Annotated in this window: 49 protein-coding genes (2 of these 49 running past the window's edge); 14 read left to right on the forward strand and 35 right to left on the reverse strand. The window is 46.6% G+C overall.

The window, feature by feature from the left end; genetic code table 11:
* The 3 genes in view from KQY15_RS12340 to KQY15_RS12350 are tightly spaced (each overlapping or abutting the next) and all read right to left on the reverse strand, a layout consistent with a single transcriptional unit that may run on beyond the window.
* On the reverse strand, positions 1-261 hold the beginning of the coding sequence (locus KQY15_RS12340) for a phage/plasmid replication domain-containing protein (protein WP_217669581.1). 951 nt of this gene lie to the left of the window's left edge; the window shows 261 of its 1212 coding nt (coding positions 1-261); it begins with the start codon at positions 259-261; the stop codon falls past the left edge of the window.
* Positions 261-482, reverse strand: a complete 222-nt coding sequence (locus KQY15_RS12345; RefSeq protein ID WP_217669582.1) for a hypothetical protein — start codon at positions 480-482, stop codon at positions 261-263. Before KQY15_RS12345 ends, KQY15_RS12340 begins: the two co-directional genes overlap by 1 nt.
* Positions 479-901, reverse strand: a complete 423-nt coding sequence (locus KQY15_RS12350) for a hypothetical protein (protein WP_217669584.1) — start codon at positions 899-901, stop codon at positions 479-481. Before KQY15_RS12350 ends, KQY15_RS12345 begins: the two co-directional genes overlap by 4 nt.
* Before the next feature lie 122 nt (positions 902-1023).
* Here KQY15_RS12350 and KQY15_RS12355 point away from each other — a divergent pair, with 122 nt between their 5' ends.
* Positions 1024-1377 carry a hypothetical protein gene (locus KQY15_RS12355; protein WP_217669586.1) on the forward strand — a complete coding sequence of 118 codons (354 nt, stop codon included), beginning with the start codon at positions 1024-1026 and terminating at the stop codon, positions 1375-1377.
* 81 nt (positions 1378-1458) lie between these two features.
* Here the strand turns inward: KQY15_RS12355 and KQY15_RS12360 are convergent, their stop codons facing one another.
* From KQY15_RS12360 to gyrA, 10 genes are all read right to left on the reverse strand, one after another.
* Positions 1459-3186, reverse strand: coding sequence for a potassium/proton antiporter (locus KQY15_RS12360; protein ID WP_217669588.1), 1728 nt, complete (start codon positions 3184-3186; stop codon positions 1459-1461).
* A 26-nt stretch (positions 3187-3212) separates the two neighbouring features.
* Positions 3213-3923 carry an orotidine-5'-phosphate decarboxylase gene (gene pyrF, locus KQY15_RS12365; RefSeq protein WP_217669590.1) on the reverse strand — a complete coding sequence of 237 codons (711 nt, stop codon included), beginning with the start codon at positions 3921-3923 and terminating at the stop codon, positions 3213-3215.
* Positions 3924-3950: 27 nt separating this feature from the next.
* Complete coding sequence (locus KQY15_RS12370; RefSeq protein ID WP_254795681.1) at positions 3951-5027, reverse strand: N-acetylglucosaminyl transferase; 1077 nt, start codon at positions 5025-5027, stop codon at positions 3951-3953.
* Between the two features lie 58 nt (positions 5028-5085).
* The gene (locus tag KQY15_RS12375) at positions 5086-5328 is read right to left on the reverse strand and encodes a LapA family protein (RefSeq protein ID WP_217669594.1); all 243 of its coding nucleotides are present in this window, start codon (positions 5326-5328) and stop codon (positions 5086-5088) included.
* 37 nt (positions 5329-5365) lie between these two features.
* Complete coding sequence (gene ihfB / locus KQY15_RS12380) at positions 5366-5650, reverse strand: integration host factor subunit beta (protein WP_217669596.1); 285 nt, start codon at positions 5648-5650, stop codon at positions 5366-5368.
* A gap of 62 nt (positions 5651-5712) precedes the next feature.
* Entirely contained in the window at positions 5713-7392 is a 1680-nt protein-coding gene (gene rpsA, locus KQY15_RS12385) for a 30S ribosomal protein S1 (RefSeq protein ID WP_217669598.1), read from the reverse strand.
* 107 nt (positions 7393-7499) lie between these two features.
* Entirely contained in the window at positions 7500-8192 is a 693-nt protein-coding gene (cmk, locus tag KQY15_RS12390; RefSeq protein WP_217669599.1) for a (d)CMP kinase, read from the reverse strand.
* 149 nt (positions 8193-8341) lie between these two features.
* Positions 8342-9622: a 3-phosphoshikimate 1-carboxyvinyltransferase gene (aroA, locus tag KQY15_RS12395; protein WP_217669601.1), complete on the reverse strand. Its 1281-nt coding sequence runs from the start codon at positions 9620-9622 to the stop codon at positions 8342-8344.
* Positions 9619-10716 (reverse strand): 3-phosphoserine/phosphohydroxythreonine transaminase, encoded by a 1098-nt coding sequence (gene serC, locus KQY15_RS12400; RefSeq protein WP_217669603.1) that lies wholly within the window; start codon positions 10714-10716, stop codon positions 9619-9621. Before serC ends, aroA begins: the two co-directional genes overlap by 4 nt.
* A gap of 101 nt (positions 10717-10817) precedes the next feature.
* Positions 10818-13472 (reverse strand): DNA topoisomerase (ATP-hydrolyzing) subunit A, encoded by a 2655-nt coding sequence (gene gyrA, locus KQY15_RS12405; protein WP_217669605.1) that lies wholly within the window; start codon positions 13470-13472, stop codon positions 10818-10820.
* 187 nt (positions 13473-13659) lie between these two features.
* Here gyrA and ubiG point away from each other — a divergent pair, with 187 nt between their 5' ends.
* The 5 genes from ubiG (at position 13660) to KQY15_RS12430 (ending at position 19558) form a co-directional block, all read left to right on the forward strand.
* A complete protein-coding gene (gene ubiG / locus KQY15_RS12410) occupies positions 13660-14376 on the forward strand; it encodes a bifunctional 2-polyprenyl-6-hydroxyphenol methylase/3-demethylubiquinol 3-O-methyltransferase UbiG (RefSeq protein ID WP_217669607.1) in 717 nt (238 codons plus the stop codon).
* A gap of 382 nt (positions 14377-14758) precedes the next feature.
* Positions 14759-17044, forward strand: a complete 2286-nt coding sequence (nrdA, locus tag KQY15_RS12415) for a class 1a ribonucleoside-diphosphate reductase subunit alpha (protein ID WP_217669609.1) — start codon at positions 14759-14761, stop codon at positions 17042-17044.
* 71 nt (positions 17045-17115) lie between these two features.
* Positions 17116-18246 carry a class Ia ribonucleoside-diphosphate reductase subunit beta gene (nrdB, locus tag KQY15_RS12420; RefSeq protein WP_217669611.1) on the forward strand — a complete coding sequence of 377 codons (1131 nt, stop codon included), beginning with the start codon at positions 17116-17118 and terminating at the stop codon, positions 18244-18246.
* A gap of 6 nt (positions 18247-18252) precedes the next feature.
* On the forward strand, positions 18253-18507 hold the full coding sequence (yfaE, locus tag KQY15_RS12425; protein ID WP_217669613.1) for a class I ribonucleotide reductase maintenance protein YfaE: 255 nt from the start codon (positions 18253-18255) through the stop codon (positions 18505-18507).
* Positions 18508-18574: 67 nt separating this feature from the next.
* A complete protein-coding gene (locus KQY15_RS12430) occupies positions 18575-19558 on the forward strand; it encodes a tetratricopeptide repeat protein (protein ID WP_217669615.1) in 984 nt (327 codons plus the stop codon).
* Between the two features lie 17 nt (positions 19559-19575).
* On the opposite strand, the gene KQY15_RS12435 is transcribed toward KQY15_RS12430, so the two are convergent.
* The 6 genes from KQY15_RS12435 to KQY15_RS12460 form a co-directional block, all read right to left on the reverse strand.
* Positions 19576-20145 (reverse strand): YceI family protein, encoded by a 570-nt coding sequence (locus KQY15_RS12435; protein ID WP_217669617.1) that lies wholly within the window; start codon positions 20143-20145, stop codon positions 19576-19578.
* 24 nt (positions 20146-20169) lie between these two features.
* Positions 20170-20721, reverse strand: a complete 552-nt coding sequence (locus tag KQY15_RS12440; RefSeq protein ID WP_217669619.1) for a cytochrome b — start codon at positions 20719-20721, stop codon at positions 20170-20172.
* 105 nt (positions 20722-20826) lie between these two features.
* Entirely contained in the window at positions 20827-21744 is a 918-nt protein-coding gene (gene trhO, locus KQY15_RS12445) for an oxygen-dependent tRNA uridine(34) hydroxylase TrhO (RefSeq protein ID WP_217669621.1), read from the reverse strand.
* Between the two features lie 101 nt (positions 21745-21845).
* Positions 21846-22493, reverse strand: a complete 648-nt coding sequence (locus KQY15_RS12450) for a LysE family translocator (protein WP_217669623.1) — start codon at positions 22491-22493, stop codon at positions 21846-21848.
* 73 nt (positions 22494-22566) lie between these two features.
* Positions 22567-23901, reverse strand: a complete 1335-nt coding sequence (locus tag KQY15_RS12455) for an NAD(P)/FAD-dependent oxidoreductase (protein ID WP_217669625.1) — start codon at positions 23899-23901, stop codon at positions 22567-22569.
* Positions 23901-24470: a GNAT family N-acetyltransferase gene (locus KQY15_RS12460; protein WP_217669627.1), complete on the reverse strand. Its 570-nt coding sequence runs from the start codon at positions 24468-24470 to the stop codon at positions 23901-23903. The genes KQY15_RS12455 and KQY15_RS12460 overlap by 1 nt, the downstream gene beginning before the upstream one ends.
* Positions 24471-24651: 181 nt before the next feature.
* Between KQY15_RS12460 and KQY15_RS12465 the strand changes: the two genes are divergently transcribed.
* A complete protein-coding gene (locus KQY15_RS12465; protein WP_217669629.1) occupies positions 24652-27282 on the forward strand; it encodes a TonB-dependent receptor plug domain-containing protein in 2631 nt (876 codons plus the stop codon).
* Between the two features lie 86 nt (positions 27283-27368).
* On the opposite strand, the gene ydiJ is transcribed toward KQY15_RS12465, so the two are convergent.
* On the reverse strand, positions 27369-30419 hold the full coding sequence (ydiJ, locus tag KQY15_RS12470) for a D-2-hydroxyglutarate dehydrogenase YdiJ (protein ID WP_217669631.1): 3051 nt from the start codon (positions 30417-30419) through the stop codon (positions 27369-27371).
* Positions 30420-30429: 10 nt separating this feature from the next.
* Positions 30430-31011: a GTP cyclohydrolase II gene (ribA, locus tag KQY15_RS12475; protein WP_217669633.1), complete on the reverse strand. Its 582-nt coding sequence runs from the start codon at positions 31009-31011 to the stop codon at positions 30430-30432.
* Between the two features lie 273 nt (positions 31012-31284).
* On the opposite strand from ribA, the gene KQY15_RS12480 reads away from it, so the two are divergent.
* Complete coding sequence (locus KQY15_RS12480) at positions 31285-33132, forward strand: ABC transporter ATP-binding protein (RefSeq protein WP_217669635.1); 1848 nt, start codon at positions 31285-31287, stop codon at positions 33130-33132.
* Positions 33133-33154: 22 nt separating this feature from the next.
* On the opposite strand, the gene KQY15_RS12485 is transcribed toward KQY15_RS12480, so the two are convergent.
* From KQY15_RS12485 to ppsA, 3 genes are all read right to left on the reverse strand, one after another.
* Positions 33155-33526, reverse strand: a complete 372-nt coding sequence (locus KQY15_RS12485) for a BON domain-containing protein (protein ID WP_217669637.1) — start codon at positions 33524-33526, stop codon at positions 33155-33157.
* Positions 33527-33667: 141 nt separating this feature from the next.
* Positions 33668-35176 carry an alanine/glycine:cation symporter family protein gene (locus KQY15_RS12490; RefSeq protein ID WP_217669639.1) on the reverse strand — a complete coding sequence of 503 codons (1509 nt, stop codon included), beginning with the start codon at positions 35174-35176 and terminating at the stop codon, positions 33668-33670.
* 204 nt (positions 35177-35380) lie between these two features.
* Positions 35381-37759, reverse strand: coding sequence for a phosphoenolpyruvate synthase (gene ppsA / locus KQY15_RS12495; RefSeq protein ID WP_217669641.1), 2379 nt, complete (start codon positions 37757-37759; stop codon positions 35381-35383).
* Between the two features lie 137 nt (positions 37760-37896).
* Between ppsA and ppsR the strand changes: the two genes are divergently transcribed.
* Positions 37897-38706, forward strand: coding sequence for a posphoenolpyruvate synthetase regulatory kinase/phosphorylase PpsR (ppsR, locus tag KQY15_RS12500; RefSeq protein WP_217669643.1), 810 nt, complete (start codon positions 37897-37899; stop codon positions 38704-38706).
* A gap of 49 nt (positions 38707-38755) precedes the next feature.
* Here ppsR and KQY15_RS12505 read toward each other — a convergent pair whose 3' ends face one another.
* Both KQY15_RS12505 and KQY15_RS12510 read right to left on the reverse strand, forming a co-directional pair.
* On the reverse strand, positions 38756-40105 hold the full coding sequence (locus KQY15_RS12505) for a class II 3-deoxy-7-phosphoheptulonate synthase (RefSeq protein ID WP_217669645.1): 1350 nt from the start codon (positions 40103-40105) through the stop codon (positions 38756-38758).
* A 128-nt stretch (positions 40106-40233) separates the two neighbouring features.
* Positions 40234-40710 carry a low molecular weight protein-tyrosine-phosphatase gene (locus KQY15_RS12510; RefSeq protein ID WP_217669647.1) on the reverse strand — a complete coding sequence of 159 codons (477 nt, stop codon included), beginning with the start codon at positions 40708-40710 and terminating at the stop codon, positions 40234-40236.
* A gap of 195 nt (positions 40711-40905) precedes the next feature.
* On the opposite strand from KQY15_RS12510, the gene KQY15_RS12515 reads away from it, so the two are divergent.
* Positions 40906-41583, forward strand: coding sequence for a response regulator transcription factor (locus tag KQY15_RS12515; protein ID WP_217669649.1), 678 nt, complete (start codon positions 40906-40908; stop codon positions 41581-41583).
* Here the strand turns inward: KQY15_RS12515 and KQY15_RS12520 are convergent.
* The 5 genes from KQY15_RS12520 to KQY15_RS12540 are packed head-to-tail and all read right to left on the reverse strand — an operon-like array spanning position 41556 to position 45067.
* Entirely contained in the window at positions 41556-42335 is a 780-nt protein-coding gene (locus tag KQY15_RS12520; protein WP_217669651.1) for a CsgG/HfaB family protein, read from the reverse strand. The two genes, KQY15_RS12515 and KQY15_RS12520, sit on opposite strands and share 28 nt — an antisense overlap.
* A 2-nt stretch (positions 42336-42337) precedes the next feature.
* On the reverse strand, positions 42338-42730 hold the full coding sequence (locus KQY15_RS12525) for a curli assembly protein CsgF (RefSeq protein ID WP_217669653.1): 393 nt from the start codon (positions 42728-42730) through the stop codon (positions 42338-42340).
* Between the two features lie 12 nt (positions 42731-42742).
* On the reverse strand, positions 42743-43120 hold the full coding sequence (locus KQY15_RS12530; protein WP_217669655.1) for a curli production assembly/transport protein CsgE: 378 nt from the start codon (positions 43118-43120) through the stop codon (positions 42743-42745).
* 33 nt (positions 43121-43153) lie between these two features.
* Positions 43154-44641, reverse strand: a complete 1488-nt coding sequence (locus KQY15_RS12535; protein ID WP_217669657.1) for a hypothetical protein — start codon at positions 44639-44641, stop codon at positions 43154-43156.
* 21 nt (positions 44642-44662) lie between these two features.
* Positions 44663-45067, reverse strand: coding sequence for a curlin subunit CsgB (locus tag KQY15_RS12540; RefSeq protein ID WP_308160244.1), 405 nt, complete (start codon positions 45065-45067; stop codon positions 44663-44665).
* A 284-nt stretch (positions 45068-45351) separates the two neighbouring features.
* On the opposite strand from KQY15_RS12540, the gene KQY15_RS12545 reads away from it, so the two are divergent.
* The 4 genes from KQY15_RS12545 (at position 45352) to KQY15_RS12560 (ending at position 51795) form a co-directional block, all read left to right on the forward strand.
* Positions 45352-47853, forward strand: coding sequence for a S8 family serine peptidase (locus KQY15_RS12545; protein ID WP_217669660.1), 2502 nt, complete (start codon positions 45352-45354; stop codon positions 47851-47853).
* Between the two features lie 176 nt (positions 47854-48029).
* Positions 48030-48938: an AAA family ATPase gene (locus tag KQY15_RS12550; RefSeq protein WP_217669662.1), complete on the forward strand. Its 909-nt coding sequence runs from the start codon at positions 48030-48032 to the stop codon at positions 48936-48938.
* On the forward strand, positions 48926-49867 hold the full coding sequence (locus KQY15_RS12555) for a DUF58 domain-containing protein (RefSeq protein ID WP_217669664.1): 942 nt from the start codon (positions 48926-48928) through the stop codon (positions 49865-49867). The genes KQY15_RS12550 and KQY15_RS12555 overlap by 13 nt, the downstream gene beginning before the upstream one ends.
* Positions 49861-51795 carry a transglutaminase TgpA family protein gene (locus tag KQY15_RS12560; protein WP_217669666.1) on the forward strand — a complete coding sequence of 645 codons (1935 nt, stop codon included), beginning with the start codon at positions 49861-49863 and terminating at the stop codon, positions 51793-51795. Before KQY15_RS12555 ends, KQY15_RS12560 begins: the two co-directional genes overlap by 7 nt.
* Positions 51796-51811: 16 nt before the next feature.
* Here the strand turns inward: KQY15_RS12560 and KQY15_RS12565 are convergent, their stop codons facing one another.
* The 4 genes from KQY15_RS12565 to htpX all read right to left on the reverse strand — a co-directional run.
* Positions 51812-52048 (reverse strand): TIGR02647 family protein, encoded by a 237-nt coding sequence (locus KQY15_RS12565; protein ID WP_254795682.1) that lies wholly within the window; start codon positions 52046-52048, stop codon positions 51812-51814.
* 76 nt (positions 52049-52124) lie between these two features.
* A complete protein-coding gene (locus tag KQY15_RS12570) occupies positions 52125-55442 on the reverse strand; it encodes a S41 family peptidase (protein ID WP_254795683.1) in 3318 nt (1105 codons plus the stop codon).
* A 139-nt stretch (positions 55443-55581) separates the two neighbouring features.
* Positions 55582-56661, reverse strand: a complete 1080-nt coding sequence (locus KQY15_RS12575; RefSeq protein WP_217669779.1) for a pyridoxal-phosphate-dependent aminotransferase family protein — start codon at positions 56659-56661, stop codon at positions 55582-55584.
* 227 nt (positions 56662-56888) lie between these two features.
* On the reverse strand, positions 56889-57671 hold the 3' portion of the coding sequence (gene htpX / locus KQY15_RS12580) for a protease HtpX (RefSeq protein ID WP_217669670.1). Its footprint extends 78 nt past the window's final position; the window shows 783 of its 861 coding nt (coding positions 79-861); its start codon lies off the right edge, out of view; the stop codon is at positions 56889-56891.

Genomic DNA, 57671 nt, shown 5'->3' on the forward strand with positions numbered 1-57671 from the left:
GCGACCAAAGCGACTGGGGTTGCCCTCAACGCGAACACGGTGGCCATCGCAGCTAACACGTAAAGAGGTTGAATAGCTGCTCTGGACGGTGGTTCTGGATGTTCTAACAGCGGTTGGGTCGTACTCGCCGGTATGCAGGTCAACAGAGATAAAGCCTTTGTCACCAATAAGCGGTAAACGCCTGTCTAGCCATGTTTGTTCACAGACTAAGCGGTCTATGAACCAAGGGCTGATAATGTCAGGGGTTACGCGCATGGCCATTAGAGATTATCCAGTTTATCTATGGATAAGTTAAAATCTGACAAGCTGATAATTTTGGTCGTTATTGCATGATGAACGCGCATTTTAAAAAGCTCAGCGCCAGCCATTATCAAAATTTTATATTCAGAATCATGTAAGTTTTCATCTAGATTTAAGAACTCCGATTCAATTTGAGCGCGTAATGCAGGAACATTAATAAGAGCGTGGGGACTTTTGCTCATAACTGAAAACCCTCAGCCTGGGAGCGCTTAAGGCGTCTTTCTTCGCGGATGATATGACGGACAACGGGCAGCTTTGGGTAGATTCTTGCGAAAATGCGAGCTTTTAGGGTTGGGTGCTCAGCAACAGTTGCCAGGGATACATTGGCTGGAACCTCAGGAGTAAAACCCGGTTCCTGTTGCTGAGCTAAAAATTGTACCCGGTCATCATAACAAGCCAGGTGGTTATCTATCAGTACTGTAATTGGGCATTTGTTAGAGCGTGATGTCCAGAACTGAATATTGTGATCATCGATAAAAAACATATCAACGGTTTCAGATTCACGGTAAGAAATGCCCAGTTCATCGAAACGGCAAAGAGCTTCATCGATAGTCTGAGCGTTAAACAGTACAGTTTTAATCAGGGTAAGTTCGTTGTTCATGGTTCCAGCCTTAAACAGGTTATGTCAACATTGACATAAAAAGTATGATCCTAACCTTTTAATATGTCAAGCGTGACATACCTATAGATGCTAAAATTCAGGAAAAATAAAGGGGTAGTGATATGCAAGAGAACTACAGCTACTGGCTTGTAACTAAGCTAAAAGAAAAATTAGGTTTAAAAACAGATTCAGATATAGCGGAAAAAATTGACGGACTAAACCAGGGTAATGTTGCGCACATTAAAGCAGGTAGAAGACATTTAACACCAGAACAAGCTTTGTATATCGCTCAGGAATGCAATTTAGACGTGGGAGAAGTTCTTGTAAGGCTTGATATGGAAAAAACGAAATCTGAAGCGGTACGGGTCGCATTGGGTGGAGTACTAAAGAGGATAGCCGGGGCGGTGGCGGGCATAGTTCTGATAATGGGGCTAATGACGACTCCGGCGAGTGACGACAGCTTAGCTGTCTCATAATACCTGATTTAACATAATATACATTAGCGGCTAGAGTGAACTTATGAGAAAGAGCAGATTTAGATAATGCGTTATAGCCGATTATGAGGGCTCCAGTGCTTTAATACCTACCTGGGTTATCAGGCCGTTTTCATTGAGTTCACGGACAGTCAGAACCAACTGATCAAGCCTGACCTGATCACCAATTACTACCCGGCGATGGAATCGCTCACTGATGTAGGATGATAAGCTTTGTTGTTTGTTAAGATCAGCCATATTGATGGTATAAAATGCATCAAGATCAGCCAGGCTTACTTCGCCATTTAAAACAAAGTCACCAAAGAAACTACTATTACTTAAACCTGATGTGTCTGCTTCGCTGGCAAGTACTTCACTGATTTTTTTTACATTTTTCAGCTTCGCCAATACCATTACGGTATCCCGGCTGTTAAATACCGGCTCTTTATCTGGTAACAACCATTCTCCGTCTCGGATAATTCCCAGAAACTGCACTGATACACTGAACTTTAAATCTTGCCAGCAAACGCCACGGATTGGTGACTGCTCTTCAACATTAAAAGCCAGTACTTCCATAACATCTTTACTGGGTATCGCATCAAGTGGCATTGCCTGATCGGGTTCTAACTCGCCTGGTACTTCAAGTTTCAACCACCGTGCTACCGGTACCAGAGTCCAACCCTGCAGAACTAAAGATACGATAACAACAACAAAGGCAACGTCGAAATATAAATGCTCATTTGGTACCCCGGCCAGCCAGGGAAACAACGCCAAAATAATCGGCACTGCGCCACGCAAGCCCACCCAGCTGATAAACACCTGATCTTTAATAGGAAACCGGAATGGAATTAAACTGATTAGTACGGCTAAAGGCCTGGCAATAAAAATCAAAATGCCCGCCAGAATTAATGCATCAATTAAGTGTTCCTTTAAGTTAGTGGGTACCACTAACAAGCCCAGCATCAGAAACATACTGATCTGACTTATCCAGGCCAGGCCATCGTGCATTCTCAGAATATGAATAATTTGTGGTAGCCTGGCGTTTCCTACCAGATAGCCCATCAGATACACGGCCAGAAAGCCACTGCCGCCAAAACTGTTGGTAATAGCATAAATAAAAATACTGCTGGCGACGGCCAGCAATGGGAAAAATGCAAAACTAAGTGGCAGTTTGCGGCATAAAAAAACGAACACCCGCCCTGCTCCATACCCCATAGCGCCGCCAACCACAGCCTGTTGTAAAAACGATAGCAGAACCTGCCAGTCCAGTTGTGCGTCTTGTGCCAGAACACTAACTAACGTCAACGTTAGCATAACCGCCATCGGATCATTACTGCCGGACTCAATCTCCAGAGTTGACGCTACCCGTTGTTTAATTCTAAGACGTTGAGACTGAAATATTGAAAAAACTGCTGCGGCATCAGTTGAGCTTAAAATCGCTCCTAACAGCAATCCCTCGATAATTGAAAGGTTCAGCAAATATGCGGCTGACACCCCCACTACTCCACAGGTAATAACAACACCCAATGTTGCCAGCATCGATGCCGGTGCCAGTGCCACCCGGAAACGTTCCGGGTGGGTACGCATTCCACCATCAAACAGAATAATAACCAGGGCTATTGAGCCGATTAGGAAGGCCGTTTGCGGATCGTCAAACTGAATGCCGACAATACCATCTTCACCGGCAATCATGCCTATGATAAGAAATATAAGCAGCATAGGCGCACCTAAGCGCGCAGATATCAGCGTTGCGATAATACTGATAAAGAATAATAAGCCGCCAATCAAAATAGAGAGGTTTATCGTATCCAAAAAAACCTCCTGGTATTTTTAGTAGACTAATTTCTGGCGTTAATTACTTCGTTTACAACGGATTGCAATGCCACTAACGGCGACGAAGCTTGGGTAATAGGTCGGCCAACTACCAGATAATCAACACCAGCTTTAACCGCTGCAGCCGGTGTCATTATACGCTTCTGATCATCAACACTACTGCTTGCTGGACGAATGCCGGGAGTAACTAATTGAAAATTATTACCAAATTGCTGCTTTAATGCAACTGCTTCCTGAGCAGAACAAACCACACCGTCCAAGCCACTTGCCGCAGCCAGTGCCGCCAGTTTTGTCACCTGCTGAGCCGGGCTAACATTCAGACCCAGCTCAGTTAAATCGCTCTGCTCCATACTGGTAAGGACAGTTACGGCAATGAGTTTAGGTTTATTGATACCGTAGCGCTGAATGGCTTCGTGTGCTGCTTTCATCATTTTACTACCGCCACTGGCGTGGACGTTAACCATCCAAACCCCAAGATCTGCCGCTGCCTGCACCGCTTTAGCTACCGTATTCGGAATATCATGAAACTTCAAATCCAGAAACACTTCAAAATTCCGTTGCTGCAATTGTGTGACAAATGCCGGGCCAAAATGGGTAAACATTTCCTTGCCAACTTTTAAACGGCACAAAGTGGGGTCAAGTTGCGCAACTAAATTAAGTGCTTCAGTCTGATTGGCGTAATCAAGAGCAACCACTACAGGAGTATTACAAGACATCGGTGTTCCTTTTACACAAGTAGTATACTAGCGGCCATCAATACCGGTAATGGGCTCAACCGTTTCCCATTGCTGACATGACGGACATAACCAGTATTGCTGACGGGTTTTAAAACCGCAATTGCGGCAACTATATAAGACTTTATTAGCAAGGTAAGCCAGCACCAATTCCTCAACTGATGATAAGGCCTCAGCAGCTGCAGCGGATTGATGCTGGCGCACCTGTAGTAGTTTTTGAAACAAACGAATGCTGGGTTGCTGTTGCAACTTGTCGAGCAAAAACTGTTCAGCAGCTTTGGCCGAACCGTGCTCTGCCAGCCAGTCAGCCAGTAAGCTACTGGCTGTCACATTGTGTTGCTTGTTCGCTAGCTGGCTCAGTAATTGATACCACTGATCACCGGTAAAATCGCAATGCTGTAGCAACGGCAACACTTCTGCACTCCACTGCGGTTTTTGTTTTATAATGCTTAGCAGTGGTACTTTCGCCTGTTCTCCCTGCTCAGTGGCCAGATAAAACTGTGCCAGAGCAAAACGTGGCCGAATAGCCAACGGGTTAATATCAACCAAATGTTGCAGTCGTTTGGCATCTGGTTCGTCCTGCATAGCTTCAACCGCCATATTTGCCAGCGCAATTTTCAACGAGCGTGACTGGCTGGCTCCAACCTCTGTTTCTAACGCCATTGCTTTGTGCCAGTCATGGCTTGCGGTAAAAATACTGAATAACTGTTTTAATGCGGGTTCTCGCCAGCGGGTGCTGTTAACCAGAGGTGTGGCCAGGCTTTCGGCTCTGTCATACAAGCCTGCAGAAAAATAGTCTTTTGCCAACTCGTACTGAATTTGCTGAGCCTGGGGTTTTGATAATTTGAGCTGGTGTAATTTTTCGTGGATCCGGATCGCCTTATCCCAGTCACCTTTGCGCCTGAATAAGTTAGCGAGTGCCAGATAGGTTTCGATAGTAGCAGCTTCAATATCAAGCAGTTCAAGCAACTGTTCAATTGCTTTGTCTTCCTGATCAGTTAGTAAGAAATTAAGGCCTGACGACAGGTTGCGGGTAACACTCGCGCGATCTTTTAATTCTGTATGTTTAACGCTATTCCTACCCATAAACCAACCGTATGCAGCGGCAACAGGCAGTAATAAAAATAGCAGTTCCAACATAAAGTCAGGTTTTCTCAGCGGTGGGTTTAAGCCAATATTTAGTGCGCCGGGCCATACTTAACCACGCTGCAATTAATAATCCTAATGCTACGCCGGTTATCAGAAAAATAATGGCAATATCAACTACACGAAGTTGTAGTTTTACAATAAGAAAATGGACGTCGGTTAGTTGCTGGTTAATAGCACCAAACACAAAACCTACTACCAGAAATGCAATAATCAGTATCAGATACAGTAATCTGCTCAAAAGACTCTCCGTGTACTGCAATTGACCTGATTAGGGATCAGGTATTGTCTTTTACTCTATCTCGTAATTCTTTACCTGGTTTAAAGTGCGGAACATGTTTGCCGTCCAGTTCAACTTTATCACCGGTTTTAGGATTGCGACCAATCCGGGGAGCACGATAATGCAGAGAAAAACTGCCAAAACCGCGGATTTCAATACGTTCATTAGATGAAAGTGACTGGGCCATCTGTTCCAGAATTTCTTTAACAGATGCTTCGACATCCTTGACTTGAATATGCGGGAAATCGGTTGCTAATTTTTCAATCAATTCAGACTTGGTCATAGACCCTCCTGCAAAACCCAAATGGTAAAGCAAGGGGCAGATGCCCCCTGCTTTGCTAGCAATTAATCCTGCTTCTGAGCAGCTTTAAATGCTTCGGCCATAGCGTTACCACCGAAGTCAGCTTCTTGCTGCTTGGTATTAACGGTATCCATAGCTTCTTTTTCTTCAGCTTCGAATTTCGCTTTGATTGACAGGCTGATTACGCGATTTTTGCGATCAACACCCATTAAACGAGCTTCAACTTCTTCGCCTACTTTCAGTACTGTAGAGGCATCTTCAATCCGCTCACGCGCGATATCAGAAACCCGGATGTAGCCTTCAACACCACCTTCTAACATTACAGCAGCGCCTTTAGCGTCAACGGCAGTAACTTCACCTTTAACGATAGCACCTTTTTTGTTGTCAGCAAGGTAACCATTGAACGGATCTTCATCCAGTTGTTTGATACCTAAAGAAATACGCTCGCGCTCTGGGTCAACTTGTAACACAACTGCGTGTACTTCGTCACCTTTCTTGAACTCACGAACCGCTTCTTCACCAGTCGCGTTCCAGCTGATATCAGATAAGTGAACCAGGCCATCAATGCCGCCGTCTAAACCGATAAAGATACCAAAGTCAGTGATTGACTTGATCTTACCGCTAACACGATCATTTTTGTTGAAGCCTTTAGCAAACTCTTCCCACGGGTTAGCTTTACACTGTTTCAGGCCTAAAGAAATACGACGACGTTCTTCGTCAATTTCCAGAACCATAACTTCAACAGTGTCACCTAAGTTAACCACTTTAGATGGGTGAATGTTTTTGTTAGTCCAGTCCATTTCTGAAACGTGAACCAGGCCTTCAACGCCTTCTTCGATTTCAACGAAGCAGCCGTAGTCAGTTAAGTTAGTTACGCGACCAGTAATGCGGGCGCCTTCAGGGTAACGTGAGGCAATAGCCGCCCATGGATCTTCACCCATTTGCTTCAAGCCTAATGATACACGTTGTTTTTCGCGGTCAAATTTCAGAACTTTTACTGGAATTTCGTCGCCAACATTAACAATTTCGCTTGGGTGCTTAACGCGCTTCCAAGCCATATCAGTGATATGCAGTAAGCCGTCTACGCCACCTAAATCAACGAATGCACCGTAGTCAGTCAGGTTCTTAACGATACCTTTAACTTCCATGCCTTCTTCTAAAGTTTCTAGCAGCTGATCACGTTCCTGGCTGCTTTCTGACTCGATAACGGCACGACGTGAAACAACCACGTTGTTGCGCTTCTGATCCAGCTTGATAACTTTGAATTCAAGTTCTTTGTTTTCCAGGTGTAAAGTGTCACGTACTGGACGCACATCTACTAATGAACCTGGCAGGAAGGCACGAATACCGTCGACTTCAACCGTAAAACCACCTTTAACTTTACCAGTGATAACACCGATAACTGTTTCTTTATCTTCGCAAGCTTTTTCCAGGCGAACCCAGGCCTCATGGCGCTTAGCTTTTTCACGAGATAACAAGGTCTCACCGAAACCATCTTCGATAGCATCTAACGCTACGTCAATGATGTCGCCAACGCTTACTTCGACTTCACCGTTCAGCGATTTGAATTGCTCAACAGGGATCGCAGCTTCTGATTTAAGACCGGCGTCAACCATAACAACGTCTTTCAGAACAGCAACAACGGTACCTTTAACAATGGCACCCGGGCGGGTTTCGATGGTCTTGAGGCTTTCCTCAAATAATTGTGCAAAATTTTCAGTCATAGTCACTTTTTCAGTTAAGTGCTCCACTTCGCTTCATGCGTTATGGGGTTGCTAAGTTTACCCGCAACAATCCTTGTTACCGGCTGTCCAAAATGTGGTTGTGGTGTTTAACCGGCGTTTAGCAGCGCATTGCTGTTAACATGGTTTAGTACCTCTTCCAGCACCTGTTCAATGGATTTATTGGTCGAATCCAGTATATATGCATCGGTGGCAGGCTTTAACGGCGCTGTTGCCCGGTTCATGTCACGCGCATCGCGCGCCTGGATTTCGTTCAAAAGGTCGCCGATATTAACATCCAGACCCTTTTCTTTCAACTCTAAATATCTACGGTTGGCGCGTTCTGCAGGGGCGGCTGTTAAAAATATTTTAACCTCTGCCTGTGGGAACACTACTGTGCCCATATCACGACCGTCTGCTACCAGGCCAGGTAGCTCGGCAAAGGCTCTCTGCCGACGTAATAACGCCTCCCGAACCCTTGGTAGTGAAGCAATCTTTGATGCTTCATCAGCAACTTCCTGAGTACGGATAGAATGAGATACGTTTTCTCCTTCCAATGTAACCCGGGTATTGCCCAGTTCATCTGCACTGAACTGCACGTCCAGATGGGCTGCCAAAGGTTGCAATGCCTCTTCGTCATCAGAGGCAATCTGATGATGCATAGCAGCTAATGCTAAAACCCGGTAGATAGCGCCACTGTCAAGTAATTGCCACCCTAACTTCTGAGCCAGTAAACGACTTAGGGTGCCTTTACCTGAGCCTCCCGGACCGTCTATGGTAATTACTGGTGCATGTTGTGGCATCCTACCTCCTAAAGCCCAATGATTTGCTATTTCAAATTTTTAAACCGCCATATTATACAGGTTTTTGCGACAAAAGCTGTGTTTAGTTGCGATAAAGATGCTGGATAAGGCGCAATCAGAACGACTGCGCCGATGTCAGAACAGGGGATTTACGCTTGCAGGCTCTGAAACAGAGCAAAATAGCCGGGAAATGTCTTGGCGGTGCAATCGGGATCTTCAATGGTAACCGGAGTATCACTAAGTGCGACCAACGAAAAACACATCGCCATTCTATGATCATTATAGGTGGCGATACTAGCGTGTTTTAATTGATCAGGCGGTGTTATCTTCAGGAAATCATGGCCTTCTTCCACCACTGCCCCGACCTTTCTAAGCTCGTTTGCCATCGCTGCCAAGCGGTCGGTTTCTTTCACCCGCCAATTGTAAACGTTTCTGATAACTGTTGGCCCTTTGGCAAACAATGCCGTCGTGGCAATGGTCATTGCGGCATCGGGTATGGCGTTATAATCACGATCAATGCCGATTAATTTGTTACGCGTAACCTGAATATAGTCATCTGCCCATTTAACATTGGCGCCCATGGCTTCCAGTGCGTCAGCAAAGTGAATATCACCTTGCACAGCATGCTTACCAATACCGGTTACCTTAATACTACCGCCTTTGATGGCAGCTGCCGCCAAAAAGTACGATGCGGATGATGCATCGCCTTCAACTAACCAGTTACCGGGTGAGCGATATTGCTGAGAGCCACCAATAATAAACCGCTTGTAATCTTCATTTTTAACCGTCACACCAAAGCGTTGCATCAGTGCCAGGGTAATATCAATGTAAGGTTTGGACACCAGCTCGCCGATAATTTCAATTTCACTGTCACTGTTCAGCAGTGGAGCTACCATTAATATTGCCGTTAAAAACTGGCTTGATATGCTGCCATCAATCTGAACTCTCCCACCGGTAAGAGGCTTCCCTTTAATCTGTAATGGTGGAAAGCCATCGTTTTCAAGATAACGGATATCCGCCTGAACCTGGCGCATTGCATCAACCAGGTGGCCGATAGGCCGCTCATACATGCGGGGCTCGCCGGTCAGGGTTACATCGACCTCAGATGCAGCCAGTACTGCCGTAAGCGGGCGCATAGCCGTGCCGGCATTACCAAGAAATAAGCTGACAGGCTGCGGATGGTTAAACAGACCGCCATTACCATCTACGTCACACTGAGTTCGACAAGCTGACAACTTATAACGGATTCCTAACGCTGTCAGAGCGTTGAGCATATGTTTGATATCATCGCTATCCAGCAAGTTGGTTATGTGGGTTGTTCCCTCAGCCAATGCTGCTAACAGCAATACCCGGTTAGAGATACTTTTCGAGCCGGGTAAATGCACTTCACCACTGATTTTATTGATAGGGTTTAAGGTTAATGTTTTCATCCGTTTACCCGCTCAAATTCCTGCATAAAACTAACCAGCGTTTGTACGCCTTCTATTGGCATCGCATTGTAAATACTTGCACGCATGCCACCCACCATCCGGTGTCCCTTTAATGCCAGCAAACCATGTAGCTGCGCCTGCTCAACAAAAGTGTCATTCAGCCGTTCATCGGCCAGGAAAAAAGGCACATTCATCCACGAGCGATACGCTTTGGCAACGTCGTTGCTATAAAAATCACTTTTATCAATATAATCATAAAGTAAACTAGCCTTCAGCTGGTTACGCGTAGCCATTTGTGTTACGCCGCCCTGCTGTTTAAGCCATTTAAATACCAGGCCAGCCAGGTACCAGGCAAAAGTGGGAGGTGTATTAAACATGCTGTCGTTCTCAGCGGCCAACCGGTAGTCAAGCACGGCAGGAATTGCTGAACTGGTTTGCGGCAACAAATCTTCCCTGACAATGGCCAGGGTTAATCCTGAGGGGCCAATATTCTTCTGGGCGCCGGCATAGATCACACCAAAGCGACTAACATCAATAGGACGCGATAAAATAGTGGAAGATAAATCGGCAACAATCGGAATCTCTGTTTGAGGCAGGTTGGTGAACTCAATACCATCTACTGTTTCATTCGGACAACAATGAATAAAGGCTGCATTATTGCTAAGTTGCCAGTTAGCGGGATCAACGATAGTTCTCAGGTTGTCGTCGGTTTTCTGCCGGATATCCTGCACGTTTAAATTACCGTATTTGTACCCTTCTTCTACTGCTGCTTTTGACCAGGCACCTGAGATAACGTAGTCAGCAGTATTTTTACCGTTATTTACATCGGCATTAAATAAGTTAAGCGGTACTGCAGAGAACTGGCCGCGGCCACCACCGTGCATAAACAGCACTTTATAATTAGCAGGAATATGCAGTAAATCACGTAGATCCTGCTCGGCTTCTGCTGCAACGTTAATAAAAGCTTTGCTGCGATGACTAATTTCCATCACTGAGCAACCCTGTTGCTGCCAGTTGATAAATTCCTGCTGTGCCTGCTGCATCACTGCAGCAGGTAACATGGCAGGCCCGGCACAAAAATTAAAGGTGGTCATTAAGTAGGCTCTCAAATATAACTATCGGTATAAATTTCAATTTTTAACATTAAATCGTCTGCTAAAAAAAACGAGCGCTAATGCGCCCGTCTTTGGATAGGTTATGACTGCTCAGAATCGTTGTCCTGCGCTAACTGACTGTCCTGCAGGTCGGGACCAGCAACATCGGCGCTTACGCTGGCGGCCGTTGAATGTGCATCATCAGCATCTGTTGGCAAATCCTGCTCCTGAATTTCATCAACTTTAGCTACACCTACAACTTTCTCCTGCTCCTGGGTACGGATCAGAATAACGCCCTGGGTATTACGACCAACCTCTGACACTTCCTTAACCCGGGTTCGGACCAGGGTGCCACGATTAGAGATCATCATAATTTCATCGGTTTCACTTACCTGAACCGCACCAACGACCAGACCGTTCCGCTCTGACACTTTAATTGACACAACGCCCTGCGTTGCCCGGCTCTTTGCGGGGTACTCAGTTAAGGCGGTACGTTTGCCATACCCATTTTCGGTTACAGTCAGTACCGCGCCATCACCTTTCGGTATGATCAGTGAAACCACTGAGCCGCCTTCTCGTAAACGGATACCGCGGACACCTGTTGCCGTACGGCCCATGCCACGAACCTGATCTTCAGTAAAGCGCACAACTTTACCATCATCTGAAAACAGCATAATTTCATTGCTGCCATCAGTGATATCGACACCAATCAGATGATCGCCTTCATTCAGGTTAACGGCAATAATGCCGTTTGACCGCGGCCGTGAGTAGTCAGTCAATGCGGTTTTCTTAACGGTACCATTTGCGGTCGCCATAAATACATATTTGCCTTCTTCGTATTCACGGACCGGTAAAATAGCGTTAATCCGCTCGCCCTGTTCTAATGGCAGCAAATTAACGATTGGCTTGCCGCGGGCAGTGCGGCTGGCCAGTGGCAACTGATAAACTTTCATCCAGTATAGCCGGCCACGATTCGAGAAGCATAAAATTGTATCGTGGGTACTGGCTACCAACAATTTATCGACAAAATCTTCATCTTTTACCGTGGTTGCAGCCTTGCCTTTACCACCGCGGCGCTGCGCTTCATAATCAGACAACGGCTGATACTTGGCATAACCTAAGTGAGATAAAGTTACTACCACGTCTTCTTCGGTAATTAAGTCTTCCATATTGATATCCAGCATGTTGTCCTGGATATCGGTGCGACGGGCATCGCCATACTGGGCTTTAGCGGCTTCTAACTCTTCGCAGATTACTTCCATCAAACGTTTCGGGCTACCCAGAATATGCAGCAATTCGGCAATTAACTCTAACAGCTGTTTGTATTCGTCCAGAATTTTTTCATGCTCTAAGCCGGTCAGCTTATGCAGACGTAAATCCAGGATAGCCTGGGCCTGTTGTTCAGTTAAAAAATAAAGATTGTCGCGAATACCGAAATGTTCTTCCAGCCATTCAGGGCGGGCGGCATCTTTACCGGCGCGCTCTAACATGGCGCTGACATCGCCTAACTGCCAACCACGTTCCACTAAGCCCACTTTGGCTTCTGCCGGGCTGGCTGAGGTTTTGATCAGTTCGATGATTTCATCAATGTTGGCCAGCGCAATTGCCAGACCTTCCAGAATATGGGCTCGGTCACGGGCTTTGCGTAAATCGTATACGGTACGACGGGTTACCACTTCGCGCCGATGCAGTACGAAGCATTCCAGCATTTGCTTTAAGCTTAAAAGCTTAGGCTGACCGTCATCCAGCGCCACCATGTTAATACCAAACACAGTTTGCATCTGAGTATTAGAATATAGCTGGTTCAGCATAACGTCTGAGGATTCACCACGCTTTAGTTCGATGACGATGCGCATGCCGTCTTTATCAGACTCATCGCGTAACGCTGAAATACCCTCTATGCGCTTTTCTTTAACCAGCTCAGCAATTTTTTCAATTAACCGGGCTTTGTTAACCTGATAAGGTAGTTCATTGACAATAATTGTCTCACGACCGGTTTTCTCGTCTGTTTCAATACAGGTTTTACTGCGAATATATACCTTGCCGCGACCGGTACGATACGCCTCTTCAATGCCTTTACGGCCATTGATAATAGCTGCAGTAGGGAAATCAGGCCCCGGTATAAACTGCATTAACTCATGCAGCTCGATATCCGGGTTAGCAATCAGTGCCAGACAACCGTCAATCACTTCGTTCAGATTGTGCGGCGGAATATTGGTCGCCATACCAACGGCAATACCGGATGAACCATTGATCAGTAAGTTAGGGATTTTCGTTGGTAATACTGCTGGGATTTGTTCGGTGCCATCATAGTTAGGCACAAAATCGACGGTTTCTTTGTCCAGATCTGCCAGTAGTTCATGGGCGATCCGCGCCATTCTGACTTCGGTGTAACGCATTGCGGCAGCCGAGTCGCCATCAATAGAACCAAAGTTACCCTGACCATCCACCAACATATAACGAAGCGAGAATGGCTGTGCCATCCGTACTATCGTGTCATACACCGCGCTATCACCATGCGGGTGATATTTACCGATAACGTCACCCACTACGCGGGCAGATTTTTTATAGGCTTTATTCCAGTCGTTGCCCAATTCCTTCATGGCAAACAGCACGCGACGGTGAACCGGCTTTAAGCCATCCCTTACGTCAGGTAAAGCCCGGCCAACAATTACGCTCATCGCATAATCGAGGTAGGAGTTTTTTAATTCCTCTTCAATATTAATCGGAACTATTTCTTTGGCCAGATCTGTCATATAACGCTAATTTCCCTTAAATCAGATAGATAACTCGCTTTTTTCGATGTTATAAAGCGCGAGACAACGCAGGATTCTACCACATAAAATGACAGTTGCCATGCCTGTTATGCTTGCCAGAAGTTGCCTGCTATTTGCCGAAACAGATCAAGGCTTTATAATGGCAAAAATTTTTAAGGCCTGAACCATGACACAAAACACAAATGTTGATCCAGCTGAAATTGCAAAATTTAATGATATAGCCAGCCGCTGGTGGGATCAGGATGGTGAATTTAAACCATTGCATCTGTTAAACCCTACCCGGCTGAGTTATATCAGCGATATCGCCGCCGGCGTTTTTGGCAAGTCGGTAGTTGATGTAGGCTGTGGCGGTGGTATTCTGGCGGAAAGCCTGGCAAGAAGTGGTGCCAAAGTAACCGGGATAGATATGGCTGACGATGCGCTGGCCGTTGCCAGGCTGCATGCGCTGGAATGCGACGTTAACCTAAGATACTTACAACATACCGCTGAAGAGTTTGCAGCAATTGAGCCAGCCGCGTTTGATATTGTTACCTGCATGGAAATGCTGGAACATGTGCCCGAGCCTGCCTCGGTTGTGCAAGCCTGCGCTGATTTGGCCAAACCAGGTGGTCTGCTGTTTTTCTCTACGATTAACAAAACAGTTAAAGCTTATGCAATGGCTATTGTTGGCGCGGAATATATTTTACGGCTGGTACCGAAAGGTACCCATCAATTCAGTAAATTTATCCGCCCGTCACAATTAATGCGTAATATCGAGCAAGCAGGGCTGGAACTGGTCGATGCAACAGGTTTGCACTTTAACCCGCTTAACAATAGCTTTAAAACAGGCCCTGGGTTAGATGTAAACTACTTTGTGGTAGCCCGAAAGCCGGCTGATGCATAATACAGTTAACTATGCGTGATTAGATGACTTCTGATAGCAGGAGTCGTCTGTTTTTATAAAGATCGACGCTTGCTAAATAGCCAGTTGCACTTAAAAGCAGCTGCTTAGAACAAAAAAATTTATAACCAAGAAAAAGCTTGCTTCAGACATGCTATTTCTATTGCAAGCGTTAACAGGTTAGTGGCTACTAACCGCCAAGATTAGCGGCTTTTTTTTCAACAACCATTACCCTTGCAAAAGCCCCCAATCCACACTATCTTGTGATCAGTTTTTAATTTACACCTATATGTTGTGCAAAACGCCAGCAATCAGGTGCGTGTAATGGGCCGTGCGCTAACGGGCTGTCAGTTAATAATAACTATTGAAACGGAACTCTTCAGCGATGACGCAAAACCTTTTTGTCACCAAACGTGACGGACGCCGTGAACCTCTCGATTTAGATAAAATTCACCGGGTAATTACCTGGGCCGCCGAAGGCTTACACAATGTGTCGGTATCTCAGGTTGAATTGAAATCTCATATTCAGTTTTACGACGGTATTAAGTCGGCAGATATTCATGAAACCATTATAAAAGCCGCTGCCGATCTGATTTCAAAAGACAGCCCTGATTATCAGTATCTGGCTGCCCGCCTGGCCGTTTTCCACCTGCGTAAAAAAGCCTATGGCCAGTTCGAGCCACCGCATTTATATGATCATCTGGTCAAAATGGTGGAAGCTAAGCGCTACGATCAGCATATTCTGGCTGACTACAGCCGGGAAGAACTGGAAACCATTAATGGCTTTATTGACCATAGCCGCGATTTAAACTTCAGCTATGCTGCGGTAAAGCAGCTGGAAGGTAAATATCTGGTTCAGAACCGGGTTAGCGGTGAAATTTATGAAAGCGCCCAGTTTTTATATATTCTGGTAGCGGCCTGCCTGTTTGCTAATTACCCGAAAAGTACCCGCTTAGATTTTGTCCGCCGGTTCTATGATGCGACATCAAAGTTCAAATTGTCGCTGCCAACCCCCATTATGTCGGGTGTTCGTACCCCTACCCGTCAGTTCAGTTCTTGCGTACTGATTGAATGTGGTGACAGTCTGGATTCCATTAACGCCACCTCCAGTGCCATTGTAAAATATGTATCCCAACGCGCAGGTATTGGTATAAACGCCGGTCGTATTCGTGCGCTGGGCAGCCCAATTCGTAACGGTGAAGCGTTTCATACTGGTTGTATTCCTTTTTATAAGCACTTTCAGACGGCAGTAAAAAGCTGCTCACAAGGTGGCGTTCGCGGTGGTGCAGCAACCTTATTCTTCCCGTTGTGGCATCTTGAAGTAGAATCGCTATTGGTTCTGAAGAATAACCGTGGGGTTGAAGAAAACCGGGTGCGCCATTTAGATTATGGTGTGCAGTTTAACCGGCTGATGTATACCCGTTTAATTAAAGACGATTACATTACCTTGTTCAGCCCGTCTGACGTGCCGGGCTTGTACGATGCCTTTTTCCAGGATCAGGAACAGTTCGACAAACTTTATGTAAAATACGAAGCGGACAGCAGTATTCGCAAAAAGCGGATCAAGGCGTTAGAGCTTTTCACCCTGTTTATGCAGGAGCGGGCCAGTACTGGTCGTATCTATCTGCAGAACGTCGACCACTGCAATACCCACAGCCCGTTTAACCCGAAGGTTGCACCGGTTCGGCAAAGTAATCTGTGTCTTGAAATCGCCCTGCCCACTAAGCCACTGGAACATGTTAATGATCCAAATGGTGAAATTGCCCTTTGTACCTTGTCGGCTTTTAACCTTGGCGCAATAACCGAACTGGAAGAACTTGAAGAGCTGGCAGAACTTGCTGTGCGCTCACTGGACAGTTTGCTGGATTATCAGGATTATCCTATTCCGGCAGCTTATCACGCTTCAATCAGCCGCCGTACCTTAGGTGTCGGCGTCATTAACTATGCCTATTATCTGGCAAAAAATGGTGTGAAATATTCTGATGGCTCGGCCAATGGTTTAACTCACCGTACCTTTGAAGCGATTCAGTATTACCTGTTAAAAGCGTCAAACAAACTGGCTCAGGAGCAAGGCCCCTGCCCTAAATTTAATGAAACAACTTATGCTGAAGGTATTTTACCAATCGACAGCTACAAGAAAGATCTGGATAAAGTCTGTGCTGAACCACTGATTCTTAACTGGGAACAGTTGCGTAAAGACATTCTGCAATTTGGCCTGCGCAACTCAACATTGTCGGCGCTGATGCCTTCAGAGACATCATCGCAAATTTCTAATGCAACCAATGGTATTGAACCACCACGTGGTCATATCAGTATTAAGGCCAGTAAAGACGGCATTTTAAAACAAGTAGTCCCTGAGTATGAGCGGCTGAAACACCAGTATGAGCTGCTTTGGGATATACCATCCAATGATGGATACCTGAGCCTGGTGGCGATAATGCAGAAGTTTGTTGACCAGACTATTTCTGCAAATACCAATTATGACCCGAACAAATATGATGGCGGTCGGGTACCGATGAAACTGTTATTAAAGGACCTGCTTACCGCCTACAAGCTGGGGGTGAAAACCATGTATTACCATAATACCCGGGATGGTGCGGCTGATATGCAGGAAGATATAAAACCTGAGATGGAAGACGACGGTTGTGCCGGCGGAGCCTGCAAAATTTAACATGGAACAGTCATCGCTCCGCGTTGGCGGAGCGTAGTAACAACAGGTTTTGGATCAGGATATTTACAGCAATGGCGTATACCACTTTTAATCGCGAAATTAATAATCAACTGCAAGAGCCGATGTTTTTCGGTAATGCTGTCAATGTGTCACGTTATGATCAGCAAAAGTACCCTATCTTCGAAAAACTAATAGAAAAACAGCTGAGTTTTTTCTGGCGACCAGAAGAAATTGATGTCAGTAAAGACCGGATAGACTTTCAGAACCTGCCCGAGCACGAAAAACATATTTTTCTGAGTAATCTGAAGTATCAGACGCTGCTTGATTCTGTGCAGGGCCGTTCACCCAATGTGGCGTTTTTACCTATTGTTTCTATACCAGAGCTTGAAACCTGGATTGAAACCTGGGCATTCAGTGAAACTATCCATAGCCGCAGTTACACCCATATTGTCCGTAATATTACTTCAGAGCCGCATAAAGTATTTGATGACATTATGCTCAATGAAAAAATTCTGGAGCGCGCTGATGATGTCACCCGCTACTATGACAGCCTGATCGACGGTATAAACCTGTATCAGCGTTGTGGCGAAGGAGAACATCATATAAATGGTCAGACGGTAAGCATTACTCTGCGCGAGCTGAAAAAACGACTGTATCTGTGCATGCTGTCAGTTAATGTGCTTGAAGCAATCCGCTTTTACGTCAGTTTTGCCTGCAGCTTTGCCTTTGCCGAGCGTGAATTGATGGAAGGTAACGCAAAAATTATCAGATTAATCGCCCGTGATGAAGCGCTGCATCTTACCGGCACCCAACATATCTTAAATATCATGGCAGCCGGAGAAGATGATCCGCAAATGGCTGAGATCGCTAAGGAATGTGAAGAGCAGGCCTATGCTATTTTTCAAAAAGCGGCAGAGCAAGAAAAAGAATGGGCGCAGTACCTGTTTAAAGATGGCTCAATGATTGGCCTTAACAAAGATATTCTGTGTCAGTATGTAGAATATATTACCAACAGCAGAATGCAGGCGGTCGGTTTAAAAGCCCGTTTCAGCACCACTCAGAACCCAATTCCCTGGATTAACGCCTGGCTGGTGTCAGATAATGTGCAAGTAGCACCACAGGAGTCTGAAATAAGCTCCTATCTTGTTGGCCAGATAGATAACGAAGTTGATGGGGCTGAATTTGGCGATTTCGACCTCTAAGCTGTCATGCCTCAAATCCTAGTTACCGGACAGGCTGCTATTCATTTTAATGGCAGCCAACCGACTATTCTGCAAAGCCTTGAACAGCAACAACAAGACGTCAGTTACCAGTGTCGGGAAGGTTATTGTGGTGCTTGTCGCTGTAAACTCATTGCAGGCCAGATCCAATATCTGCATGAACCACTGGCGTTTGTTCGCCATGGCGAGTTTTTACCTTGTTGTAGCATTCCGGTTACAGACATTGAAATTGAAATTCCATGAGCCACTGGTGTTTTGTCGCGTAATACAGCACACTTAACAAGTATTTATTGGGTGAAGGTCAGTTTTAATGAAGATTGCTTTTTTGGGGTTGTTGTTAAGTTTTTCTGTTTGTTCCTTGGAACTGGAACAGCTGAACAGCTGGTTTGAACAAGCGCAATACAGAAAAATCCTCACTGAACTGGACCAGCAACCAACACTTAAACAAAACCCTGACTATACAGCAGTCTATATTCAGGCCATGTTTAACGTTCGGCAACGTGAAGAAGCAAACACGTTACTCAATGAGCTTGTCGTTAAGTACCCACAGCATAGCGAACTACTCTACTTAGCCGGGATCAACAAAATCGTGCTTGCCTCTGGCGGCAACATTTTCAACGCCCGCCAGCGAACCAGTGATGGCTTACAATTAATGGTTCAAGCGGTAACAATCGACCCACACAATTATCCGGCACAACATGCTCTTATCAGCTTCTATCAGACGGCACCAGCGACAGCGGGTGGAAGTAAAGAATTGGCGGCTGAGCAGGCAACAATACTGGCGGCTCTTGACCCTTTGCAAGGTGCGCTGGCCAGAATACAAATACTGATCCTGGATGAGCGACTGAGCGAAGCGGTAGCACTAATAGATAAACATCTGGCTGTGAAACCTAATCAGCCAGACTTGTTAGCGGTTAAAGCCAGTATTCTGGCGCGGCAGGATGCCTATCTGGTTGCCCAGCAACTTTATAGTCAAACTGCTGAGTTCAGCGTTAAAGCTAGTCAGCGTTACAGTGCGTTATATCAGGTTGGCCGGCTGGCAGTATTAACTAACAATAACGTGTTAGAGGGTATCACTGCACTGTCTGAATATATTGGCTATTACAACAATACCGATCAAAGCCGCTTGAATTGGGCAAAATTACGTTTAGTACAATTATTTATGCTCTCAGGCAGCGAAGCACGCGCTGAGTTATTATTTGATGAAATTGCTAACACTACCAGCGCAGACGAAGATTTTATGAACCTGAAAGATCAGGTAAAGCTGCAGCTGGCGACATCACTGTCAGATTGACGCCAGCCGCAGAGTTTTTACAGACGAATACCTTCTACTGTCAGATCCAGGTACACCGTTGAAGATGCAGGCCCCAAATCATAATTGATGCCAAAATCTTTTAGTTCAAATGACGTTGTACCGGCGAAACCAGCCCGATATCCGCCCCACGGATCGCTGCCCTCCCCAAGTTTCTCAGCATTAATGACAACTTCTTTCGTTACCCCATTAAGAGTAAGGTTACCGTATAAATCGAACTTATCACCCTCTTTAGCAACAACTTTTGTGCTATTGAACGTTGCTTTGGGATGCTTAGATACATTTAGAAAATCACCACTACGTAAATGTTTATCCCGTTCAGCATGGTTCGAATCAACACTGGCAGTATCAATGACTAAATTTATTTCTGACTCTGCCAGCTTAGCAGCATCATAGCTGAACTGCCCGTCAAAGGTATTAAAGCGGCCATATAACCAGCTATACCCAAGATGACTAATTTTAAACTGGACAAATGCATGAGCACCGTCGGTATCAATTTTATAATCTGCTGCGTTTGCTGTCATACTGCTTGCAGCGCTCAGGGCGGCTGCTAATATCAGTTTTTTCATTACATAACTCCTTGGTTTGCAAAATTACCGGGCAGAGCGCCCAAACATTCGTTTCAGGGTAAAATCTTTGTCGATAAAATGATGCTTCAACGCTGCCAAAGCATGTAGCAGACTGAGCGCAATGATGAAATAAGCAAGATACTTATGAACCAGACCAGCCCGGTCTGCCTGTTGTGGAAAGATTTCACCAAACCCGGGCACGTTAAACCAGCCGAATACCGAAATGGGACGGCCGTCGGCAGTTGAAATTAGATATCCGGACAACATAATCAGCAGCATTAGCAGGTATAGCAAATTGTGGGTTAGTTTAGCGAGCCGTTTTTCAATTACACTGTGCGAGGCAACGGGCGATGGGGTTGTGGTATAGCAACGCCACAGCAATCTGAACACTACGACACCAAATAGCAAAATACCCACACTTTTGTGCCAGTAAGGTGCAGTGCGATACCAACTACTGTAATAAGTGAGATCCACCATCCAGTAACCCAACGCAAATAGCGAGTAAATGCTAAGTGCTACCAGCCAGTGTAAACTGACACTAATTATGCCATATTGGGATGAAGAATTAGTGAGCATACTGCCCTCCTTACATCAGGGCAGAATAGCTCAACTAAAAAGAATTAAAATTGCAATAAAATAGAGAGATAGTTCTATTAAATAGAATGGTTACTGAATAATTAGCTATTTATCAAGTTTACCATCGCGAATATGTTTATCACCGCGTGCATTAGCCAACGCTACTTGCTTTTGCCGCTCAGCAAACGCCGCTTTTTGCTCATCAGTCGTTTTATCAAAGCAATGCGGACAGCTCAGGCCTTTAATATAGTGCTCAGATAGCATCTCAGTTTCGGATAACGGCATCCGGCAGGCATAGCACTGATCATAACTGCCCTGCTCCAGGCCATGTTTAACCGCAACGCGTTGGTCAAATACAAAACATTCGCCCTGCCATAAACTTTGCTCAGCAGGCATTTCTTCCAGATATTTTAAAATACCGCCATCCAGATGATAAACCTCTTCAAACCCCTGCTCTTTCAAAAAAGCGGTCGATTTTTCACAGCGGATACCACCAGTACAAAACATTGCAACCTTTTTATGTTTGTGTTTATCCAGGTTCTCGGCTGCCCACGCCGGAAACTCACGGAAAGTGGTGGTATCGGGGTTAACGGCATTTTTGAAGGTGCCAATCGCCACTTCATAATCATTGCGGGTGTCTATCAGCAAAGTGTCCGGATCGCTAATAAGCTGATTCCAGGCCTCGCCTTTCACATAGGTACCGACAATATGGGCCGGATTGATACCTTCAACACCCATAGTAACAATTTCTTTCTTCAGTTTTACCTTGGTACGGTAAAACGCCGGTTCATCGGCAAAAGATTCTTTATAACTCAGGTTAGCAAAGCGTGGGTCGGCGGCAAACCACTGGTTAACGGCATCAATACCCTGGCGTAAACCACAGATAGTGCCATTAATACCTTCGGCGGCCAGTAATAAGGTACCTTTAACACCATTATTTGCCATCACATCATATAATGGCTGGCGCAGATCCTGATAATCAGGCAAATTTACAAACTTGTATAAAGCAGCGACTACGTACATAACACACCTCTTGCGATGCCGGATCGTAAATCCGGAGCAAATTAATAACGGCCGGCATTATACCTATCCTCCGGCTATCGGCAAAGGTTACAACGCGTTAATTATCCGCCTGTCTGGCTACTGAAGCTGCTTAGTAAAAGCTGAATAGCCAGAGCAAACAGCAATACCCCCATCAACCGGTCGAACCAATAGCCTTTGAGTAATAAAAACCCCCGCACTTTACTGTTCGTCAGCAGAAAAGATAACAAACAGAACCACATCGCTGTTGCCAGGGCCATATATAAACCGTAAATCACTTTATAACTGAAAGGTGTTTCAGCTGAAATTACTACAGCGAAAAGCGACAGAAAAAACAAAGTCGCTTTTGGGTTAAGGCCATTGGTAATAAAACCGGCACTGAATGCTTTCCATCCTGCAGGTATGGCTTGCTGTTCAACGGCAATAGCGTCGGCAGTGGCTGGTGCTTTAGTGCGCAGCGCACCCTGTGCCAGATAAAGCAGATAACAGGCGGCTAATACAGTTAACAGTTGAAACAACCAGGGCGTGGTTTTAATCAACACTCCTATTCCCACCAGCGAATAGGTTACGTGCAGTAGAATTGCCAGGCCAATCCCCAGACTGGCAAAAATGGCTGCCCTGCGACCAAACCGCACTGCATAGCGCAAGACGATAGCAAAATCCGGTCCGGGGCTGGCCACAGCAAATAAGTGCACCGTAGCAATAATCAGAAATTCGGGCCAGAACGACATAATTAATCTGCCTTTTTACAAAAAGGCCATTGTAAGCAAGGCTGCAAGCTAACACCAGCAGCACGTAAAATGGCTACAAAAAATGATCTTTAAAGCGCCCCCAATGATAATACAACTGTTGACCTTGACGTCGGAACGCTGACATTGGGAATCGGGGTAAAGTACTTTGATATATTGGCAATGCTGGTAACGGCTGGCCAGCAACAAGCTGTGCCAGCCGTTTGCCAGCCAATGTGCTGTAAGACAAACCACTACCACAATACCCTGCAGCATAGAACAAATCCGGTTCAGGTGAACATACCCGGGGTAAGTCATCAAATGACACCCCAACCCACCCGCTCCATTGATACTGATAAGTAAGTTGTTCTAATCCGCCAAAACAGCGTTTTAATGCGGCCAGTAACCGCTGTGCATAAATCGGATTGGCGGCAGCCTTACCGGTAATCGCGCCTCTGCCGCCAAATAAAATGCGGTTGTCAGGTAGCAGCCGGTAATAATATTTCAGGGTCCGGGTATCCATCATAATGCTGTTCTGCTGCCAGTTAAGCTGTTGTAACTGCGTACTGTTAAGTGGTTCAGTCACGATTACACTGCTTAGTACCGGCAGACAACTGTTATTCAGCGCAGGATACAAACCTTTGGCGGTGTAGGCATTTGTGGCCAGTACCAGTTTTTTCGCAGTAATGATGCCCTCTGGTGTTGCGACTTCAAAAACGCCATTGCGGCGTTTAAGACGGTTTACCGGAGTTTGACCATACAAAGTGGCTCCGGCCTCAGAGGCCATTCTGGCGTAGCCATGTGCCAACGCTAACGGGTTTAGTCCGTAACAGTCTGGAAATGACAATGCTGCATGCGCCTGACGGTGCCTGACAACCTGCTGTTGCAGTTGACGTGTGTCCAGGTACTGCGCCTGATAGCCAAACTGTTGCTGCAGAAATGTAGCCTGACGCGCTAAATCTGCCGCCATGCCAGCCTTATGAGCAATTTTATAATAGCCAACTGGTTGCTGCTGGCAGTCAATATTTCCGGCAACAATAAGCTGGTTTACCCGGGCAATTGCCTCTCCGTACTCCTGGTGAAACAACCGGGCCGTGTCCAGACCAAATTTTGTAACAAGCTGACTTAACCCCAGTCTGCCGGTTCCTCGAAGTACAAAACCACCATTGCGACCACTGCAGCCCCAGCCAGGTTGCAGTGCATCAACCAGTACAACATTTCTTTGATGGGTATTTGCCAATTCATAAGCACAATTAAGACCGGTGTAGCCACCACCTATCACAAGAACATCGCAACTGATATCAGTTTGAAGCGCATCGAAATGCTTGCCCGGCGGAGTTATTGATTGCCAGTAGCTGGCGACATCTGGCTGATTGCGGCTAAGAGCTCGCGAAATATAGGGATCATACATTATTCAATATCCGCAAAAGTCAGGGCCATTTCTGCTGCGGTGCAATGACAACGGTTGCCGCAAAGTGGGCAAATGTAATTTGCTGACTCGGACAAATGAAGCCAACGGTCTGGATGTACTTTCAATAGTTCAGCGCCAGCTTTGCTGAAATAACGCTGAGCAGCATTGCCCGGGCTTTGCTGCCAGATATGAGCCAGGCCAGCCAATGCCCCTTGCTGACGAAGCGCTGCGACCGACGCTTTTAATAACGTTGATCCGAGGCCCTGGCCCTGCAACTCAGGCGCCACTGCAACAGATTTAAAATAAGCCATGTGCTGCGGCGCAACCGGCCATAAGCTAACAGAACACCATTTATCCAGTGGCCATTGGCCCGCGGCATAACTCAACCGATATCCAACTACCTTTCCATCAGACACTGCAACAAAGCCTGCATTTATTCCGTCTTTAATACCTCGGGAATACATTTCCATTAATGTGGTTATATTCAGGTAATTATCACCATGAACTTGATTAGCTAACGTTACTACATCAGCAAAATACTCTGGCAATAAATTTGCAATCGATTTCATAGCTCTCCCGCGAATGCTGGCTTGCAGCTGATTTTCCTTACAATTTGTTTCCATTTCATCGACCAATGTCGATAAAACTGCGATGGACAACAGCTTGATTTTAAAATATGGTTAATTTGGCGCTTTGGAACAATGAGCGTTATCCAGTGATCATCTAAAAAAAATAATCCAGGAAAACACTATGAAACACAACAATAAATACCATCCGGTTGCGCATGCAGTTAAGTATGCCATAGCAACCACGTTTGCGTTAGGTATAGCAAGCGGAGCAGCCGTTGCTCAGGAAGAAAACCAAACAGCCGCTAAAGAACAAGCCATTGAAAAAATTGCGGTGGTGGGTAGTCGTTCTGCACCGCGTTCAATTGGTGACTCGCCAGTGCCTGTCGATATTATAGGTGGTGATGAGCTGGTTAAAAGCGGTAGTTCAGATATGCTGAACATGATAACCACCACTGTCCCCTCTTTAAATGTTCATTCAAACCCGATTAGTGACGCTGCTACTCTGATCCGACCGGCAAATCTTCGTGGCTTATCAGCCGATAGCACCTTGATTCTGACTAATGGTAAACGACGCCATAAAGCCTCTGTTATTGCCTTTCTGGGAGGCGGTATCAACGATGGTGCGCAGGGGGCTGATATTTCGGTTATTCCAGGTATAGCCTTAAAACAAGTAGAAATATTACGTGACGGTGCAGCTGCTCAGTACGGTTCTGATGCAATCGCAGGGGTTATAAACTTTGTATTAAAAGATGCGGCTGACGGCGGTAGCTTTGAAGTAAAACATGGTGAATATTATGAGGGCGATGGCACATCTACCGAATATGCAGCCAATATTGGTATGCCACTGACAGATAATGGTTTTGTTAATGTCAGCGCCCAATATAAAAACTCTGATGCTACCAGTCGCAGCGTACAACGTCCTGATGCACTCGGCTTTATTGCTGCTGGCAATGAATTTATTGCGCCACTTACCCAGGTATGGGGTTCACCGGAAATTAAAGATGATATTACCATATTTGTTAATTCAGGGCTTGACCTGGGTAACGGCGGTGAGGCCTACATGTTTGGTAACTATTCTGAACGTGATGTAACAGGTGGTTTTTATTACCGTAATCCACACAACCGGCCAGGTGTTTTCTCAAATGACGGTGGCCAAACCTTGTTGGTTGCTCAGCTCGACCCGAATATTGCCTGCCCGACGGTTAATATTACCAGTGGCAATGTGTTAGATCAGGCAGACTATGCACTGATAGCCGATCCAAATACTGCAGTGGGCCAAAACTGTTTTGCATTCAATGAGATGTTCCCCGGTGGCTTTACCCCGACCTTCGGCGGTAACGTAACTGATACTGCGCTTGCTATTGGTACTAAGGGTGAGTTTAAGAGTGGCTGGTTTGAAGATATTATGTATGACTTCAGTGGTACAGTAGGCCGCAATGAGTCGACCTATATAATGACCAATACTGTAAACGCTTCGCTGGGCCCGGAATCTCCCACAGAGTTTAACCCAGGCAAATATATTCAACTGGAAAAAACTTTTAGCGCTGATTTCGTTAAGTTTGTACCGGCAGGTCTGTATGAAGATTTAACTGTCGCTTTCGGTGCCCAATGGACTGAAGAAAGCTTCGAAGTAGTCGCAGGCGATGTCGCCTCTTTTGCTGTTGGTCCTTATGTTGACCAGGGCTTTAGTATCGGTTCAAACGGTTTCCCCGGCTTTAAACCGGAAGATGCAGGTGTTTATACCCGTCGTAACTATGCCGCTTATGTCGATATGGAAGCTGAAGTATCTGAAGCGTTGTTATTAGGCCTTGCGCTGCGTTATGAGGATTACGATACTTTTGGCGATACAACTAACTATAAATTAACCGGTCAATACCGGTTAAATGATGATTGGGCATTCCGTGCATCTACCAGTACCGGCTTCAGAGCACCAACAGTAGGTCAGTCTAATGTCAGTAATGTGCAGACAAACCTGGAGTCAGGTGTACTGGTAGACTCGGCGTTACTGCCACCAACAAATCCTATTTCACTGCAACTGGGTGGCCAGGAGTTGACACCAGAAGAATCTACCAGTTATGCGTTTGGTGTGGTATACGGCGGAAGTAACTTCTTTGCTACCCTCGATTATTACAATATCGAAGTGACAGATCGGATTAGTCAGTCAAGTAAAATAAATCTTACTGATGCCGACCGTGACGCACTGCGTGCAGCAGGTGTTAGAAATGTTGATTCAATTCAGCAGGTAAGTTTCTTTACCAATGACTTTGACACTACAACTCAGGGTATCGACTTAGTCGCCAACTATGCGATGGATATTCTTAATGGACGCGGCACGTTCAGCCTGGCATATAACTGGAACGAAACAAAAGTTGACCGAATCAGTACTCCACCGGAAGGCCGGCCAGCTATTACTGGTCCGGACAAAGTTTCGCGGCTTGAAAACGATTTACCAAATCACCGGGCAACGCTTAGCTGGAATCAGGCGTGGGACGATTGGAGCTTTTTCGCCCGAGCCAATTATTATGGGGAATATCAGGGTGTTCATGTCGACTGGGTTGGCACACCGGAAGAACCGGGTACTGAGGTAAATGCGTCCGCTAAAATTACTTTCGATGCAGAGGTCAGTTACTATGTCACAGACAGCTTTGTGTTGTCTGCCGGCGCACAAAATCTGTTCGATACCGAGCCTGAAAAATTACAATTGACTCAGGCCGGTGTTGCGAACAATGAATTTGGTGGTAAGTATTATGAAACCTCGCCCATGGGCATTAATGGAGGTTACTACTATGTTCGGCTTAGCTATAAATTCTGATAGCGCATAGCCATTTACTATAAAAATGCCCTCTTCAGAGGGCTTTTTTATATCTGCTAATTGGCAAACTTTAACTTGAACTTACCCTACTGCTGCACCGATAAACTTTGCAATAGCGCCTGTAGCGGATGCTTTGGTTTTTTGCCGGCTAAGCGTTTCACCTGGCTACGACAGGAAAAACCAGTAGCTAAGATAGCTGACACACCAAACTGATCAACCGGTGCGCGCCAACTCATCTCAAATAACGCTTTACTGTTTTCCAGGTTTTGCGACTCATGGCCATACGTGCCTGCCATACCACAACAGCCAACTGATACCGTTTTTAAGTTCAAGCCTGCCTGATTAAATATATGCTGCCACGCACTCTCAGTAGCGGGTAACGCGGTTTTTTCTGTACAATGTGACAGTAACGCAAACTCACCTTTACTCTGTGCCTTTGGTAACGGTTGTTTTACCAACCATTCGTGCAACAGTTGCACATTAAAAGCCCCCCGTCGATCGCCCAGAGCTTTATTGTATTCATCCCGGTATACCAATACTAATGACGCATCGAGTCCGAGCATGGGCAACTCAAGTTGCTGTAACTGATTAAAAAACTGGGCAGCCGTCGCAGCAGTTTTGGCAAACTGACGTAAAAAACCTTTAACATGTTGTGGTTTACCATTTGGTAGAAACGGCAATAGTACTGGTGTAAAACCCAGTTTCTCCAACAACCGTAACGCATCCGCAACTAATTCAGCCTCATAAAAACTGGTAAACGGATCCTGCACCAGCAACACGGTTTTCGTTTTCTCTGCCGGAGTCAATTGTTGCAACCGGCTCAAATCAAACTGATAGTTATTGTCAGTTAGTTGTGCCAATGTTGGCACTGAAAGTAAGGGTGTATCGACGTAGCCGACTGTTTTATCAAGCAAGGCAGCGACCAGTTTACGTTTAACAATAAAATTTACTACCCGGGGAGCTTTAGCCAGTAAAGGCGCTGTTCGCTCTATATTGCCGACGATATAGTCCTTGGCTGGTCGCAAATAACGGCTATAGTAAAGTTGTAAAAACCGCGAACGAAAAGACGGTACATCCACTTTAACCGGGCACTGGCTGGCACAGGCTTTACAAGCCAGACAACCTTCCATTGCTTCCATTACTTCGTGGGAAAAATCCGGCTCTCCCTGTTGCTTCGCCAGGCTATTTTTGATTTTTTGCCAGAACTTGCCAGCAGGTTGTTTACTAGCTGTCAGTTGCTGCTCTGCTTTTAGCACGTCAAATCCCTGCTGCTCTGACAGGCGCAACCACTCCCGCATTAAACCCGCCCGACCTTTCGGACTATGACGCCTGTCTTTGGTAACTTTGCTGGACGGGCACATCGGCGAGCTTTGTTCATAGTTAAAACACTGGCCATTGCCATTACAGTTTAAACTGCTGTCAAAGCTGGTTTTTACCGCTAAAGGTATCTGGCGGTCAAACCAGGCGCGTTTCTGGCCATCAACTGAGACTAACTGTTCATTGCTATAGTATGGTGTGCATATTTTGCCAGGGTTAACTCTGTTTCTCGGGTCAAATGCGGCTTTAATTTTTCGCAATTCGTTAAACAGTTCATCACCGAAAAAAGCCGGACCGTACTCACTACGATAGCCTTTACCATGCTCACCCCACATCAAACCGCCATATTTAGCGGTTAGCGTTACCACTTTATCAGAAATAGTCCGCAGCAATTTTTCCTGCTCCGGGTCACATAAATCCAAAGCTGGACGCACATGTAACACACCGGCATCAACATGGCCGAACATGCCATAATGCAAACCATGGCTGTCCAGCAACGCGCGAAACTCCATAATAAAATCAGCCAGATTTTCTGGCGGTACTGCGGTGTCCTCAGCAAAGGCAATAGGCTTCTGGGCACCCTTTGTATTACCCAGCAAGCCAACGGCTTTTTTGCGCATTGCATAAATATTGCTGATGGCAGCACTGTCATATGTTAACTGGTAACCGATAATGCCATCTGTTTTGTCTGCGATTGCACTGTCTAGCCTCGCGGTCAGCGCTGCTATTTTCTGCTCAATGTCGGCCTGGTTTTCGCTGTTGTACTCGACCATGTTCAGGCCCTGCATCTCAACACCAGGTACATCAGTTATTAACTCTTTAACCTGATGCCAGATAATATCATTGCGCGCCAGATCCAGCACTTTACTGTCAACAGTTTCTACGGAAGTGGCCTGGGCTGCAACCAGAAAAGGCGCGTTTCTGAGGGCACTTTCAAAACTGTCGTATTTTACATTTAGCAGGCACTTAAACCGGGCAATCGGGGTGATATTAAGTTTTGCTTCTGTAACAAAGCCAAGCGATCCTTCAGAGCCGGTGATTATCCGGGACAAATCAAACTCGGATAAATCATCATTAAATACATGCTCTAAATCGTAGCCGGTTAAAAAACGATTTAAGCGTGGAAACTTCTCCAGGATCTGAGGCCGGAACTGCCTGCAACTATCTAAAACCTGTCGATAAATACGGCCAATACTGTTCGGCATTTCTGCCCGGTGTTCTGCTTCAAAGGTGGCCATTTTATGGGTTTTTAAAATGTTGCCATCAATAAGCACGGTTTTTAACGCCAATACATGGTCGCTGGTTTTACCATACACCAGCGAGCCCTGGCCAGAGGCATCAGTATTAATCATGCCACCAATGGTGGCACGATTAGAGGTAGATAAATCCGGCGCGAAAAAAAAGCCATAGGGCTTTAAAAAGGCGTTAAGCTGGTCTTTAATCACGCCAGCCTGCACTCTTACCCAACGCTGTTCAACATTAATTTCAAGAATTCCCCGCATATGGCGGGACAAATCCACCACCACGTGCTCAGTAAGCGCCTGACCATTAGTGCCGGTACCGCCACCACGCGGACTGAATTTTATATGCGAGAAGCTCGAGGTTTGTGCCAGTGAAGTCAGAATAACCACGTCATCAGTACTTTTGGGTAGCAATACGGCTTGTGGCAACGCCTGATAAACGCTGTTATCGGTGGCTACCGCCAGACGGCTGCTGTAGCTTGTCTCAATATCGCCGTTAAAACCAGCGGCAAGCAGCGCTTTGTTAAACGCAATGATACTGGCATCAAGTGCTAACTCAGGCGTAAGTTTGGGTATCATAAGCAGCAATTCACTCCATATGGCCAAGTTTAGCGGCTTTTGTCGCCAAATAGCGATGACTGTGCGCCGTGGTTTTAACCCGGTGCTGAACACGCTCCAGAATATTTACCCCTACATCTGACAGCGCTTTTAATTTTCTTGGGTTATTGGTCAGCAAGCGAATTTGCTTAACTCCCAGTTGCTCAAACATTTTTGCTGCAACATCATATTCCCGCATATCAGGTAAAAAACCGAGAATTTCATTCGCCTCTACGGTATCCAGCCCTTTGTCCTGCTCTGCATAAGCTCGAATTTTGTTTATAAGGCCAATTCCCCGTCCCTCCTGACGAAGATATAAAATGCAGCCGCGCCCAAGATCAGCAATTTTACGCATTGCGGCCTCTAATTGTGGCCCGCAATCACAGCGCAGACTAAACAACGCATCACCGGTTAAACACTCGGAATGAACCCTTGCTAGAACCGGTTCGTTGGTCGTGACATCTCCCAGAGTAAGCGCGACATGTTCCTTACCATTATCAGCGAGAAAGCCATGCAATCTGAATTCAGCAAAAGGAGTGGGTAACACGGTAGAGGTGACAAGTTTTATGGTCATTTTACATCTCAGCTTTATAGGCGCACTACTGCAATAATAAGTTGGGCCAGAGCTTTTTTAAAACAAGTTAAGTTATACGCTGATTATAACAGGCTGGTTTGACGTGGCTATAGCAATATTTTGTTATAGTATAACATTTTTATTGCTATACAATTGCGCCGGCAATTCTGCTTTACCGCGCTGGTAAGCGTCTCGATGATTAGACTGATCCAACACTGTAAAATCGGGTACACTAGCAGGCGTTTAACTTGGTTTTTCTATTCAGGATCCTATATGTTGCGTTTTTTTGAACGACTCACTACACCTTTTCCCGCAGCAGCACCCGACCAGCCACCTCGTGGTTTACTGGCCTTTTGCCGTCACTACACGAAAGGCATGGAACGCTCGTTGCTGTTTATGTCTTTATCATCAGCGATCCTGGCCGTTCTTGAAGTTTCATTGTTCAGTTTTATGGGACAGTTAGTAGACTGGCTGGTCGCCAATGATCCTGAAAATTTCTTTAATGACGAACGCACTACCCTGATTGGCATGGCGGTAGTTACCCTTGTCTTATTGCCGCTGATGACCTTTATTCACTCAGCAATCGTTCATCAGACATTGTTAGGTAATTATCCAATGTCGATCCGCTGGCTGGCACACCGCTATTTACTGCGCCAGAGTGTCAGCTTTTATCAGAACGACTTCGCCGGTCGGATTGCCACCAAAGTGATGCAAACATCACTGTCGGTCCGGGAAACAGTAATGAAGTTACTTGATGTGATGGTTTATGTACTGGTGTATTTCAGCGCAATGCTATTTTTCGTGGCGGACGCTGATCTGCGATTAATAGTACCAATGTTAATCTGGCTTATGATCTATATCGCACTGCAGTTCTACTTTGTGCCCAGATTGAAAAGAGTATCAACGGCTCAGGCAGATGCCCGCTCTGAGATGACGGGCCGGATAGTAGACAGTTATACCAACATCACCACTATTAAACTTTTCTCTCATACCAATCGCGAAGAAAGTTACGCCAAAGACAGCATGAATGTTTTCCTGAAACCGGTTTACCAGCAAATGCGCCTGGCTACCGGCCTGAGTGTCTCCGTACAAAGCCTGAACTACCTGCTGGTGTTCAGTGTTGCCGCGCTGTCGCTGTATCTCTGGGCCGGCAGCGCCATTACCGTCGGCGCCATTGCTATTGCTATAAGTCTGGCTTTGCGGTTAAACGGCATGGCTCAGTGGATTATGTGGGAAGTCAGCGCTTTGTTCGAGAATATTGGTACTGTCGCAGATGGTATCGCGACACTGTCACGGCCAATTGATGTAAAAGATAAGAGTCATGCCAGTAAGCTGACCGTGCCGGCAGGTAATATTGAATTTCAACAGGTTACGTTTAACTATGGCAAGACTGACGTTGCAGGCGGCAAAGCCCCAGTGTTGCAACAACTGAATCTTAGCATTAAACCCGGTGAAAAAGTGGGCCTGGTCGGTCGCTCTGGTGCCGGCAAATCCACGCTGGTTAACCTACTACTGCGTTTTTATGATATCGAAAGCGGTAAAATATTAATTGATGGCCAGGATATCAGCTCGGTAAGCCAGGAAAGCCTGCGCCAGCATATTGCCATGGTTACTCAGGATACATCCCTGCTACACCGCTCAGTGCGCGAAAATATAGCTTACGGTAAACCTGATGCAACCGAAGCTGAATTGCTGCAAGCGGCCGAGCAAGCAGAAGCGCTGGATTTTATTGAAGATTTATCCGATCCGAAAGGTAATAGAGGCCTCGATGCACAAGTTGGTGAACGTGGGGTAAAACTTTCAGGCGGCCAGCGCCAGCGGATAGCAATAGCCCGAGTATTGTTAAAAAACGCCCCGATATTGATCCTCGATGAAGCGACATCAGCATTAGACTCTGAGGTAGAGGCTGCTATTCAGGCAAGTCTGAACAAACTGATGGATGGTAAAACAGTTATCGCCATTGCCCATCGCTTATCAACCATTGCCCAGATGGACCGGCTTATCGTGCTAGACAATGGCACTATTGTTGAACAGGGTACCCATACTGAACTGATTACCGCCGGCGGCATTTATGCACAGCTTTGGGCCCATCAGACCGGCGGATTTATCGGAGTAGAATAGAACAATGTCAACGCCGCCGCTTTTACTGCGGTGGCGTACCGATAACTTTTAAATCGTTATTAACCGCATGCACCCCCGGAGTACCAGCAGCTATATTTTCGGCCAGTTCGCGCTGCGCGTCAGTCGCCACCTCGCCGCTTAGCCTGACATCGCCCTTACTGGTTTCAACCAGAATATTCAGATTAGCTAAACGTTGTTCGGCCTGAATAGCTGTATGCACGGCAGTGGTAATATTCAGATCATCACCGGTACCATCCTCACTTTTAATGGTCATGCCAGCTTCATCAGTCTGCGCCTCAAGACTTTGCCGCTCGCGCTCACAGCCAGTTAGCGTTAACACACTAATAAGCAGCATTGCCACTGTTGCACCAGGTAATAAAGATGTTATCTGCATTTTAACTTCTCCCTGCTATAAAACATGTCAATTGATTGGCCTAAGTATGGTGCAACCTGCCTGATGACGCAAAAAACTTAGCCTGATCAAAAAAAAGCCCGGCTTAGTAGCCGGGCCCAGGGATCCCTTTGCTTTTTAACGTTACTTCTGCTGTTTTTCCAGCCGCTTCTCCCAGAAGGTAGCATTTTTTATACCCAGTTTTACCGGGTCAAACCGGATAGGGCCACCGGCTTTCTTTTGTTCTTCATAGTCATTCAGACATAAAATGGCAGGTTTAGCGACAAAGAAAATAGCCAGAATACCGAGGATATTAATCCAGGCCATTAAGCCGACGCCGATATCACCGATCCCCCAAATGTAGCCAGAACTATTCACCATACCGTAGGCGACCATTGCCATGATAACAACCTTCACCAGTACCAATGGGATCTTGCCCTTAAAATAACGGTTTAAGTAGGAAACGTTGGTCTCGGCAATATAGTAGTAGGCAAGAATGGTGGTAAAAGCGAAAAAGAAGATAGCTATTCCAACAAAAGCCTGACCGAACTGGCCAAATACGCTGTTCAACGCCATCTGGGTAAAAGCCGGCGACGCCACTTCAGTTGCCGCATCAATATTCTGGACAATCAGCGTGCCCGCCCCTGTAGCAGCATTAAAATCTTCGGTCTGAATGTTATATTGTGAGGTAATTAAAATCATCAGCGCCGTGGCTGTACAAACAAATAACGTATCAACATAAACCGAGAATGCCTGAACCAAACCTTGCTGCGCCGGATGATCAACCTCAGCAGCGGCTGCCGCATGCGGACCCGTTCCCTGACCGGCTTCATTAGAATAAATACCACGTTTTACGCCCCAGCCAATTGCTGCGCCCATGCCGGCCTGAGCTGTAAAGGCATCGGAAATAATCAGGTTGAAAATACCAGGTACTTTGTCCAGATTAAGGAAAACCACGATAAGAGCCATAACGATATAGCCAAGTGCCATAAAAGGCACCACGATCTGAGTAAAGTGAGCAATCCTTCTGATCCCGCCAAATATGATAAATGCCAGCACAATCAGAATAATCGCCAGCGCTACCAGTTTTAAACTGGCGACTTCACCAAAACTGGTAACCACCATATTGCCTTCGCCAAACACCTGGGTAAACGCATTGCCCACCGCATTGGCCTGCACCCCAGGAAGAAAGACGCCACAGGCGATAATTGCTGATACTGCAAATAACACCGCCAGCCACTTCTGACCGAGACATCGTTCAAAATAATACGCCGGGCCACCCCGATACTGACCATCTTCGTCAACTTTATAAACCTGGCCCAACGTAGACTCAGCATAGGCAGTACTGGCGCCAAGAAATGCCACCACCCACATCCAGAATACGGCACCCGGCCCACCAAAGCCAATGGCAGCAGCCACGCCGGCGATGTTACCTACCCCAACCCGGCCCGATAACGATACTGCCAGTGCCTGAAATGAAGAAATACCTTTATCAGATTCGTTGCCACTTAACAGCAGCTTACACATTTCTTTAAAGTGTCTGACCTGAGCAAAGCGGGTAATGATCGAGTAAAACAAACCTGCGCCAAGACACAAGAATATCAGCGCAGGGCTCCAGATAATACTATTGACGGTGCTGACCAAGGCTTCCATTAGTTTCCCCTGTAATTATTGTTGTTAGTATTTTTAGTGGCTTATTCTCAGTAATTTGCCATAACACGCTGTTAATAGCTACGTTTGCTGTCGTCTGTATTGGGTGTTTAGTGGTTTTTTGTGCGATTTTAGTCTCTCAACGCCCGATCTATGCCATTTTACGAAAAAGCCCCGCGAAGCGGGGCTGTGATTCAGATAATAAGATTAATGTTTACCAAATTTTTCTGCCAGATACAACCAGGTTTCCAACACCGTATCCGGATTTAATGAGACACTATCTATGCCCTGCTGCATTAGCCAGCCGGCGAAATCTTCGTGATCTGAAGGGCCCTGACCGCAAATACCAATATACTTGCCTTTCGCTTTACAGGTTTTGATTGCCATTTCCAATAGTTTGTAGATAGCCGGATTACGTTCATCGAACAAATGGGCTATCAAACCGCTATCCCGGTCCAAACCAAGCGTCAGCTGGGTTAGATCATTTGAACCAATGGAAAAACCATCAAAATACTCGAGAAACTCTTCAGCTAATAAAGCATTTGAGGGCAATTCACACATCATGATCACCCGCAGGCCATTCTCACCGCGCTTCAGGCCATGCTCGGCCAGCAAATCAATGACTGCCGCAGCTTCTTCCAGAGTGCGAACGAAAGGGATCATCACTTCAACATTAGTAAAGCCCATGTCATTCCGCACCCGCTTTAATGCCTCAACCTCAAGGGCAAAACAATCACGAAAATCCGCAGAGATATAACGCGATGCGCCGCGAAAACCAATCATCGGGTTTTCTTCATGCGGTTCATACTGCCTGCCACCAACCAGATTGGCATATTCATTTGATTTAAAATCAGACATCCGGACAATGACTTTTTGCGGCGAAAAAGCACAGGCCAATGTCGCAATACCTTCGGTTAACTTTGCAATATAAAACTCAACCGGATCAGCATAACCGGCAATCATCTGTTTAATAGTGCCTTGTAACTCCGCCGTCTGCTGATCAAAATTTAGCAGTGCTTTAGGGTGCACCCCAATCATACGGTTGATAATGAACTCAAGCCGGGCCAGGCCAATACCGGCATGCGGTAATTTGGCAAATGAAAATGCCCGTTCAGGGTTACCAACATTCATCATAATTTTTAAATCGAGTGCCGGCATCTGATCAACCCGGCTGCTGACAACTTTATAATCAAGTTTGCCATCATAGATAAAACCAGTATCACCTTCCGCGCAGGATACCGTTACCTGCTGACCGGTTTTAATCTTGCTGGTAGCATCACCACAACCAACCACAGCAGGTATACCTAATTCCCTGGCAATAATTGCCGCATGACAGGTACGCCCCCCCCTGTTGGTTACAATGGCTGAGGCCCTTTTCATAATAGGCTCCCAGTCCGGATCTGTCATATCGGTTACCAGCACATCCCCGGCCATTATCTGGTCCATCTGCTCAATACCTTTGAGAACCTTAGCGGTGCCGCTGCCAATACGCTGGCCAATCGCCCGGCCCTCAACCAGCACAGGCGCTGAGCCCTGTAACTGAAATCGTTCCATATTATTGCTGTCTTCCCGGCTTTTTACGGTTTCCGGGCGAGCCTGCACTATATAAAGCTTGCCGTCATTGCCGTCTTTTGCCCATTCAATATCCATAGGCCGGCCGTAGTGCTCAGCAATAATAACCGCTTGCTTTGCCAGTTCTTCAACTTCGGCATCAGTTAGTGAAAACTGCTGGCTGCGAGTGGTATCAACATCAATAATTTTTACCTGCTTACCATGGCCCTGCTCCGCCGAGTAGACCATTTCGACTTTTTTGCTGCCAATATTGCGCTTAACAACCGCTGGCCGGCCCGCCGCTAAAGTAGGTTTGTGAACATAAAACTCATCAGGATTAACAGCGCCCTGCACCACCATTTCACCCAGGCCGTAAGACGACGTAATAAACACAACATCTTCAAAACCTGACTCAGTGTCGATACTGAACATTACGCCAGAGGAAGCAATATCTGAGCGCACCATTTTCTGTACCCCGGCAGACAACGCTACGCCCCGGTGATCATAGCCCTGATGCACACGATAGGAGATAGCCCGGTCATTAAATAGCGAGGCAAAAACGTGTTTAATGGCAATGATAACTGCATCGTAACCCCGGACATTCAGGAACGTTTCCTGCTGGCCGGCGAAGGAAGCATCTGGCATATCTTCGGCCGTTGCTGAAGAGCGAACAGCGAATGAAACATCATGTGCAGGATCGGTATGCAGCTGCTGGTAAGCCTGACGAATCACTTGTTCCAGTTCAGGTTGAAACGGCGTGTCTATTACCCATTGCCGGATTTGCGCTCCGGCTTTGCTTAGTGCCGTAACATCATCAACATCCAGCCCATCCAGTAATTGATAAATACGCTCATTAACTCCGCTTTGCTCAAGAAACTGATTAAAGGCATCAGCAGTGGTGGCAAAACCACCAGGCACCTGCACCCCGGCATTAGCCAGGTTACTGATCATTTCACCCAGGGAAGCATTTTTACCCCCTACCCGATCCACATCGTGCATACCCAGTTTTTCATACCAAATCACAAATTCTTGCACAGTTCGTCTCCAATTTTTGTCGAAGGGCGTGTAAGCTTACAGTCAGCGTTACATGGCGCAGTGATTTTACACTCTGGCCGGACTTATTTAAAACCTTAATTTTTATGTAATTTTATAACAACAAAACGGAGTTCAAGGTGCGGACAGCTTTCTATATTTCTGATGGTACTGCTATCACGGCTGAGGTATTTGGCCATGCCTTACTTACTCTTTTTCCAGCACAATTCGAGCATATTACCATTCCTTTTGTTGAAACAGTGGATATGGCTGAACAGGTTAAAAACCGAATTAATGATCGATATAAAACAACGGGAGTGAAACCGCTTATTTTCCAGACCTTTGTTGCTGACAACCTACGACACATAATTAACAGTAGCGATGGTATTTGCTATGACTTTCTTAACAGTTTTGTTGAGCCCATACAGCGCGAATTAGGTATAGCGCCGGTACCTAAAACTCATCGCACCCACAGCATGCATGAAAAGACGTACGATTTCAGAATTGATGCGGTGAATTATGCTTTGGCCAATGACGATGGCGCTAATATGAAAAACTTTGATCAGGCAGATATTATTCTGGTAGGGGTAAGCCGCTCAGGTAAAACCCCCACGAGCCTCTATCTTGCCTTGCAATATGGAATAAAGGCAGCTAACTATCCTTTTGTCGAAGAAGACATGGAAATGCTACGGCTACCCGCGGAGCTGATGCGCAATAAGGATAAACTGTTTGGCCTTAGCATCACGCCTGAGAGGCTGAGTCAGATCCGTCAGCAGCGCCGTCCTGATAGCCGTTATGCTTCTATCAGACAATGCACGGCTGAATTGAATGAAGTTGAAGCACTGTACCGGCGGGAGCAAATTCCTTTTTTAAATTCGACGCATTTGTCGATAGAAGAAATATCTGCAAAAATTATTGCCAAAACTGGGTTGAAACGGCATAAATACTAACAAAAAAGGCCCTTAAGGGCCTTTTTTAAATTAAAACAGGGCCAGACTATTATTTCCTGCCTGCACTTAAAGTATCGGCAATCAGAAACGCCAGCTCAAGTACCTGATCTGCATTCAATCTGGGGTCACACTGGGTAAAATACCTTTTACTTAAATCATGCTCGCTTAAACCATAAGCACCACCGGTGCATTCTGTCACATGCTCACCAGTCATCTCCAGATGAATCCCGCCAGCATGGGTGCCCTCCGCCTTATGTACGGCAAAGAAATTCCGAATTTCTCGTAAAATGGCTTCAAAATCCCGGGTTTTAAAATCGTTACTGGCTTTTACCGTATTGCCATGCATCGGATCGGAGCTCCAGACCACTGTCCGTCCCTCTGCTTTAACCTTGCGCACTAATGCTGGTAACTTGTCAGCCAGTTTATCCGCGCCCATCCGGGTAATCAGGGTTAACCGACCAGCGGTATTGTTCGGATTAAGTGCATCAATCAGTCTGATTAATTCATCAGGCTGCATACCCGGCCCAACTTTAACCCCCACCGGGTTGTGGATCCCCCTGAAAAACTCCAGATGAGCGTGGTCTAACTGACGGGTCCGCTCACCAATCCAAACCATATGCGCTGAGCAGTCGTACCAGTCGCCAGTCAGCGAATCACGCCTGGTTAATGCCTCTTCATAATTTAAAAGTAATGCTTCATGAGACGTAAATAGTTGTGTTTCCCGGATAGACGGCGAGTTCTGCGCGGTAATACCACAAATTTCCATAAAACGTAGCGCTTCCTGGATCCGCTGCGCCACGTTATGATAGCGATCTTTTAGCGGGTTAGACTCCACAAAGCCCATATTCCATTTACTAACCTGGTGTAAATCAGCCAAACCGCCCTGAGCAAATGCTCTTAACAAATTCAGGGTGGCAGCAGAATGATGATACGCCGTTATCAGCCGGTTTGGATCGGGCTGGCGGGCACTCTCGGTGAACTCAAAACTATTAACAATATCGCCACGATAGCTTGGTAATGATACCCCCTCTATCGTCTCAAGATCACTGGAACGGGGCTTGGCGTACTGGCCTGCCATTCGGGCCACTTTAACCACTGGTAAGCCACCGGCGTAGGTCAATACCACTGCCATTTGCAGCAGCACTTTAAACGTGTCGCGGATTTTGGGTGCATTAAAATCGTTAAAGCTCTCTGCACAGTCGCCGCCTTGCAGCAAAAAGCCTTCGCCTTTTGCAACCTGGCCTAATTGCGTGTGTAAATCACGGGTCTCCTGAGCAAATACCAGAGGTGGGTAACGATGTAACTGTTGTTCCACTTGCTGCAGTAATTGCTGGTCCTGATAGGACGGCTGTTGTTGAATGGGCAGTGCCCGCCAGCTATCTGGCGTCCAGGTGGTCACAATCTAATTCCTATACTAAAAATTACTAAGACGTCTGCAAAGTTATAGACTTCTGGACGTAAATTCAATCTTGTTCTCAGAGTTTTTCAAACTAATTAAAGAGATAAAGTAATAAGCCCATCACTTAGCTATCTGCCGGTTATCTCCGGTGCTGAAACAAGGTTATCGCAGGCGCGCTCAATTAGATCAAGCACCAGTTCAAAACCTTTACTGCCACTGTAATAAGGGTCTGGAACTTCGCTTATCGTTGGATATTCCGGATGAAAAGACAGAAACAGCTTAACTTTGTGCGCAAATTCAGCAGGACATCGTCTGTTTAGTTCAGCCAGGTTGTCGTTATCCATTGCCAGAATAAGATCAAAATTGGCAAAATCGTGGTCAAATACCGGTCGGGAATAAAGATCGTTGAAATGGTAACCTCTGGCGCTTCCCGCTTTAATACTGCGACTATCAGGCGGCTCCCCTTTATGCGAGGCACTGGTACCTGCCGAGTCTATTTCAATATCAAGGCTTTTTAACTGAGCTTTATGTCTGAGTATTGCGTGAGCGGTTGGTGAGCGGCAAATATTCCCTAAACAAACCACCAGAATTTTCTTTACGCGCATTACATTTCCTACCGTTATTATAATCAACTGAAACTTAATTACTGTGCTTAGGTTAGATTCACACCTCGTAGCATTGTATCAGTTATATTTTCTGTGTTGCAGCCATCATTGGTTGCAATTAATTGCCACGCGGTACAGTATATCCGAAGTTGTTTTAGTCAGGGTTCAGACTAAAGTCGTTTGGAGGTGAAAACAATGGAACGGTTTTCCAGGCTGATAATACTGTCAGAGCGCCAGCAATTACACAATATCGTAATGTTAGCGCAGTCGGTTGGCATAAAAGTACAGCAATGCAGCAGACATGACTTTTTACTGCAGCCAGTTAAGTCAGGTGTGCTGGTTGGTTGCCAGTTTACCAGCCAGGATTTAACAAAAAAAGGCATATCAGCTGAACTGGCTCAGCTAATGCAAAGCTACCCGGCTTTTATTTTCCAGGCTGAACGCGCGTTGATTGAACCCGTAATGGCAGTACATAGCGGTCTTAGAGGTTTAATTTACCGTGATGAACAACTTGACCGTGTTCTTACCGCTCTGAAAACTCTGATGTCCGGTCAGCTTTATTACTCCCGGACTGTCATGTCTGATGTTGTTGACCAGTTAATTAATAAACCCAAGAAATTAAATACTGAAGTTTCGGCAGCCAATAATGCCCAATTAACAAAGCAGGAAAAACGAATAATCGGCCTGGTGGCGGAAGGCGCTCGCAACAAAGAGATCGCCGCAACGTTAAATATCAGTGCTCATACCGTTAAAGCTCATTTATCCGCTATTTTTCGTAAAACACAGGCCCGTAACAGAGTTGAATTGCTGCGCTGGTTGCAGCAATCCAATCAGATGATAACCAGTCAGCCTGCAGTGGCCAGGCTTGCCTGATCATCTGCCCGCCAGAAGCCACGGTCCAAACCAATATTTATCAGTTCAACCACGGCACTTTCCATTGCCTGTTTCACACAGTATTGAACAGGCTCATTGGTTGAATAACCGCCTTCCATTTCAACCAGCCTGTTTAGTGAAACATACCGGAATAAGCCAGCCCTAAGCTCCTGTGAAAAAACTTTTTTTGTTGTTGAAACTGATAGCAATACCTGGCCACTGTATACATCAATCGCCCTTAAATAGACCGTAACCTGATCTTCTCGGTATAACTCTGATAAGCCCAGACCAAAATACTCAGCGCCAATACCACCTGTCGTTAAATTGGTCTCATAGCCGATAATGCCACCTTCAAACACCAGCCGGGCTTCTTTCAACGGTGGCAGTTCGTTCAGTTTTTTATTGGCGCCATGAATTTTCCGCTCTGTGAGTAAGTTCTGTAACCCTTCTCTTTCTAACGGCGCAAACCAGCCACTGTCCAGTAAAATCTGGGTTAGCATGGATGTTGCTCCCTGCGTTACTGCAGTTGAAAAACTTGAAACATTGCCCTGAGGTTTATACTGGCCTGTTTGATCGCGAAACGCATACACCGAAACCGGAATTTGCTGACGCGGTTTGGCCTGCTGCTGCAAACTTTGCATAGTGCTGCTGACACTATCAACACTGGCCGGCGTAATATTAAGCTCCGGTTTTGGCAACGCGGAGCAACCGGCTAACAAAAATAACACCGTCGCTATAAATTGTAGTTTCATTACTATAGTCCGCCACCAATTACCGGAATAGTAATGATGGTTACTTCACCCGTATCCAGATTAGTTATATTAACAATGACACTGCCATCCGTTCCCGTTGAAATCTCAACCAGAAACTCGCCTGTATTGTAGACGCCATCAACTAATTCGCCGTCAGCGATTCGCCTGGTAAGAGAGTTAATAATATTTCGCTCAAGTGCCTCCTGAAACTTATCAACAAAGGACAACGTTGGCCGCTCTTCCTTAAATCCATTCTGGCTTTGGGCTTTTTGCAATAAAAAGTTTCCGTTTAACGGATTACCACCAAAGCTGGGGTTTATCGGGGTATACACTAACTCAGTGGCATTTACTAAAGCACTTGTCAGCAGGAATAGCACTACTGCACATCGTTTCATTTTTATTCCCTATTAAAATATTTCCTGATCCTGCTCACCCAACATTGTTCTGGCCTGAATATTAGCAAGTTCATTAATACTGCGTAGAATAGCTTGTTCAGCCATGTCTTTAACATTATTGTACCTGCGGCCAAAGTAAGTTTGATAAACCCGTTGCTGATTAATCTCTACCCACAAAAAAGTACCCGCCTGCGGATACACCTGCTCATAAATAACTACAGACACACCTTCAGTAGCGGGCATATCGCGCCAGTAACCTGAATAGTAAAACATGAAGTCTTTGCCAAAACGCGAGATAGTGCGGTCTATAACCAAACCGCTCAGTTCGATATCATTTGCTGCTACCTGGCCGGGTAACAGCAATATAAACAGCAGGAAAAGTGTTTTCATATACAACTGGCGGCCTTAAGGCCGCCTTGCAAATTAGTTTTGAGTAACAGTGGCGGTATTAAAGTCACCTTCTTGCACAATAGTCATAATATTGCCATTGCCATACTGCTCGCCGAGTACCAGGTTATCATTACCCACCTGACTGATAGTAACGGTACCATTCTCGCCTGAAAGCGCGAAATAACCGTTATTACCCGCCACCCAGTTACCATTACCTTGCTGCAGAATATCTGCAACATTACCGCTGCCTTCAATCAGAATATCAACCAGGTTTAACTCACCACTTTGTTCAATATCAATGCTGTTCATAACAACAGCCGCATCACTGGTAATAAATGTTGAGTTTAAGTTCCCATTCTGTTCGACGGCAATATCGTTGTCATCGCCAACTACATCGATACCAGCAAAGTTGTCGTCTCCGGTTTGCATTATTTCAGCGGTATTGCTGCTACCAAACAGCCCAATACTAGCCATATTTGCATTACCAAAACTATAAATAGTGGCATCGTTGCTATCACCGGCTAATAGCATTTCTGCCGTGTTGTCATCACCGTTTTGATAAGCAGTAAGGTTATGGCCATCGCCATCAGTAGCAATAAGAGCATTATTCAGGCTACCATCCTGCCGCATATCAATCAGATTGTCATTGCCAACCAGACCAATCGGCGCCTCAACTGTATTGCCCGTGCCAGTCTGGTCAATCAGTACCATATTGTCATTACCTGCCAGAGGCTCGACTAAAAACACGTTATCAACACCATCTTGTTTAATATCAACAAAATTACTGCTACCCTCAACGCCAGTGGCGATAAAGACGTTGGTAGTACCTTCCTGTTGCACATAAACCTGGTTGTCGTCGCCGGTCAGGCCTACAACACCCGCCACGTTGGCATCACCATACTGCTCAGATTCAAATATGTTGTTATCACCAAACAAATTAAACATACCAGCCTGGTTATCGTTACCTTCCTGTATGCTATACAACGTGTTGCCATTTCCACTAAAGCCCGCATTCGCCCAGTTGCCGTTGCCATTTTGTTCAATTTCAGCAAGATTCATATCACCTTGTAAGGTCGCAAAAGCCTCGTTTAAATCTCCGGTCTGAAAAATTGCGGCATCATTGACATTCCCTTCAACTATCACTTCGGCCTGATTATAAAAACCATCCTGTGTCACCGTAGCAATATTTTCATCACCAATGATATCAGCAGCGGCGATGTGCCAATCAGCATATTGTTCCAGTCTGACCGAGTTATCATTACCGGTGCTGAAACTATATCCTTCCAACCATAAGCCATTTTGCATTACGCTGCTGAAGTTAAGTTCACCTACCTGTTCAACTATAGCCAGATTAGCTGTACCACCAGTGTTAGTCTGAGTAACTTCTGCGGTATTCCCTTCGAGCGAACCTGCAGCAGAGCTTTGAAATATCGTTGCTTCATTATCGGCAAAAGCACTGCCAGCGAAGCACAAAGCGACAGCCATACCTAACAGATGTTTACGTGATTTAATAAGGTTCATGTTAGCTCCCTGAGTCTCTTTTTAGTATTGAATTATTGAGATTTCAGCACCATCGCCAATTTGTTCAATAGCGAAACTTCGGTTTCCCCATTGCTCTAACTGGATCAGATTGCTCTCCCCGTGCTGTAAAATATCAGCGTGATTATTGTTTCCGTACTGGTTAATTTGTGCCTGGTTGTCAGTACCATACTGCTGTAAAAAAATCTGATTAAGCACACCTTGCTGGATTAATACCGCATAGTTAGCTTCACCAGCCTGTGTAACATTAGCGGCGTTTAAATCACCTAACTGCGTAATGTCTACACCATTGGCCAAAGCGTGCCTTTCAAGTAACGATGACAGTTGTACTGAAACATCTGCAAACACGACCTCACTTGTTAACAGCAACACCCCTAACCCGACAATCTTTAAATTTACAATTCGCACAAATTTTTCCACATTTGTCATTACATTAACCAGACTAAAGACATATTCAAAAGCCACAATAGGACAAATGTTTTATTTTTATTTCAATTTTGCAATCTTTAATAAATTTTTTTATCCGAATAAACAGCAGCATAGCCAATAATGTTCACATTAAACCCCACCAAGGTACTAACCCTTTTGTACTATTTTCCTTAAAAATATGAGCAAATTGTTAATATAAATGCTAATGCTAATAGGTGCAGTAAAAGCGCATAAATTAACAAATAATTAAAATGGGAACTGATATGTCCAAGCAAAAAATTCTGGCGCTGGCAATTGCCACAGCGCTGTCTTCAGGTTCAGCGTTTGCAATGAATAAAGCTGCAGAAGCTGATGATTCTATTCTTGTCATGTTTAAACCGGGGGTTTCGAAGCAGGAGCGTATTTCCGTTGTTTCGCGCACCGGAGCCAGCTTACGTCAGCTGGATAATCAGGGTCGTGATATCAAAATGCGTCACATCGCGGATGGCCGCATCGCTAAAATTAAAGTACCAAAAGGTATTAATCGTGATTTTTTAATCAAGCAACTTACATTAAATCCGGCAATTGAAATCGCTGAGCCCAACTATCTGGTTAAAGCGCTTAACGTGCCATTGGCCGTACCTAATGACCCGAGTTTTGGAGAAATGTGGGCGCTTGACAACACGGGGCAGAATGGTGGCACCGCGGGTGCCGATATCAGTGCAACAGAAGCCTGGGATATTACGACCGGAAGTCATGACATTGTAATTGGGGTAATAGACTCTGGTATGGATTATAACCATCCTGACCTTATCCCGAACCGCTGGGAAAATGATGGTAGTTATCCTGGCCATCCTCACGGTTACTCAACATTAAATGAAAACAATGATCCAATGGATAGCGACAGCCATGGTACTCACGTTGCTGGTACTATTGGTGCCAGCGGCGATAATGGCATTGGCATAACGGGCGTAAACTGGAACGTGACCCTGTTACCCTGCCAGTTCCTGGGCCCAACCGGCGGCAGCACAGCTGGCGCTATTGAATGTATTGATTACTTCACTGACTTAAAAACAAACTATGGCGTCAATGTTAAAGCGACTAATAATTCCTGGGGTGGCGGTGGTTTCTCTGAGACCCTCAGAGCTGCAATTCAGTCTGGCGGCGATGCCGGTATTCTGTTTATTGCAGCCTCAGGCAATGATGGTGCTGACGCTGACGTCAGCCCAATGTATCCGGCAGCCTATGATCTGGATGTGATTGTATCTGTAGCCTCAACCGACCGTAACGACAATTTGTCTGTATTCGCAGTAGGCGCATCTAACTATGGAGCTACATCGGTAGATTTGGGCGCACCAGGCTCTGCTATTCAGTCAACAATTCCGGGTAACAGTTATGCTGCCTATTCTGGTACCTCAATGGCATCACCACATGTTGCTGGTGCAGCAGCCTTGCTGTGGTCTATTAATCCGGAAATTACACCATTGGAGATGAAGGCCATCCTGATGGATAGCGGCGATGAACTTGACTCTCTGGCTGGTAAGACCGTTTCCGGTAAGCGGCTTAATCTGGTCAGTGCACTGGCAGATGCCGACCCAACCCCAAGTTTCCGCTTATCGTTATCTCCCCGCAGCCAGCAAATCGTCGCTGGTGAAATGGCTGAGTTTACGCTTGATGTCGGCAATCTTGCAGACTGGATGGGAACTGTTGAGCTTAGCGTCAGTACCGATCCAAACCTCGCCGGCGCATCATTATCAGCAACAACGGCTGAACCGGGTGATACCATAACGGTTACTGTACCAACAATGGCGGATACTGCCTGGGGTGATTATTTAATCACAGTTACCGGTATTGATGCTGCCGATCCTGAAGTGATAAAGACCGTGTCGGCAACACTGGATGTATTACCGCAGGGTTTGGCAGATTTCAGCTTTGATAACAACACATCAATTGCCATACCGGATAATAACGCCGTTGGAATCGACAGTGTTATTAATGTGCCAAACGAAGGTACTGTGTTCAGCGTTGAAGCTGGTGTTGATATCACTCATACCTGGCGGGGTGATTTACTGGTCACTCTTACCTCACCTCAGGGAACCGAGCATACGTTACACAATCGTGCCGGCGGCAGCGCCGACGATTTAGTTGAGAGCTGGGTTGTTGACACCTTTAATGGTGAAGGTATGCAGGGTGACTGGACCTTAAACGTATCTGACAATGCCGGCGCTGACGTTGGAACGCTGAACAGCTGGAGCCTGACGATTACCGCACTGGCTGGCGATGTTGTCGATCCGGATCCTGAAGCGCCTGTGGCTGAGTTTAGCTATGTTGCATCTGGTCTTAATGTCGATTTTACAGACACTTCAACTGACGCGAATAATGACATCAGCAGCTGGAGCTGGGATTTTGGTGATGGCAATGTGTCTTCACAACAAAATCCAGCTCATAGCTATGCAGCAGAAGGCAGCTACACAGTAAGTCTGACCGTTACCGATGAGACAGGTCTGACTGACACCACAAGTCAGTTGGTAACGTTAGTGGAAAGTGACATCAGCCTGAACCTGCACCGCGCTATCCGAGCCCGCACTGGTGCAACCATCGTTGATTTACGCTGGACGGGGGCAACCGGCAGCGTTGACCTGTACCGGGATGGCGAGTTTATAGAGACAGTTGAAAATGATGGCAGACATCGCGATCGTTTCGACTCGATGGCTGCGTCAGTAACGTACAGTCTGTGCCTGGAAGGTACAACGGTATGTTCAGCTGATTTAGTCGTCAATTTCTAATCGTTCTGTTGTTCGTTTAACTAAGGCAGCTTCGGCTGCCTTATTATTTTGTTGATCCCCTCGACAGAGCGACTAGTATAGAGAAAGGATAAAGATTATCTCAGCAACAAGTTTACCCCGACCCATCCGGTTAAATGGCATCCGCCGCCTGGTTCATTAAGCAGTAAGGAGATCGCGTGTTAGCGCAATTACATCAAGTCGAACAAAGCATTAATCAGGTTATTCTTGGCAAACAGCAGCAAATCCGACTGGCACTTTGTTGCTTACTCGCCGAAGGCCATTTGCTGCTGGAAGATTTACCAGGTTTGGGTAAAACCACCCTTGCCCACGCACTGGCCAATAGTCTGGGTTTAAGCTACCGGCGGGTACAGTTTACCAGCGACTTACTACCCGCTGATTTAACCGGGATTAGTATTTATGATGCCCGGTCACAGCAATTCCATTTTCAGCCAGGGCCGGTATTCTCTCAGGTTTTACTGGCTGATGAAATTAACCGTGCCAGCCCGAAAACCCAGAGTGCATTGCTGGAGGCCATGGAGGAGCGTCAGGTTACGTCAGATGGTGAAACCCGACCGCTGCCAAGTCCGTTTTTTGTTATTGCCACTCAGAATCCGTTGTTTCACGCCGGAACATCGGCTTTACCTGAGTCACAGCTGGATCGCTTTTTAATGCGGCTTTCATTAGGCTTCCCGGAACGGGAGGCTGAGCACCAGTTATTGGTTGATGACAGCAAAGGTTCCAGACTACAGTTTTTAACACAGCAACTGGACAGTGCAACCCTTAAAAATCTGCAACAACAGCTGAGCGAAGTTAAAGTTACCGATGCGGTCATTGACTATCTGCTGAGTCTGGTTGACGCCAGTCGGAATCGTAATGATATGTTACCGTTGTCACCCCGTGCATCCAAAGCCCTGCTACGGGCAAGCAAAGCCCATGCCCTGCTGGCCGGCCGGGACTTTACCACTGCAGATGATATCCAGCAGGTCTTCCCATCAGTAGCTGAACACCGGTTAGATCCCCGCTCAAGTGCTGCCAGTCATAGTCTTAGCCAGATTTTACTGGAGCAAACTGATTGTCCGCTATGAAAAGTGTCAGACACCAGTTCAAGCATTGGTTTAATAACTGGCTTGATAAGCGGCAGCCTAAAGCACGAACCGTTACCCTTAGCCAGAAAATAATTTATATCCTGCCAAGCAAGTTTGGTCTCTGGTACATTTTACTGCTGATTTTACTGTACCTGCTTGGCACCAATTATCAGAACAATCTCATTTTATTAATGAGTTATATGCTGTTTTCTGTGTTACTGCTGGCGCTAGTATTAGCATGGCGTAATTTACATGGTCTGACAGTGAGCTGTGCCCCTGTTTTAAGTGCCTACGCAGAAGAAGTACTGATGGTGCCGGTGTCATTACACAGCCCGCAACCCCGCCAGCAGTTACAATGTAATTTCAGCACAAACCAGCCACCATCAATACTGGAAGACAACAGACAACAGCTGATGGTACCGCTGCCGACAACGAAGCGGGGCTTTCTGCCTTTGCCTCGCCTTACCGTTCACAGCTATTTTCCTTTTGGCTTATTTAACTGTAAAAGCTTATTGAACCTGGATTACCATTACTGGGTATTTCCCAAACCACTGGCAACAGATCCAGTAGTGTTAAACAGTGATACCAGCGGTAGTAAAAACAACAGCAGTGAAGACTTCGACACCATCCGCAGCTATCAGGCGGGTGATAGTCTTAAATTAATGCTCTGGAAAAGGCTGGCCCGCGATCCGGCTAACCCGGCGGTTAAACATGCCCCCAGCACTCCGCAGCCTGAGCCTGACTGGATCACCATTCCGTCAGTCAGCGGCGCAGCGCTGGAATTGGCGCTATCTAAAGCCTGCTATCTGATGATACAACTTGAGCAACGCAGTAAACCTTATGGATTACGGATTAAAGGTACCAGCATTAGTCCATCCTGTGGCCAGCCACATCTTGAGCGTTGTCTGCGGGAGCTGGCATTATGCTGATCCTGTTAAGCCGTCAGGCGATACTGTCGTTTTATGCCATTCTGGTTTCGTTAATAGTGTTGCTGCATCAGGCATTGCCGTTGTGGTACAGCGCAATTCTGTTGCTGTTGTTGTTGTACCGATGGCCTCTGCAGCAAAACGACAAAGTTAATAAACTTAAACGGGTTAATGTTATTGCCGCACTGATCCTGCTGCTACTGCTGGTTGCAATAAAGCAGAGCGGTGTTTTTCATTTTATGCTGCAAATATTGTTACTATCTGCTGTCAGCCGTCTGGTACTGATCCGTCAGCGCCACGACAGCCACCAGTTGTTATGGGTGCTGTATTTTCTGCTGGCATGCTGCTTTATTTTTTATCAGAGCATGCTGGTAAGCCTGGTTATTCTGGCCCTGTTAATGTTTACGCTTTACTGCCACTACCGGCTGTACGCCAGCAAGCAGTATCAACTGCAAATGCTGCAACTGGTCAAAGCCATCTTAATTACCCTGCCCGTCTGGATTTCTTTGTTTCTGCTTTTTCCACGTTTACAACCATTGTGGCGGATCCCAACCGCTGAAGCAGCGGTAACCGGCCTGGCTGATACCCTTGATCCGGGAAGTATTGAGAATCTGGTTCAAAGCGATAAGCTGGCCTTTCGGGCAATATTTACCGATCCCCCCCCTCCACGCCAGCAATTGTACTGGCGCGCAAAAGTATATGAAGATTTTGATGGCCGCAGCTGGACAGTAAATCAGCGTTTTGAGCGCCGGCAATCCGCTAACCGGCAGCCTGAAAATACCAATGCCGAACAGTGGATAAATTATCAGGTTATTGCCGAAGTCAGTAACCAGCGTAGTTTATTTGCGCTGGGGCAGCCGGTGCAATATGCCAGTGTAGTCCGACCAACTGCGGCATATTTAGTTGAAGCCCGTCGCCCGGTAACCCAACGTCTGAGTTATCAGCTTAGCAGTATGCTTACGCCAGTGCCGGCAGATACAACATTTGAACAGCAACTGAATAGCCGCACCGTCAATGCCAACCCAGAAACCCGGGAATTAGCCAGTCAGCTTGCGGCAAAGAGCCGCTCAACCGCAGAGTTAATTGAGCTGATCAGTACAATGTTTCGCCAGCAACCGTTTTATTACAGTTTAAACCCGCCACGGCTTGGCGCTAACAGTATTGACGCCTTCCTGTTTGATAGCCGGACAGGTTTTTGCAGCCACTATGCGTCGGCAACAGCGGTATTGCTGCGGGAAGCCGGTGTTGCCGCCCGGGTGGTAGGTGGTTATCAGGGTGGTGTCTGGCATGAAGAACAGCAGTATCTCGAAGTTCGGCAACGGGAAGCGCATGCCTGGGTAGAGTATTATGACCAGGGGAGCTGGCAGCGTTTTGACCCGACCGCAGTTATTGCACCTGAGCGGGTGCTGGCCGGGCTCGAAGCGGTATTAATGGCGGATGAGCAAAACCAGTTGCAGGCAAACTGGCGGCGTTTCTCCGCATTGAACTATCTTAGTCAGCAGCTGTTACACCTCGATTATTACTGGTCGGTCTGGATCCTGAGTTTTGATGAAAATAACCAGCAAAATTTGTGGCAACAGTTAAAAGCCGCACGAAACATTCTGATATTACTGGCCAGTGTACTACTACTTACTGCGATGATTTGGTGGCTGTGGCGTTTCCGGCGCAAACCAGATAACAATGCAGCTGCAGTACGGCTAATTAACAAATACTTTAGCAAAGTACTTAGCAAAAAAGCAGCGGGCCAGCATTTCAGTCAGTTTGCTACGGTTTTAAAGAAACATAACCCGGAATACAACAGCGAGTTAGCTCATATTGATCAGCTATACCAACGGGCACTGTTTGCTGAAGATCAGCAGGCCCTGGTGCAACTGGCAGACTATTTAAAACAACATCGTCACAGTTTAAAGAAACTAACCTGGCCTGAATAAACAGGCCAGTTAATTGCTAACGGTTCGTCAGAATACGCAGAGCAGTTTGAATATGCTCTGCACAATGCACACCCAAATCAGTCAGGTAGCCACCATCGCGCTGGGTAAGCAAACCCTTTTCGTGAAGGCGGGCAATTGCTGCCCGGGTCTCGCCATCGGCATCTTTATGTACTTTTAAGCCTTCCATCTGTGAATCGAGATTATATAAATTCAGAATTTTTATCTCAGCATTAAGTTCAGCTGTTACCGGCATAGCATACATCCTCTGTGTTGTTTACAGTCTCAAGATAGCTGTTATCGTCAAATATTGGCAGCCTTTTCTGCAGAAATTAATTGCGGCCTGGCAAAATATCTTCAGCCACGGCCGGGCTTAAAGGTGCTGCCACCGCCGGCTTTACCGGCTGCTCTGTTAATTGACGAAGCAGATAACTAATGCCGGCCTCCAACTGACTGTCAGCGCCATTAAAACTGGCATACGGCAAGTTAGATACTTCTATATCCGGCGTTACACCGTAGCCCTCAATGATATAACGGCCATCCATAGCAAATTGTGGCGTTTCAGCTACTCTGGCAAGGCCTTTATCTGCTAACTGATTACGGCCAGACAACCAGACCCCTGCACCCGCGGTGCGGTTACCAATAAGAGGCCCAAGGCCAAGAGCTTTTACACCCGCGGCAAAGGTTTCACCATCAGAATAGGTTAACGGATCAGTCAGCACCACTAAATGCCCGCGAAACGCCTGTTGCATGTTGGTGTAGGGTGCACCATGGGTTGGTTGCCAGAATGACCAGGCTCGGCGTAATAATTTCTCGATAATCCAGCTATCAATGTTACCGCCGCGATTACGTCTTACATCAATAATAAGTCCATCACGCTGATACTGGGCGTAAAACTCCCGGGCAAAGCTGGCAATATCATTGCCACCCATCGCGTAGAGGTGCAAATAGCCGACACGGCCATCACTGGCCCCCATCACCCGCTGCTGATTCTGATGCACCCAATCCCGATACCTGAGCATGGCTTCTTGCTGCGCAGCTACTGGCTGCACTATGGTCTGTAGCAGTTGATTGTTACGACGCAGGGTTAACAGCACCTGCTTACCGGCCTGGTTGCGCAACTGATTTGTCAGCTCAGCCAGATTACTGACTTCTTTGCCATTGATAGCGACAATAACATCGTTAACTGAAGCATTTACCCCGGCTTTAGCCAGCGGAGAAGCCTGCGCCGGTAGCTCTTTATCTGACTGATATATATGGTTTATTTTTACACCCTGACCAGTACTGCTTAAACTGGCGCCTAAACTGGCTGCGGCAGGTTTAGCGCTGTCGCTCTGATACTCACCACCGCGAACCTGTGAGTGCAGCGCATTAAGCTCACCCATCATTTGCGCCAGCACGTCGTCCAGCTCATGCCGGTCAGTTACCCTGGCAAGCAGCGGTTGATATTTATCCCGACTGGCCGGCCAGTCTAAACCACGCATATTTTTGTCGAATAAAAAGTCGCGGTGCATTAACCAGGCATCACGAAACATCTGCGCCCATTCTTGTTGCGGTTGTATCCGCAATTGCCAGGCAGCACTGTTAACTTTCGCCAGACTAAGGTCGGTTGGCATTTTTTCGCCGGCGTTCACAATTAACATGTCGCCCGTGCTATTACTCCCTGCCGCATCGGCAGCCTGTTTGCGAATAAACAGTTTGTCGCCGCTAGCCCCTAATTGATAATCCGCCACATCTGCACTAAAAGTGGTGATTTTAGCGCCCTCTGCCGCGAATTTTGCCTGTTTAAGCTCAGCGCTGCGACTGCCCGCCCGGCGACTCATCACATATAATCGCTCTTTACTAAGTTTAAGATTACTGTAGTTGTCAGCTGGTAGCGGAACCGGCCACAAACGGTCTGCTAAGCTTTGCCAATCAACTAAACTGGCATCTTTACCCTCTCGTGCAGCTTTAGCCGCAGTGTCGTCACAAATATTCAGTTCCTGTGGCGGTGCAAATGCAAAACAGGCTTGTTGCTTTAAACTTACGGCATAAATTTCACTGCGTTTATCAAACATCGGGCCCAGGTTGCGGTCGCCCCACGGGCTGGATGGTGTTGCCGTAAACTGGCGGTCAGACAAAAAATACAGCCATAAACCGTCAGCACTGAATGCTGGCGAATACGATTGATACTTATCGCTGGTTAAAACTTCTGACCTGCCGTCAGCTAAACTATGCAGTACGACCTGACTGCGTGGCCGTTGTTGATGATTAAAGGTAAGCGCCAGTAGGTTGCTGTCTGGCGACCAGACTACGTCCTGATAAGGAGAGTGACCGTAGCCGGACTGATAAATTCGTTTATTGCTGTTTTTTTCCAGATCCAGCAGCCATAAATCGCCATTTTTGTCATCATGAGCCAGGTATCGGCCATTGGGCGACAAATACAGACCCCAACGAAACGTGCTACCGTCCTTAGTCAGCTGCCTGGCGTCAGCTGAGCCATCCCGGGCGTAGCGCCAAATCTCGTTTTCACCGCTGGTATCGTTAATCGCATATACCCATTTGCCATCCGGGCTGCTAATGGCGTTGCGGGAACGACTGCCTGCGGCCGTGTGGATCTGAGTTAAACGCTTAACGCCAGTGCTGGCAACCGCTATCTGGCTGCGCGCTGTTAACACGACATGATGCTGGCTTTCGTTAAAACCGGCATGGGTCAGATAGTCCAGCGGTTGATTAATAAAACGCTCACGTTGCTGAACAAAGTCCGAACTTAGCGCAATATCTAAGCGCTGGCTCTGGTTACTGTCTAAATCAAGCTGGTGAAGATCTGCCGCCAGCTGATAAATGATCTGGCCCTGATTAAGTCGGGCCTGACCTATCCGCCAGGCTGTATGGCGGGTATGTTGCTGCAGATCACTGCCATCAGCGGCCATTGACCAGATATTACTATTGCCATCCGCATCGCTGATAAAATAGACTCGGCCCTGCCAGAACATCGGCTGACTGATTGAACCGCCATGCCCGGCACTAAGCAACACAGCTTCGTCAGTTGAACCGGCTTGCCAGCGCCATAGCTGACCAATAGCACCACCACGATAAACTTTGCTGTTATCTCCGGTCAGCTGCAAACCAAAACGACTGAAGAACACATTATTTGTCGCCGGATCAATCACGCCGTTGGCCGCATCAGCCAGCGGCAGTGTTTCAGTTTGCAACGTTACCGGATCCAGTAGTTTCAGGACCCAGTAATTTGCCGGCCCGACATCACTGTCTGTCGCGTATAAAATCCGGCCATCAGCCAGCCATTGCTGAAGACGCACCCGGCTGTTTTCAAAGCTTATCCGTTTTGCCAGTCCACCGCTAAGTGGCATCAGGTATATTTCATCTACCCCATCATAATTGGCAACAAAAGCCAGTTGTCGGCCATCTTCCGATATCAGCGGCTGAGTTTCCAATTCGGGATGGCTGGTTAAGCGCCGTGCCTGAGCCTCACCGGCAGTCTGTTGCCAGATATCACCCTCGGCGGTAAACAACACATTATTACTATGCAATACCGGAAAACGGTAATAGCCCTGATTAGCAGCAGCATTAACGCCAGCCAGCGCAGACAGCAGCAACATTGCAACGGATAGGCGTTTTATGAAATGGGTAGTGACAGAAACCGGGATCATTGAAGCCTCATTATCTTATTATCAACGCTCAGTAAGATAAATGAAACTAGCAGAAGCGGCTGACGGCTACCAGCAATAAAACGACCAGCAGCCTGCCAGCAGCGCCTGTTGAACAGCTTTTAGCATGCCATTGGCTTTGTTAGCTCAGGTGCAGACTAAGCGCCTGCAGGCAAAGTGCAATATTTTCGCGCCGGGCACCATAGCCCATTAAACCTATACGCCAGGTTTTGCCGGCCATCTCGCCAAGACCTGCACCAAGCTCCAGGTTATAATGCTCAAGCAGCGTGCTGCGTAGCGCCGCATCATCCACTCCTTGCGGTATATAAACGTGGTTTAATTGAGGCAGGCGGTAAGGCTGCGCAACCACAAATCTAAGACCAAGTTTTGTCAGGCCATCTGCCAGTAATTGGTGCATAGCTCGATGACGCTGCCACGCCTGCTCCAGCCCTTCCGCCGCCAGTAACCGTAAAGCTTCATGTAAAGCATATAAACTGTTGACCGGTGCAGTGTGATGATAACTGCGCTTGCCCTGGCCACTCCAGTAGCCCATTACCAGACTTTGATCTAAAAACCAGCTTTGCACCGGACTTTTGCGCTGTTTAATTTTCGCAACTGCCCGTTCTGAAAACGATACCGGTGATAAACCCGGCACACAGGACAGACATTTCTGGCTACCAGAGTATATGGCATCAATGCCCCACTCATCTACTCTGAGCTCCACCCCGCCTAACGACGTAACAGCATCGACTATCGAAATGCAGTCGTGCTGCCGGGCCAAAGCACAAAGCGTTTTGGCGTCACTTAGTGCACCAGTAGAGGTTTCAGCATGCACAAAAGCGACAAAACGCGCATCAGGATGCTGCTGCAGCACCAGTTCTAACTGCTCTGGGCTTACCGGCTCACCCCAGGCGTTATCAACACATACAGCTACACCACCACAACGCTCAACATTCTGGCGCATCCGTTCCCCAAACACACCATTGCGACAAACAATCACTTTTTCGCCGGGTTCAACCAGATTAACAAAGCAGGTTTCCATGCCGGCGCTACCCGGTGCTGATACCGCGATGGTCATCGGGTTTTCGGTTTGAAAAGCGTATTGCAGTAATTTTTTCAGTTCATCCATCATACCAATAAAAAGCGGATCCAGATGGCCGACCGTTGGTCTTGCCTGCGCTGCCAGTACTTGCGGATAAACGTCAGACGGACCGGGACCCATCAGGATCCGTCGTGGTGGATTAAAAGCAGCGAATTTCGGGGCTGATAACATGGTTACTCCGGTAAAATAGTAAACAGACGGTCTACCTTAACAAAAAATCTGCAGCTTGCCCTGTCAGCCTGATTAATAGCGGCTATTCAGCAGCGTAATAGGCAGGTACTTGGTAGTTTATTGAGATGACGGGTTTATGCAATCGCAAAAAAAGCCCCGTAAACGGGGCCTTATCATTAAAATTCCCTACGGCTACGCAGGGCCTCAATCCGCTTTTCCAGCGGCGGGTGGGTTAATAACAGCTCCGACTTTGGTTTTTTACCGGCAATACCAAATGCCATCAAACTGCCTTCCAGCCTGCTTTCATGGTTATGCTTCAGTCGTTCCAGCGCCGCCACCATTTTATCCGGCCCCTCTAAGCGCGCGGCACCGGCGTCAGCACGGTATTCACGCTGGCGTGAGAACCACATAACAATAATGCTGGCCAGAAAACCAAAGACAATTTCCAGCACAATAACAATACCGTAGTAGGCAAAAGTTCCCATTTGCTGGTTATTATTACGAATAGCACCGGCAATTAAGCGGGCAAAGAAAATAACAAAGGTATTGACCACACCCTGGATCAGCGTCAGGGTTACCATATCGCCGTTAGCAACATGAGACACTTCGTGAGCCAGTACCGCCTCAACTTCTTCCTGTTTCATATTACGCAACAAACCAGTGCTAACTGCAACCAGAGCATCATTTCGGTTCATGCCGGTGGCAAACGCATTCATTTCCGGCGAATCATATACCGCCACTTCCGGCATACCAATGCCGGCTTTTTTCGCCTGGCGCTCAACGGTACGTAGCAGCCATTGCTCAGTGGCATTGCGCGGCTGGGTAATCACTACGGCACCGGTGGAGCGTTTCGCCATCCATTTCGACAACGCTAACGAGATAAAAGACCCACCAAAACCGAATATGGCTGCAAATACCAATAAGCCGCCGATACTGCTGTGGTCTATCCCTAAAAAGCT

Source organism: Arsukibacterium indicum (assembly GCF_019100565.1).
GTDB classification, from domain to species: domain Bacteria; phylum Pseudomonadota; class Gammaproteobacteria; order Enterobacterales; family Alteromonadaceae; genus Alishewanella; species Alishewanella indicum.

Excerpts from the sequence above, each read along its gene's own strand:
- KQY15_RS12345 (WP_217669582.1), bottom strand. The coding sequence starts at position 482 with ATGAGCAAAAGTCCCCACGCTCTTATTAATGTTCCTGCATTACGCGCT.
- KQY15_RS12350 (WP_217669584.1), bottom strand. The coding sequence starts at position 901 with ATGAACAACGAACTTACCCTGATTAAAACTGTACTGTTTAACGCTCAG.
- KQY15_RS12355 (WP_217669586.1), top strand. The coding sequence starts at position 1,024 with ATGCAAGAGAACTACAGCTACTGGCTTGTAACTAAGCTAAAAGAAAAA.
- pyrF (WP_217669590.1), bottom strand. The coding sequence starts at position 3,923 with ATGTCTTGTAATACTCCTGTAGTGGTTGCTCTTGATTACGCCAATCAG.
- KQY15_RS12370 (WP_254795681.1), bottom strand. The coding sequence starts at position 5,027 with ATGGGTAGGAATAGCGTTAAACATACAGAATTAAAAGATCGCGCGAGT.
- ihfB (WP_217669596.1), bottom strand. The coding sequence starts at position 5,650 with ATGACCAAGTCTGAATTGATTGAAAAATTAGCAACCGATTTCCCGCAT.
- rpsA (WP_217669598.1), bottom strand. The coding sequence starts at position 7,392 with ATGACTGAAAATTTTGCACAATTATTTGAGGAAAGCCTCAAGACCATC.
- cmk (WP_217669599.1), bottom strand. The coding sequence starts at position 8,192 with ATGCCACAACATGCACCAGTAATTACCATAGACGGTCCGGGAGGCTCA.
- aroA (WP_217669601.1), bottom strand. The coding sequence starts at position 9,622 with ATGAAAACATTAACCTTAAACCCTATCAATAAAATCAGTGGTGAAGTG.
- serC (WP_217669603.1), bottom strand. The coding sequence starts at position 10,716 with ATGACCACCTTTAATTTTTGTGCCGGGCCTGCCATGTTACCTGCTGCA.
- gyrA (WP_217669605.1), bottom strand. The coding sequence starts at position 13,472 with ATGACAGATCTGGCCAAAGAAATAGTTCCGATTAATATTGAAGAGGAA.
- ubiG (WP_217669607.1), top strand. The coding sequence starts at position 13,660 with ATGACACAAAACACAAATGTTGATCCAGCTGAAATTGCAAAATTTAAT.
- nrdA (WP_217669609.1), top strand. The coding sequence starts at position 14,759 with ATGACGCAAAACCTTTTTGTCACCAAACGTGACGGACGCCGTGAACCT.
- nrdB (WP_217669611.1), top strand. The coding sequence starts at position 17,116 with ATGGCGTATACCACTTTTAATCGCGAAATTAATAATCAACTGCAAGAG.
- yfaE (WP_217669613.1), top strand. The coding sequence starts at position 18,253 with ATGCCTCAAATCCTAGTTACCGGACAGGCTGCTATTCATTTTAATGGC.
- KQY15_RS12430 (WP_217669615.1), top strand. The coding sequence starts at position 18,575 with ATGAAGATTGCTTTTTTGGGGTTGTTGTTAAGTTTTTCTGTTTGTTCC.
- KQY15_RS12435 (WP_217669617.1), bottom strand. The coding sequence starts at position 20,145 with ATGAAAAAACTGATATTAGCAGCCGCCCTGAGCGCTGCAAGCAGTATG.
- KQY15_RS12440 (WP_217669619.1), bottom strand. The coding sequence starts at position 20,721 with ATGCTCACTAATTCTTCATCCCAATATGGCATAATTAGTGTCAGTTTA.
- trhO (WP_217669621.1), bottom strand. The coding sequence starts at position 21,744 with ATGTACGTAGTCGCTGCTTTATACAAGTTTGTAAATTTGCCTGATTAT.
- KQY15_RS12450 (WP_217669623.1), bottom strand. The coding sequence starts at position 22,493 with ATGTCGTTCTGGCCCGAATTTCTGATTATTGCTACGGTGCACTTATTT.
- KQY15_RS12455 (WP_217669625.1), bottom strand. The coding sequence starts at position 23,901 with ATGTATGATCCCTATATTTCGCGAGCTCTTAGCCGCAATCAGCCAGAT.
- KQY15_RS12460 (WP_217669627.1), bottom strand. The coding sequence starts at position 24,470 with ATGAAATCGATTGCAAATTTATTGCCAGAGTATTTTGCTGATGTAGTA.
- KQY15_RS12465 (WP_217669629.1), top strand. The coding sequence starts at position 24,652 with ATGAAACACAACAATAAATACCATCCGGTTGCGCATGCAGTTAAGTAT.
- ydiJ (WP_217669631.1), bottom strand. The coding sequence starts at position 30,419 with ATGATACCCAAACTTACGCCTGAGTTAGCACTTGATGCCAGTATCATT.
- ribA (WP_217669633.1), bottom strand. The coding sequence starts at position 31,011 with ATGACCATAAAACTTGTCACCTCTACCGTGTTACCCACTCCTTTTGCT.
- KQY15_RS12480 (WP_217669635.1), top strand. The coding sequence starts at position 31,285 with ATGTTGCGTTTTTTTGAACGACTCACTACACCTTTTCCCGCAGCAGCA.
- KQY15_RS12485 (WP_217669637.1), bottom strand. The coding sequence starts at position 33,526 with ATGCAGATAACATCTTTATTACCTGGTGCAACAGTGGCAATGCTGCTT.
- KQY15_RS12490 (WP_217669639.1), bottom strand. The coding sequence starts at position 35,176 with ATGGAAGCCTTGGTCAGCACCGTCAATAGTATTATCTGGAGCCCTGCG.
- KQY15_RS12510 (WP_217669647.1), bottom strand. The coding sequence starts at position 40,710 with ATGCGCGTAAAGAAAATTCTGGTGGTTTGTTTAGGGAATATTTGCCGC.
- KQY15_RS12515 (WP_217669649.1), top strand. The coding sequence starts at position 40,906 with ATGGAACGGTTTTCCAGGCTGATAATACTGTCAGAGCGCCAGCAATTA.
- KQY15_RS12520 (WP_217669651.1), bottom strand. The coding sequence starts at position 42,335 with ATGAAACTACAATTTATAGCGACGGTGTTATTTTTGTTAGCCGGTTGC.
- KQY15_RS12525 (WP_217669653.1), bottom strand. The coding sequence starts at position 42,730 with ATGAAACGATGTGCAGTAGTGCTATTCCTGCTGACAAGTGCTTTAGTA.
- KQY15_RS12530 (WP_217669655.1), bottom strand. The coding sequence starts at position 43,120 with ATGAAAACACTTTTCCTGCTGTTTATATTGCTGTTACCCGGCCAGGTA.
- KQY15_RS12535 (WP_217669657.1), bottom strand. The coding sequence starts at position 44,641 with ATGAACCTTATTAAATCACGTAAACATCTGTTAGGTATGGCTGTCGCT.
- KQY15_RS12545 (WP_217669660.1), top strand. The coding sequence starts at position 45,352 with ATGTCCAAGCAAAAAATTCTGGCGCTGGCAATTGCCACAGCGCTGTCT.
- KQY15_RS12560 (WP_217669666.1), top strand. The coding sequence starts at position 49,861 with ATGCTGATCCTGTTAAGCCGTCAGGCGATACTGTCGTTTTATGCCATT.
- KQY15_RS12565 (WP_254795682.1), bottom strand. The coding sequence starts at position 52,048 with ATGCCGGTAACAGCTGAACTTAATGCTGAGATAAAAATTCTGAATTTA.
- KQY15_RS12570 (WP_254795683.1), bottom strand. The coding sequence starts at position 55,442 with ATGATCCCGGTTTCTGTCACTACCCATTTCATAAAACGCCTATCCGTT.
- KQY15_RS12575 (WP_217669779.1), bottom strand. The coding sequence starts at position 56,661 with ATGGGTCCCGGTCCGTCTGACGTTTATCCGCAAGTACTGGCAGCGCAG.